Origin of the sequence: Microcoleus sp. PH2017_12_PCY_D_A (assembly GCF_020738565.1) — a bacterium.
GTDB lineage: Bacteria > Cyanobacteriota > Cyanobacteriia > Cyanobacteriales > Microcoleaceae > Microcoleus.
Genome location: NZ_JAEQCI010000064.1, coordinates 33,501 through 87,964, shown reverse-complemented (window position 1 = coordinate 87,964; position 54,464 = coordinate 33,501). Strand labels below are relative to the sequence as shown.

General features: G+C 45.2%; 41 protein-coding genes. 33 read left to right on the top strand and 8 right to left on the bottom strand.

The features are described from left to right. From JGK39_RS19470 to JGK39_RS19435, 8 genes are all read left to right on the top strand, one after another. A partial coding sequence (locus JGK39_RS19470; protein ID WP_293250513.1) for a hypothetical protein occupies positions 1-200 on the top strand: 200 nt, incomplete at its 5' end. 99 nt (positions 201-299) lie between these two features. Continuing rightward, positions 300-1,973, top strand: coding sequence for an ABC transporter ATP-binding protein (locus JGK39_RS19465; protein ID WP_293250510.1), 1,674 nt, complete (start codon positions 300-302; stop codon positions 1,971-1,973). 125 nt (positions 1,974-2,098) lie between these two features. Next, positions 2,099-3,172: an RNA polymerase sigma factor, RpoD/SigA family gene (locus tag JGK39_RS19460; RefSeq protein ID WP_293250507.1), complete on the top strand. Its 1,074-nt coding sequence runs from the start codon at positions 2,099-2,101 to the stop codon at positions 3,170-3,172. Positions 3,173-3,696: 524 nt separating this feature from the next. Further along, entirely contained in the window at positions 3,697-4,182 is a 486-nt protein-coding gene (locus tag JGK39_RS19455) for a GNAT family N-acetyltransferase (protein WP_293296353.1), read from the top strand. A gap of 214 nt (positions 4,183-4,396) precedes the next feature. After that, positions 4,397-4,603, top strand: coding sequence for a glycogen debranching protein (locus tag JGK39_RS19450; protein WP_293296355.1), 207 nt, complete (start codon positions 4,397-4,399; stop codon positions 4,601-4,603). 215 nt (positions 4,604-4,818) lie between these two features. Beyond that, complete coding sequence (locus tag JGK39_RS19445) at positions 4,819-5,814, top strand: AEC family transporter (RefSeq protein ID WP_293296357.1); 996 nt, start codon at positions 4,819-4,821, stop codon at positions 5,812-5,814. A gap of 280 nt (positions 5,815-6,094) precedes the next feature. Next, positions 6,095-6,352 carry a DUF433 domain-containing protein gene (locus JGK39_RS19440; protein WP_366048855.1) on the top strand — a complete coding sequence of 86 codons (258 nt, stop codon included), beginning with the start codon at positions 6,095-6,097 and terminating at the stop codon, positions 6,350-6,352. Next, positions 6,346-6,591, top strand: a complete 246-nt coding sequence (locus JGK39_RS19435) for a type II toxin-antitoxin system HicB family antitoxin (RefSeq protein ID WP_293250492.1) — start codon at positions 6,346-6,348, stop codon at positions 6,589-6,591. Before JGK39_RS19440 ends, JGK39_RS19435 begins: the two co-directional genes overlap by 7 nt. Positions 6,592-6,726: 135 nt before the next feature. Here JGK39_RS19435 and JGK39_RS19430 read toward each other — a convergent pair whose 3' ends face one another. Next, positions 6,727-8,754, bottom strand: coding sequence for a polymorphic toxin type 44 domain-containing protein (locus tag JGK39_RS19430; RefSeq protein WP_293296358.1), 2,028 nt, complete (start codon positions 8,752-8,754; stop codon positions 6,727-6,729). Between the two features lie 210 nt (positions 8,755-8,964). Here JGK39_RS19430 and JGK39_RS19425 point away from each other — a divergent pair, with 210 nt between their 5' ends. Next, on the top strand, positions 8,965-10,359 hold the full coding sequence (locus tag JGK39_RS19425; protein ID WP_293296360.1) for an ATP-binding protein: 1,395 nt from the start codon (positions 8,965-8,967) through the stop codon (positions 10,357-10,359). Between the two features lie 237 nt (positions 10,360-10,596). Here JGK39_RS19425 and JGK39_RS19420 read toward each other — a convergent pair whose 3' ends face one another. Further along, complete coding sequence (locus JGK39_RS19420; protein ID WP_293296362.1) at positions 10,597-11,178, bottom strand: Uma2 family endonuclease; 582 nt, start codon at positions 11,176-11,178, stop codon at positions 10,597-10,599. A gap of 114 nt (positions 11,179-11,292) precedes the next feature. Between JGK39_RS19420 and JGK39_RS19415 the strand changes: the two genes are divergently transcribed. The 3 genes from JGK39_RS19415 to JGK39_RS19405 all read left to right on the top strand — a co-directional run bounded on the left by JGK39_RS19415 (position 11,293) and on the right by JGK39_RS19405 (position 14,551). Beyond that, positions 11,293-12,111 carry a Uma2 family endonuclease gene (locus JGK39_RS19415; protein WP_293296364.1) on the top strand — a complete coding sequence of 273 codons (819 nt, stop codon included), beginning with the start codon at positions 11,293-11,295 and terminating at the stop codon, positions 12,109-12,111. A gap of 395 nt (positions 12,112-12,506) precedes the next feature. Then, positions 12,507-14,000, top strand: coding sequence for a hypothetical protein (locus JGK39_RS19410; RefSeq protein ID WP_293296366.1), 1,494 nt, complete (start codon positions 12,507-12,509; stop codon positions 13,998-14,000). A 137-nt stretch (positions 14,001-14,137) separates the two neighbouring features. Continuing rightward, positions 14,138-14,551, top strand: a complete 414-nt coding sequence (locus tag JGK39_RS19405; RefSeq protein WP_293250471.1) for a nuclear transport factor 2 family protein — start codon at positions 14,138-14,140, stop codon at positions 14,549-14,551. A gap of 281 nt (positions 14,552-14,832) precedes the next feature. On the opposite strand, the gene JGK39_RS19400 is transcribed toward JGK39_RS19405, so the two are convergent. From JGK39_RS19400 to JGK39_RS19390, 3 genes are all read right to left on the bottom strand, one after another. Beyond that, positions 14,833-15,501, bottom strand: a complete 669-nt coding sequence (locus tag JGK39_RS19400; RefSeq protein ID WP_293250468.1) for a 2OG-Fe dioxygenase family protein — start codon at positions 15,499-15,501, stop codon at positions 14,833-14,835. A 427-nt stretch (positions 15,502-15,928) separates the two neighbouring features. Continuing rightward, entirely contained in the window at positions 15,929-16,690 is a 762-nt protein-coding gene (locus tag JGK39_RS19395; RefSeq protein WP_293250465.1) for an aldolase/citrate lyase family protein, read from the bottom strand. Between the two features lie 88 nt (positions 16,691-16,778). After that, the gene (locus tag JGK39_RS19390) at positions 16,779-17,291 is read right to left on the bottom strand and encodes a hypothetical protein (RefSeq protein WP_293250462.1); all 513 of its coding nucleotides are present in this window, start codon (positions 17,289-17,291) and stop codon (positions 16,779-16,781) included. A gap of 162 nt (positions 17,292-17,453) precedes the next feature. Here JGK39_RS19390 and JGK39_RS19385 point away from each other — a divergent pair, with 162 nt between their 5' ends. From JGK39_RS19385 to JGK39_RS19325, 15 genes are all read left to right on the top strand, one after another. After that, positions 17,454-19,526 (top strand): FAD-dependent oxidoreductase, encoded by a 2,073-nt coding sequence (locus tag JGK39_RS19385; RefSeq protein WP_366048861.1) that lies wholly within the window; start codon positions 17,454-17,456, stop codon positions 19,524-19,526. 326 nt (positions 19,527-19,852) lie between these two features. Next, the gene (locus JGK39_RS33660; protein WP_366048856.1) at positions 19,853-20,884 is read left to right on the top strand and encodes a HAMP domain-containing protein; all 1,032 of its coding nucleotides are present in this window, start codon (positions 19,853-19,855) and stop codon (positions 20,882-20,884) included. A 5-nt stretch (positions 20,885-20,889) separates the two neighbouring features. Further along, positions 20,890-24,282 (top strand): response regulator, encoded by a 3,393-nt coding sequence (locus JGK39_RS19380; RefSeq protein ID WP_366048857.1) that lies wholly within the window; start codon positions 20,890-20,892, stop codon positions 24,280-24,282. Positions 24,283-24,481: 199 nt separating this feature from the next. Then, the gene (locus JGK39_RS19375; RefSeq protein WP_293296367.1) at positions 24,482-24,823 is read left to right on the top strand and encodes a hypothetical protein; all 342 of its coding nucleotides are present in this window, start codon (positions 24,482-24,484) and stop codon (positions 24,821-24,823) included. A 122-nt stretch (positions 24,824-24,945) separates the two neighbouring features. Then, positions 24,946-25,164: a CheR family methyltransferase gene (locus tag JGK39_RS19370; protein ID WP_366516000.1), complete on the top strand. Its 219-nt coding sequence runs from the start codon at positions 24,946-24,948 to the stop codon at positions 25,162-25,164. Positions 25,165-25,261: 97 nt separating this feature from the next. Further along, a complete protein-coding gene (locus JGK39_RS19365; RefSeq protein ID WP_293250453.1) occupies positions 25,262-25,984 on the top strand; it encodes a chemotaxis protein CheB in 723 nt (240 codons plus the stop codon). A gap of 7 nt (positions 25,985-25,991) precedes the next feature. Continuing rightward, positions 25,992-26,885, top strand: coding sequence for a response regulator (locus JGK39_RS19360; RefSeq protein WP_293250450.1), 894 nt, complete (start codon positions 25,992-25,994; stop codon positions 26,883-26,885). A 9-nt stretch (positions 26,886-26,894) separates the two neighbouring features. After that, positions 26,895-26,975 (top strand): histidine kinase dimerization/phospho-acceptor domain-containing protein, encoded by an 81-nt coding sequence (locus JGK39_RS33655; protein WP_366048862.1) that lies wholly within the window; start codon positions 26,895-26,897, stop codon positions 26,973-26,975. Positions 26,976-27,122: 147 nt separating this feature from the next. Then, positions 27,123-28,085, top strand: a complete 963-nt coding sequence (locus tag JGK39_RS19355) for a hybrid sensor histidine kinase/response regulator (protein ID WP_293250447.1) — start codon at positions 27,123-27,125, stop codon at positions 28,083-28,085. Between the two features lie 496 nt (positions 28,086-28,581). Next, positions 28,582-29,409, top strand: coding sequence for a type I methionyl aminopeptidase (gene map / locus JGK39_RS19350; RefSeq protein ID WP_293250444.1), 828 nt, complete (start codon positions 28,582-28,584; stop codon positions 29,407-29,409). 521 nt (positions 29,410-29,930) lie between these two features. After that, positions 29,931-30,623: a response regulator transcription factor gene (locus JGK39_RS19345; protein ID WP_293250441.1), complete on the top strand. Its 693-nt coding sequence runs from the start codon at positions 29,931-29,933 to the stop codon at positions 30,621-30,623. A gap of 428 nt (positions 30,624-31,051) precedes the next feature. After that, positions 31,052-32,242 carry a transposase gene (locus JGK39_RS19340; protein WP_293250438.1) on the top strand — a complete coding sequence of 397 codons (1,191 nt, stop codon included), beginning with the start codon at positions 31,052-31,054 and terminating at the stop codon, positions 32,240-32,242. Between the two features lie 197 nt (positions 32,243-32,439). Beyond that, positions 32,440-32,829, top strand: a complete 390-nt coding sequence (locus JGK39_RS19335; RefSeq protein WP_293250435.1) for a hypothetical protein — start codon at positions 32,440-32,442, stop codon at positions 32,827-32,829. Between the two features lie 646 nt (positions 32,830-33,475). Next, entirely contained in the window at positions 33,476-38,674 is a 5,199-nt protein-coding gene (locus tag JGK39_RS19330; RefSeq protein ID WP_293296369.1) for a WD40 repeat domain-containing protein, read from the top strand. Between the two features lie 504 nt (positions 38,675-39,178). Then, complete coding sequence (locus JGK39_RS19325) at positions 39,179-41,461, top strand: FdhF/YdeP family oxidoreductase (protein WP_293296371.1); 2,283 nt, start codon at positions 39,179-39,181, stop codon at positions 41,459-41,461. Between the two features lie 231 nt (positions 41,462-41,692). On the opposite strand, the gene JGK39_RS19320 is transcribed toward JGK39_RS19325, so the two are convergent. Continuing rightward, the gene (locus JGK39_RS19320) at positions 41,693-42,934 is read right to left on the bottom strand and encodes a glycosyltransferase family 2 protein (RefSeq protein ID WP_293296373.1); all 1,242 of its coding nucleotides are present in this window, start codon (positions 42,932-42,934) and stop codon (positions 41,693-41,695) included. A gap of 541 nt (positions 42,935-43,475) precedes the next feature. On the opposite strand from JGK39_RS19320, the gene JGK39_RS19315 reads away from it, so the two are divergent. Then, entirely contained in the window at positions 43,476-46,037 is a 2,562-nt protein-coding gene (locus JGK39_RS19315; RefSeq protein ID WP_293296375.1) for a serine/threonine-protein kinase, read from the top strand. A 394-nt stretch (positions 46,038-46,431) separates the two neighbouring features. Here the strand turns inward: JGK39_RS19315 and JGK39_RS19310 are convergent, their stop codons facing one another. After that, the gene (locus JGK39_RS19310) at positions 46,432-47,847 is read right to left on the bottom strand and encodes a hypothetical protein (RefSeq protein WP_293260190.1); all 1,416 of its coding nucleotides are present in this window, start codon (positions 47,845-47,847) and stop codon (positions 46,432-46,434) included. A 183-nt stretch (positions 47,848-48,030) separates the two neighbouring features. Here JGK39_RS19310 and JGK39_RS19305 point away from each other — a divergent pair, with 183 nt between their 5' ends. Beyond that, a complete protein-coding gene (locus JGK39_RS19305) occupies positions 48,031-49,056 on the top strand; it encodes a hypothetical protein (RefSeq protein WP_293260187.1) in 1,026 nt (341 codons plus the stop codon). Positions 49,057-49,738: 682 nt separating this feature from the next. Here the strand turns inward: JGK39_RS19305 and JGK39_RS19300 are convergent. Then, the gene (locus tag JGK39_RS19300; protein ID WP_366515999.1) at positions 49,739-50,092 is read right to left on the bottom strand and encodes a TMEM14 family protein; all 354 of its coding nucleotides are present in this window, start codon (positions 50,090-50,092) and stop codon (positions 49,739-49,741) included. 104 nt (positions 50,093-50,196) lie between these two features. Here JGK39_RS19300 and JGK39_RS19295 point away from each other — a divergent pair, with 104 nt between their 5' ends. From JGK39_RS19295 to JGK39_RS19280, 4 genes are all read left to right on the top strand, one after another. Next, on the top strand, positions 50,197-51,501 hold the full coding sequence (locus JGK39_RS19295) for an ATP-binding protein (RefSeq protein ID WP_293260196.1): 1,305 nt from the start codon (positions 50,197-50,199) through the stop codon (positions 51,499-51,501). Positions 51,502-51,936: 435 nt separating this feature from the next. Continuing rightward, entirely contained in the window at positions 51,937-52,383 is a 447-nt protein-coding gene (locus tag JGK39_RS19290; protein ID WP_293144004.1) for a tellurite resistance TerB family protein, read from the top strand. Between the two features lie 159 nt (positions 52,384-52,542). After that, positions 52,543-52,956 carry a thioesterase family protein gene (locus tag JGK39_RS19285; protein WP_293260181.1) on the top strand — a complete coding sequence of 138 codons (414 nt, stop codon included), beginning with the start codon at positions 52,543-52,545 and terminating at the stop codon, positions 52,954-52,956. 324 nt (positions 52,957-53,280) lie between these two features. Further along, complete coding sequence (locus JGK39_RS19280) at positions 53,281-54,252, top strand: putative 2-dehydropantoate 2-reductase (RefSeq protein ID WP_293260178.1); 972 nt, start codon at positions 53,281-53,283, stop codon at positions 54,250-54,252. Positions 54,253-54,464 lie beyond the last annotated feature (212 nt).

Below are 54,464 nucleotides of genomic sequence, written 5' to 3'. Positions count from 1 at the left end.
TCCGATGCCAAGGTCAACGAGATTATCTCCGAGTGCGAGCTCTTAAGCTCGTGAGTATTCCAAAAGCGAGCATCCCGCTTGGTTCCGCGTTCAAAAAGCAAGCTCTTAAGCTCGCACTGCAATCCCCAAAATATGATTCCGATGCCAAGGTCAACGATAGAATTGGTAATTTGGGTGCTATGAGTTATGAAGTGAATTGAATTAACAAAAAAATTAATAATTATCCTGCCTGCCAATTCCTCAATTACCAATTACCAATTACCAATCACCCATTACCAATTACTAAGGACTAAGGACTAATGACTAATGACTCTTCTCTATTTTCGGTTGAAAATCTACGAGTAGCTTATCCTCAGCGGCCAGGCGTATCCGGTTGGGCCGTTGATGGGGTTTCCCTGGCGCTGGAACCGGGGGAAAAACTGGGATTGGTTGGGGAGTCTGGCTGCGGTAAGTCAACTTTGGGACGGGCGGCGATGCGGTTGTTGCCGGATTCGACTTTGGTTGAGGGGCGGGTTGCTTTTGGGGGAGAGTCGGTGTTTGAGATGGATGCTTCGCGCCTCAGACGGTTTCGGGGCGAAGCTGTGGCGTTGATTTTTCAAGATCCGATGACTCGTCTCGATCCTTTGATGACTGTCGGGGAACACTGTATGGAGACTTTGCAGGCTCACAGACCGAATTTGAATCGCAAGGAAGCTAAGCAACGGGCGATCGAGATTTTGGATGCTGTGAAAATTCCGGCGTCTCGCTGGGATCAATTTCCCCACGAATTTAGCGGCGGAATGCGCCAAAGAGTGGCAATTGCTTTGGCTCTTTTGCTCGATCCGAAGTTAATTGTGGCCGACGAACCGACGACGAGTTTGGATGTAACTGTCGCCGCTCAGATTTTGCAGGAATTAACCCGACTTTGCGCTTCCAGGGGAACGGCGATTTTGCTGATTTCTCACGATTTGGCGATGGTGGCTGAGTATTGCGATCGCATTGCGGTGATGTACGGCGGCAAAGTCGTGGAAACTGGGCCGGTGTTGGATGTGTTTGAACGCCCGCAGCACGAATATACTCGATCGCTCCTGAAAGCAGCTTTGCACATTCAAGCTGATTCGGGTAAAGGGTTAACATCGGAGGAAAGAAGGACTGAAGTCCTCACTACAAACTTAACAAATTCACCTCTGTTGACTGTGACGAATTTACAGCAGCACTACAGTTTAGAAAGCAGTTTATTAGATCAATTATTTTCGCGGAACCGCCAGGTAATTAAAGCCGTAGATGGCGTTAGTTTAGAGCTAGAACGGGGAGAAATCCTCGGGCTAGTAGGGGAGTCAGGCTGCGGCAAAAGTACGTTATCTCGCACGATTTTGCGGCTAATTCCCCCCACGGGTGGCAAAGTTGAATTTCAAGGAATAGATATCACGGCTCTCAGTCCCGATGCTGTCAGGAAACACCGCCGCCAAATGCAAATGGTATTTCAAGACCCCCACGCTTGCTTGAATCCGATGATGACAGTCGGGCAAAGTATTGCCGATCCTTTGTTGATTCACAAATTAGCTAATGGAGAAGAAGCTAAAAAACAAGTAATCCAAATGTTAGAGCGGGTGGGTTTGACTCCAGGAGAGGATTTCTTTCGCCGCTATCCGGGGGAACTGTCGGGGGGACAACAGCAGCGGGTTTCCATCGCCAGAGCTTTGATTACTCGGCCGCAACTGATTATTTGTGACGAACCGGTGAGTATGCTGGATGCTAGCGTGCAGACTCAAGTATTAGAGCTGATGTTGGAGTTGAAGCAGGAATTTAATTTGACTTATCTGTTTATTACGCACGATTTGTGGGTGGCGAGATTTTTTTGCGATCGCATTGCTGTAATGAATTCAGGAAAAATTGTGGAAATCGGGAAAACTAGGGATATTTTTACTAATCCGCAGCACCCTTATACTCAGCAGTTATTGCAGGCTGCTCCTTTGCTGGCTAGAACTCAATAAAAATGTATAAAATTGGTGCTATCTGATATCAGTCACGAACTTCTAGATGGATTTCGGAAATTTCTGATTAAATTGGTTACAGTGAAGGGATACTTTTCAAATCATCCCACGGACACCAAGCACATATGGCAAAATCTGACTTAGGCAGTTTTGCGGTGGCATCCGAAGCCTCACTCGCAATCGCAGAGGATGAGGACACCGAGATCGATCGTCCGACGGTAACAAGATCGTCAGCATACAACAGTTGGTCTGCCGACGATCCCGTGGGAGCTTTGTTCAAAGAAATGGCTCGCTATCCTCTACTGAGTGCCACCGAAGAGGTAGAGTTGGCGCGCCGCGTTCAAGAATTGGTAGCACTTCAGGAACTAGAAGAGCGTTTAAAGCAGGAATTGGACAGAGTACCAACAAAAGCTGAAATCGCCGCTGCTTTGGGGGTAAGCGAAACTCAACTACAACAACTCCGCTACCAGTGTCAGTCAGCAAAACGGAAAATGATCAGCTCGAATTTGCGCTTGGTGGTTTCTATCGCCAAACGCTATCTCAATCGGGGCGTACCTTTCCTTGATTTAATACAGGAAGGAGCTTTAGGTTTGAACCGCGCCGCCGAAAAGTTCGATCCTGAGAAGGGTTATAAATTTTCTACCTATGCCTATTGGTGGATTCGCCAAGGAATTACCCGCACCATTGCCAATCAAGGGCGGACAATTCGGTTGCCAGTTCACATTGTCGAACAGTTAAATAAACTCAAAAGAGTTTATCGGGATTTGAAGCGTTCTCTTCAACGCAATCCCACTGAAATTGAACTTGCTAAAGAAATGGAAGTAACTGCCGAACAGCTTCGGTATCTCCAGCAAGTACGCAGACAGTCTCTTTCTCTCAACCACCGCATCGGCACGGAAGAAAGTTCGGAACTTTTGGATGTTATTGAAGATAACGCAACGCAATCTCCCGAAGCTCAGATGAATGAGATGATGATGCGCCAAGATATTTTGGAGGTGTTGGATAATATTTTGACCGAGAGGGAAAAAGAGATTGTTGCGATGCGTTACGGTTTGATCACTGGCGAACCTTACACTTTAGAAGAAGTCAGCAGTTTGTTTAATTTGTCCCGCGAACGAGTCCGTCAAATTCAAAATAAGGCAATGCGAAAGCTGCGCCGCCCTCAAGTGACGGAACGGTTGAAGGGCTGGTTGAAATAAGCTCGAAAACATTGAGTTTGCATTTTGAAAAATCTTAAAGATCGGACGGCGAAGGTCATTCGCGTCTATACAAACATGCACGCGCATTGCCAAGGGTTTAACTGGTTTTAACTGGTTCCAAGGCTCTGCCTTGGAACAAATATTCAGAGGCTCTGCCTTTCATAAAGTAGCGCTAAATATTACCCCCCCAACCCCCCCGCGATTTCGGGGGGGCTAAGACTTCATCCATAGCATATAGGTCAGAAAAATGGTATTACCAGGCTTCTGCCTGGTAAGGAGTAATTTTTGGGATTTTTTATGGATCCGCACCCTACAACTTGGGCGGAGTGAAACTCGGGGTTGTTTGTCTGGTTATTGAAAAATCTAGGTGCGTCGCTATGAGATTGTCGATATATGTATGGGATTTTTAATGGCGACGCACCCTACAAATAATGACTAATGACTAATGACTAATGACTAATGACTAATGACTAATGACTTCTGTTATATTTAATTGTTGATTGTCGCTTACTACTGATTGATTTATGTCTGATGAGGTGATTTTGCGTCCGGCTACCCGCGCCGATGTGCCGGTGCTGTTTGATTTGATTGAGGCTTTAGCTGAGTACGAAAAGTTATCTCACGCGGTAACAGGTAATGCGGTTGATTTGGAAAATCATTTGTTTGGCGATCGCCCTTTTGCTGAAGCAATTCTAGCAGAATGCGAAGATCGGATTGTCGGCTGGGCGCTATTTTTTTACAATTATTCTACTTTTTTGACTCAGCCGGGGATTTATTTGGAGGATTTGTTTGTGCTTCCTGAGTTTCGCGGGCGCGGAATTGGTAAGTCTTTGATTGTTTATTTGGCGCGGTTGACGGTGGAAAGGGGCTGCGGGCGCTTGGAGTGGAGTGTGCTTGATTGGAATGAATTGGCGATCGGATTTTACAAGGGAATCGGTGCTGATGTGATGCCCGACTGGCGGATTTGCCGGGTGGCGGGCGAGTCTTTGGCGAGTTTGGCCTCGAAGTAATTTTATCAGTTGGCGATCGCGCTCCGACTCTCATAAACGACTCTCAGAAACCGGGTTTTTTGGTGAATCTGCCGTCTGTAACGGGTATTTTCGCGAACAACCCGGTTTCTGGGCACCTCGCGGGTCAATTTTTTGTTGCGTAAATCCTAGTAAATAATTGGCAAAAATATAGGAAAATTTAACTAACAGTAGATTTTGACTGAGAGAGCAGATCGTGATTATTTGGGTAAACGAGCAAATCGATCCGTCGGGTATTCTTTATGCTTGCATTGCTTGTGGCGATGAGACTCAAGCGAAGCAATGCCACGAATCTTTTGAGCAGAATTTGACGGCAGAGCAAAAAGAACAGGGCTGGGTTGCTACATTGCGAACTGTTACTTCTTGGGATGAGGTGCCTGTTAATTCTTTGAAATTGAATTGATCGGCACAATCTAATCAGCAGATTTAGTCTCGCCGTGTTTCGGTGTCAAGGAAAGGACAGGAAAACACAGCACATCTGTTCGGAAAATGTAAGACAAATCCTTAGCCCAGCACGCCCCTACGGGGGCTGGGCTAAGGATAAATCGCTTTTTTCCAAGGGGTTTGGGCTTTACTATTAATCAATAGAGACATTTCAAATTGTCAAGTTAAGTTTTTATGATTGAGACATTATTTCACGCTTATACGCCTCTAGTTATCTGGACAGGCTTGGGACTGCTGCTGTTTCGGTACATCCCAGTTGATTTTCCCAAGCTGCTGAGCCGCTTTCTGTTCTGGATTGGGATACCGCTGCAAATTGCAGTTTTAGCCCGTCAGAGCGATTTTTCCGGTGCTGTGGGATTCACGCCCGCGATCGCCATATTCGTATTATTTGTCAGTACGAGTTTAGCTTGGTTGACTTGGGTGTTATTGCGGCGGGTGAGCGCCCGCCACGTCAAAAAGCCATATTTTGAGGGCAAACATTCTTTAGTTAATTTATTTCTATTAAATGTAAATTCATTGACGCGATCGAGCCAAGGTAGTTTTATCCTAGCTGCAATGTTAGGCAATACCGGCTTTGTCGGATTAGCAATCACCCCCGCCATCATCAGCAGCGATAACAACAACTGGGCAGTCTTGTACAGCGTCACCAACAACGTGATCGGAAGTTACGGATTCGGTGTATTTCTTGCTAGCTATTTCGGGCATTCCGACGAAAAAAATCACTGGTGGATTCAGCTTCGTGACGTGCTGACAGTTCCCGCTCTCTGGGCATTTATCATAGGTTTTTTTACGAGAAGTATCCCCCTACCCGAGACAGTAGAATCGGGATTGCAGGCGGCAGTTTTCGGGGTAATTGCTAGTGCTTTGCTGCTGGTTGGTATCCGCCTGAGATCTATTAAAACATGGCAAAGTTTTGAACTAGCGTTAATCCCGTCGCTGTTAAAAGTAGTAATTGTGCCGGTGCTGATCGGATTGGGTGCTAGTTTTTTTGGATTGAGCGGCGATCCGAGGTTCGTGTTGGTATTGATGTCGGGAACGCCCACGGCTCTTTCGGTGCTGATTTTAGCAGAAATATATGAACTCGATCGCGATTTGTTAGCTAGCAGCATCGCCCTCACTTCTGTCGGTTTGCTGCTGATGCTTCCCTTGTGGTTAGCTGGGTTTAGTTGACTGTTGGACGATCGCGTGGGGCGCGTGGGAATTAGAAACCGGGTTTCTTTTCAAAATCTCGGTAAGGATGCGTAAATAATCGCTCTAACCCGGTTTCTTGGAGTCTGTGAGAAGTCAGAAACCGGGTGGGTCGCCGCCCTTAAATCCTCAATGAAAATCGACAATCGATGAGCGACGCACCTTACTCTCAGGGTGAGCGCAAACAAACCAAAAACAATGATTGTTGCAAGAGTTTTGATAATTATTATAATATAGAAATAACTTCTAGGAAGTTAGAGGCATGACAAGCATATCCGACGAACAAACAGTTATCATCCGTACAGAAAGAGGACTGACGATCGCAGGTACGCGCATCACGATCTACGACATCATGGACTATGTAACGGCTCAATACCCGCCTAAGTTTATCAGGGGATTGTTTGACCTTACAGAAGAACAAATTAACGCGGCTTTAGCTTATATTGAGGCAAATCGCGCTGATGTTGAAGCTGAGTATCAAATGGTGCTTAAGAAAAAGGAGATTGCTTTAATATGTTAACTAAATACATCCAAGCTGCCATGAAGCAAGCTAAGTATGAAATTTTCCCTGATGATGGGACTTTCTACGGAGAAATTCCTATCTGTGAGGGAGTCTATGCAAATGCTGTAACTCTCGAAGCTTGTCGAGAAGAATTGCAAGAGGTATTGGAAGACTGGATCTTACTTAGTCTCACAATGAATCTTTCTTTACCTGTCCTTGATAATATCGACCTTACAGTTACCAAGGAAGTTGCCTGATGCCTCCTTTAAAACCAGTCAAACGTCGAGACTTAATTTATTACCTGAAACAACTGGGATTTGACGGCCCCTATTCGGGAAAAAGGCATCAGTTTATGTTAAAAGATAACCTTCGCGTCACCGATCATTATTTTTTTAGGCTCCATTTACAATGTTAATCGTGCTAAGCTCTGACGCTTTACTAATTACTTTTTGTCGCAACTTTTCAGGAGTTAAGTTATTGGGATTTCCTCCTGTTTCATTCCATAATTCAATGCCTAACTTGATTGCGTTGGTATCCTTAAAGTCTAAATTGAATTTCCCTAAATCATTTAAACTTGCAGCAGATTGTAGCACGAAGTCAGAATACCCAACAGCTTTTCCAACGTAACCATAGTGAATATTTGACCATATATCATAGAAAAACTCACGATCGCTATTCCCCCAGACAGGATAATAAACATCATTTGAAGCTCTCAACTTTAATTTATCGTCTAATTTCCACTTATGATCCCATTCTCCATTGTCACGAACTTTATTTACCCATAGACCATCAGCCGTGCCTTGAGATGCAGGATTCCACCATTCATTTTTCAAGCGTTTTATGTTTTTAACATAATCACTTGAAGCATTATTTTTCATCTCTTCGTACATATATTGAAGAGTTGAATCACCATCTGCATAATTCAATCCGCCGCGATTTTTATCCCAACCATTATCCCAGGAAAAATCAAAAGACGCAGCACCTTCGTTTTCAAAAACATAAGCCCAAACATAATGATTGCCACTGGTGGTAGGCGTAAAACTATATTCCTTAAAAGTCTTATAGTTGTCATTATTATTGTAAGCATACTCCCATTGATTCATAAAACTCTTCCAATTTTCTCCATCGGGACTCACAAATAAATAAAATCCATCATCGGCTTTGACTCGAAACTTATAGGTTTTATTGGCATCAAAGTAAGAGTAATTCCACATTCCAGCAATGAACTTGTCCGAACGTCCCAGGATTGATCCGGTTCCCCAGTCTACATTTACACCATTTAATCGATCATTACGCTTGGGCAAAGTAGTATCTCCTACTTTATTCCAATTCCAGTCCCAAACAGCCGTTGTCCACGCTGAGGCTGATGTTTCGACTAAAATAGGCTGTCCATTGGGACTGATAGTAACTTGGTCATTTTCAGATTTTAAAGTCAAAACATCAGCCGGACTCAAATTAGTTCCTCGAACCAAAGCTGAAAAAATTTCTCCTTCATCTCCTACAGAATCGATTGCATTGACACGAGAATCAACGGAATGACCGATTTCTTCAAGAAGGACACTAGCGATCGCGTCAGGATTATTGGCATTTCGCAGCAGGAAATCTTCAGAAATGTAAAGTGTATTTGTTAGAACATCAAAAGCGCCATTATAGCCGTTGATATCTTTAAGTGAAAGAATTTCAATTTGAGGTAAAAATTGACCATTAGATAAGTTTTGAATTAAAGATGTAGCAGAGTCTAAATCAATTCTTTCTCCAAAAGCGATAGTCATCTTTTCAGAAAAAGCAGGCTCATTAACAAACTTTTTAAGTTGACCGAGCACAGTTTGCCAACCCGAGGTTAATATTGCATTAATATCCGGCTCTAAAGAACTGTTAAATCGATTGCTTGAAACATAGTTACTAGCAACTAAATCTGCGAATTGTAAAGCAGGAAAAGTCGGAAATACAGGTATTTGAGGAATGTTGGGCTGTTCAGGGAATACAGTTTTAGCTGGAGTATCTTGAGGCAGAGAAGAAACAGGCGAAACAATTTGTCTTCCTTCTCTCGCACCATAATTAATTAAGTGGTCAAACAACTGTTCCCCTGTGGTCAATCCGACAGTCTTTAACTCTGGATTAGCAGCACCATAAAAGTTTAAATCAACCTTGGGAGAGAAGCGACGTTTTTCATTAATGCCATAAGTAATTAAATGGTCAAGTAACTCTTTGGGATTTTTCAAACCGATAGCCGCTAAGTCTGGATTCACTGCGGCATAAAAATCCAAGTCAACATAAGGCGAAAAGCTCCGCCCTTCATTCACACCAAACTGACGGAACTGGTTCAATAATTGTTCTGGATTTACCAAACCTGCCGCTTGTAAATCAGGATTCATTTTGGAGTAGTAGCCAGCATCAAAAACTTTAGATAGTTCAAACATGATATGACAAGTAATACTTTTATCAAGGAAGGTAAGTCTTGCTTCAGTCAGCTTAGTTTATTACGCAAAAATATTACAACTCTAAAAAGTACGATAAAGTCAGGAATTTTTTGATTTTCTAGCTAATAAGGTATGATTGCGTTGTCAAGGTACGGAAAAGTATGATAAATTAAGATAACCTTAAGCTATACTTCAACTCAAACTCAGCCTATGAATAGTGAGGAACTCTTACAGTGGGCGGATGACATTGTATTTGCCAAAGCTGAAAAACACCTGGATTCTCTGCAAATGGCTATCCTAGAAGGGGCTTGGCAAGGATTAAAATATGAAGAACTTGCTAAAAAATGCCATCGCAGTAAGTCCCATGTTAAAAATATAGCTGCCGAATTATGGCAGACTTTATCAGATATGTTAGGAGAAGATATCAACAAGGTGAATGTTCGCTCTATTTTAGAAAGAAAAGCATTATCTACCATTTACAATTATGGTCACTCTTCACAGATTGTTAGTAGTAACATTAATAGTCGTATCAATATCTGTGCAGAAAACCGACAATATCCAGAAGATACTAAAGAGCGATCGCCCTTTCCCCCAAATTCTCCCCAAAATAAAAGTCAATCCCCAATCATCAATTTAACCGACGCACCCGAATTAACAAGCTTTTACGATCGCACCTCAGAACTCTCCACCCTCAAACAATGGATTTCACAAGCCCACACCCGCTTGATTACCGTCTACGGCTTAAGCGGAATTGGCAAAAGTGCGATCGCCCTCAAACTCATCGAACAAACTCAAACTCAATTTGATTATACTATTTGGTTAAGCCTCGCTGACACACCCACACTTTCAACCCTCCAAACCGAACTCAAGCAATTTTTTGGGCGATCGCCACAACCCCCATTACCCACAGTCATCGATTATTTTCGATCTTCTCGCTGTTTAGTAATCCTTGATGACGTACAGAATATTTTTAAAAGCAGTCAATTAGCAGGTCAATATTTAGCAGGCTATGAAGACTATGGCAAATTTTTAAAACAAATTGCCACATCCTCTCATCAGAGTTGTTTAATCCTCCTCAGTTGGGAAAAACCCAGAGAAATCACTACTTTAGAAGCAGTAAACCGACCCGCACGAACCTTACACCTCAAAGGCTTAGGAGAACAAGCCGCAGAAATTATCAGAGAAAAAGAATTGACAGATGAGGAAAAATGGTCAGACTTAATCGCCCTTTATCAAGGTCATCCTTCCTGGTTAAATATCATAGCTTCAACAATCTTAGAATTATTTGACGGTAGCGTTTCCCGGTTTTTAGCAGATAAAAATGATATCTATTTAGGTGATTTAGAGCCATTTTTAGAATCTCAATTAGAGCGTTTATCGGAGTCAGAAAAAAAGGTAGGCTACTGGTTGGCCACTCAAGATGAAGCTGTAGATATTTCACAACAACCTGCTGACAGTGAATTATCCAAATCTGAATTGTGGCAAGCCATACAATCTTTAGCACGGCGCGGCTTAGTGGAAAAAGTGTTAGTAGGAGTGCGATCGAAGTTTCAGATTAATCCTGTATTTAAAGCATATATTCAATCTCATGCCAATTTAATATGAAGTAGCATATATTTCGATCCCCCTAAATCCCCCTTAATAAGGGGAGTAGGGGTTGACTTTGACCACCCTCTTGTCCCCCCCTTATTAAGGGGGGTTAGGGGGGATCGGATTCTATGCAGCCTCATAAAAGATTGGTATAAATAACATTCCACCCCTTTATTTCTTAGTCCGCGGAGGCGGACGAAAGTTTGTATAGACGCGGTTTCAACCGCCGGGTTTATATAATAGCAGTTTCAACTAAATCATCGATCGCATAAAAGCATTCACCGCATCATATTGGTCGGCCATCCGCGAATAAAACTCGATCGATCGCAAATCCAAATCCGGCAAAAGTTCGCTCTTACTCACCAACTCATATCCCGTTGGACGCAAACAATAAACCGAAATTACCCCATCCTCCCAAAACCAAACCTCCTGCACTCCCACACGACGATAGATTTCCAGCGTATCAATTCCACCACTCGTCACTGTTATCTCGATCGCCAAATCTGGAACCGACTTGCGCGTACCCAAACAATAAGACTCATCTGGTTCCTTCCGTGCACCCAACTCCTTCATCCCGATAGTTGTACTACCACGGGCGTAGAAACGAATTTCCTTCGTCCGCATATAAATCTCTAAAACCTGACCTAAAGTTTTTTTAGGTTCTTCATGAGCATCAGATAAAGGAGCCATAATTTCTAAACACCCATCCAAATAAGTTAAGCGCGCCCCAGTTTGGGCCAAATCTGCATCCAACTTTTCCAGAGTCTCCCATGTCACGTTTGACAGGAAAGCCGCACCTGTACCCAATCCTGCTTTAGAAATTGCGACAACCATCTGACTTACCTTTTACGATCGCTTTTCCATATTAGCGAATATTAGCTAAAGTTTCAAATTAGATTGCTCTAAAATTTCGCAGTACAATGAACAATAACTGCACGGGAAACGACGATGAACGAGACAAAAACTGCTACAGGTTTGCCTCCTGCATTCCCAGATCATACCCAACTGCCAGAGGAAGACGGTACCTTTGTGAAGAATTTTCAGGAGCATCCCCAGAGTATCATTCTGACAGATTCGATCGGGCCGGTTGTAGAGCGGCTGCATCCAGACGGACAATATGCGATCGGGCAAGATTGCGGCATTTACTGGCGAGAAACTGACCCGCCAGAGCGAGGCGCAGAAGCACCGGATTGGTTTTACGTACCCAACGTACCGCCAACAATCGACGGTTATCGCCGTTCTTATGTACTTTGGCGGGAACACATGGCTCCGTTCATTGCTTTAGAGTTTGCTAGCGGGAATGGAGATGAAGAGCGCGATCGCACTCCGCTTGCTGTGGCCGCTGACGGTACAACGACTAAACCGGGTAAGTTTTGGGTTTACGAAAGAATTATCCGCATTCCTTACTACGGCATTTATGAAATTAAAACGGGCAATTTAGAAGTCTATCACCTGATAGATTTTGTCTATCGCAGGATCGAGCCAAACGAACGCGGTCACTATCCCATTCCTTTATTAGATGTAGAATTGGGACTTTGGCAGGGAAGTTATCAAAATCAAGAAATGCTTTGGCTGCGGTGGTGGGATTCCCAGGGGAATTTGCTGTTAATTGGCTCCGAACAAGTTGAAATTGAGCGGGCTAGAGTCGAACAAGCAGAGCGAAAAGCCGAACAAGCAGAGCGAAAAGCCGAACAAGCAGAACGAAAAGCCGCTCAGTTAGCCGATCGACTGCGAGCAATGGGCATCGAGATCGATGCTGAGGATTGAGATCGAATCTGATGGCCTCGGAGTTATACTGAGCGTGCGATCGTCATTTCTGGCGACAGATTGCGAAATTTGGCCGCCAAACAACTCAAAAGCCGAAAAAGTTTGAATTGGTTTTACCGGGACTGAGGAACAGACAGCAGAGTTAGTGCGATCGTTCCCCGAACAAGGATGAACAATTGCTGAATTTTCCTCGGTTATATAAAAACTAGAAGATATTTCGATCGAACTCAGCTACCAGCAAACAGCTTTGGTGGCTAGAAACCGGGTTTTTTCACGATAATTATTCGCTCTCACCCACATTAGGTAAAAAACCCGGTTTCTTTGAGGTTGATGCGTCCAAGACCGAGCTTGAGAGCGAACAGAAACAGTCAACAATCCTATCTATCTATTCCCCGATGACAAACTCAGTTTTGATCGATCGTTTAGGTAACTGGAATCCGCAACTGCTGCGGGAACTTCGCGGTAGACTCAAACCCCAAACAGTCATTGCAGCGGTCTCGTGTTCGGTCATCTTCCAAATTATTTTACTGCTGATTATCTCGTCAAATTCCGGCTCCGTCCCAGAAATCGGCTGGCTGCGCTTGTGGCAAATCATCACTTGGATGCTCCCCTACGTGACATTTACCCTCGGCAGTTATTGGATTGTCAATGACATCGGACAGGAACAGAAACGGGGAACTTTCAATTTTATTCGCCTGAGTCCGTGTCCGGCGTGGCAGATTCTGCTGGGTAAAATGCTGGGCGTTCCCGTACTGCTGTATATTTTCTTAGGGCTGATGGTTCCCCTGCACTGCTTGGCCGGCTTGCAAGCGGGGGTTTCGCTGCCCCTGATTGCCAGCGTCTATCTGATGCTCCCGCTGGGATGTGCTATCTGCTACAGCGCAGTGATGCTCTGCGGGCTGCTAAGTGAAACACAGAGAATGGGGAACCCACCAGAGGCAACAGCCTTTGGAATTGCGGCGATCGCCTGTTGCGCGATCGCGCCATTGTACATGAGCTGGAACACCGCCATCACATGGCGGCCGCTGTTGGCGAATTCAGAAATATTCGGACACCAACATCCTGTTGTTTCGTGGTTTTTGCTCCCGATTAACAACATAGGTTTGGTATCTCACACTTTTAGTTTAGCGGTGTTAGGCACTACTGCGTTTGTGCTGTGGCGAATATTGTTGCGGAATTTCAACAAACCTCGATCGACTGCGATCGGCAAACGGCAAAGTTATGCCATTTTAGCTGGTGTAGAAATTCTCGCTCTAGGCTTTTTCCTACCCGCAAGCTTGGTGGATGCCAATAACGCCACATTGTCAGCTATCTTTATGTACGTTTTGACCGTTATCCTGCTGCTGGTTTTAATGTTGGCGATCTGCCCTCAACGCCAAGCTTTATTAGAGTGGGTACGCTACGATTCTCCGGGCTGGCAAAGCTTAATTTGGTCCGATCGAAGCCCTCTGTTGCTGGCTGTTGTTATCCATCTACTCGTAGCAAGTGCGCTGTTAGTACCTTGGGTATTTTGGATAAGTATCGGCACTAAAAAACTTGTAGAAACAGGTTTTTTAGTTCTATGTACGACGAATACGATCTTAATTTACGCCACCTTCGTCCAACAAGTTTGTGCGACGAAAATTCGCAATCCAATGGCGTGGGCGATCTGTGGATTGAGCATTTGGTCGATCGCTGCTCCCCTAATGCTCCGATCTTGGGAACTCATGCCCGATCGCATTCCTGCAACCGCCGCACTTTGGACGCTATTCGGCTATGGGTTTTGGCAGTTCGACAAACCAACAGCAATATCTTTTGTGGGATTGGGAATCCTTGCTCAATGGCTGTTTCTGGCATTTCTGCTGAGGAGATTTCAGAAAAATATGCTGAAATTAAAAGCAGGAACTTAGTGCAATTTTAGATTTTAGATTTTAGATTTTGGATTGGGAAAGAGCGCGATTCGAGTTCTATACTAGGGCAATCCCAATTATTTCGCACAAATCGTAAGTCTGACGCACCTTCCTTCTAGTCACAAACCACAAAGCTTATGGAAACCAAACCACCTCTACCGCCCTTTACGCTGGAAACAGCAAAAGCCAAAGTTCAAGCCGCCGAAGATGCCTGGAATAGTCGCGATCCAGAACGAGTAGCCCTAGCTTATACAGAAGATTCTCAGTGGAGAAACCGCGCCGAATTCTTCAGCGGACGGGAACAAATCAAAGCTTTCTTAACACGAAAATGGGCAAAAGAACTAGATTACCGTTTAAAGAAAGAACTGTGGAGTTTTACAGACAATCGAATTTCTGTTCGTTTCGAGTATGAATGGCACGATGATTCGGGCTATTGGTATCGCGCCTACGGAAACGAACAGTGGGAATTTGCAGAAAATGGGTTAATGCGAAGACGTGAAGCCAGCATCAACGATGTTCCAATTCAAGAGTCTGAACGGAAGTTTAGATAGAAGTTATTTGTGAGTTTGTAGGCGCAGGTTTGTAGTAAGGACTTTAGTCCTGATTGACTAAACGCTAGAGAGAGGACTAAAGTCCGAACGATCGAAGGATAGGTTTGTAGTAAGGACTTTAGTCCTGATTAACTAAACGCTAGAGAGAGGACTAANNNACTAAAGTCCGAACGATCGAAGGATAGGTTTGTAGTAAGGACTTTAGTCCTGATTAACTAAACGCTAGAGAGAGGACTAAAGTCCGAACGATCGAAGGAAAGACGCTAAATTTTCTAACTTCCTCAATCGGTAAGCAAACTAGGAGAAGTGATCACAAAAACATCCCTAGTTCCCACCCCTTCCACTTCCGGTTTAATCGGCGTAGTAAAGTGGAAAAACTCGTGGTCATTCACCAACAGCAATTCCCCCGGATGCAGAATTTTATTAAAAACAGGCTTCTCTTTTTTCGCCAAATACAAATGCGTTTCCCCGCCCACAATATTAGTGCGATCGACCGAGAAAATCCCGATAAAATCAGTACCGTCTTGGTGAATGCCTTCCGGTGCGGGGTTGCCGAAATTGTGCGGCGAACAACTCGTCCTGATTTGATGCACTCCGATTTCGGCTTCTGGGTGAATTTTGCAGGAGTCGAAGAAGGCAAAAATCAGTTGTTTGAAATTATCGAGGGCGATGAGCCGATCGTCCAATTCAGCAAATTCCCGCCGGATGTCCCCCACCACCGGATTGTACTCTTTACTTTGAAACAAATAGCCGTGAGGCAACTTAACTAACTCATTCCCGTTCACGACAAACCGCGACAATCTTCTGGAACGATACTTGCCTTTAATATAAGGATCGACAGGCATATCGTTAAAAAATGGCTTGAAACCTTCTAGCTTAATCGAGTTTACCTTTTTGAAAGTAAACATGAAAGCATAGTCCAAATGAATGGATTCTAATACGGTTTTCATGGATTATTCTCCGTTAAGCCTTGCTCCCCTCCTAAGTTTTGCCTTGAGGAGGTGTATGCTTCTACTCTAGCTCAGGTTTTTTGAATGTGTCGTAAAAAATATTACAAAATTTGCAAAGATATCGTAAAGAAGGAAGTTCGGCAACGGATTGTGTAACGGATGTAACGGATGGATGCTCTAGGTAAGAAGGCAGAGGGAAGAGTATTTGTAGGGTGTGTCGCCATTAACAATCCCTTGCATTAAATCGACAATCTAATGGAAGCATTTACAGTGCTGTCGTTCCGCTCAAAAAAGGTTCGTAGTACGGACTTCAGTCCGCTCTTTAAAAAATGTTTATTGCAAAACTGAGATGCTCCCGACGCACCTTCAGAGGCCTGTGGAAACAAACCAAAAACTTGTTTTGTAGCGCAATTTTTGATAAATGACATTAACTGCGCACTGCTTTGACTAGGGACTGACAGGCCCGCAGGAAGACGGCAACATCGACCCCAACTGCAACGTACTGAACGCCAGCATCCATCCACTGCTTGGCGATTTCGGGGTTTTCGGCAAAAGTACCCGCCGCTTTCCCTGCTTTGCGGATGGTTTGCACTGCTTCCTGCATCATGTCGATGACTCGGCGATCGCGAACTTGGCCCGGAATGCCGATCGACTGTGACAGATCGTAAGGCCCCAAAAAAATCACATCAATATGAGGGACAGTCACAATTTCCGCCAAGTTGTCGATGCCGCCTTTACCTTCGACATGAACCACAACTAAAGATTCTTCGTTGAGTTTGTCAGTGATATTTGTACCTGCGGCAGTATAAAGTCCCGCCCGCGTAGCGAAGGAAAGGCCCCGCGCGCCCAGAGGACTGTATTTAGCGCTTTTTACAGCAATTTCGGCATCGATTTTGCTTTCAATTTGAGGTATTTGAACCCCTGCGCTGCCGATGTCGAGAGCTCGTTGAATTTGCGGCCCGTCGTTTTTGCGGACGCGGACGATGGGTGCAATGCCGGCGCAGTCGGCGGCGCGGCACAAATCTTCAGCAGCAAGCGGATGTAAGGGGCCGTGTTCCATATCGATGACGGCAAAATCAAATCCAGCGTGACCGCAGATTTCGATGAATGCGGGATAGGCGCAGTTCATGAATAAGCCGAGGACTGTTTCGCCTTGTTTGATTTTTTGTTTGAGTTCGTTTTGACGCATAAGTTTGGATTTTTTAACCGCAGATGAACGCGGATAAACGCGGATTATTTTATGTTTTATAGCTCAAAAATTCCCCCTCCAAGTTACTTTATGTTAAGAGGATTGAGATAAATCTTATAGCTGACTTTGCTTCTATTCTAAAGGGAATCAAGCACAAAAGCCAGCCGAATAAAAACATTCCTAGGATGGGAACAAATATTGGCCCCACTGATGGTTCTACGAACCAAGCAAATAAAGCAAACATTCCAATACTTCCAGTTGTCCACAGCCAAAGAATCATAAATGCTATGACTATGTTATGTAAACTCATCTTAATTTTGATGGAACAACCAAACGGTTGAGAATAAATCTCTCCCTTGATAATTGGCAAAAATGAATTGCGCCCGGTGATGATGCGATTGATTTTGAAGGTATTGCCAGAAATTGTTCCTTCATAAGGTTTGGCAGGTGGCGGGCCGAAGGGTAGAGTTATTCTAAAAAGTTTGGGAGGAGTGACAACTTCGTCCAACCTTTGCAAAACTTCCGAAAAAGTTAAACTGGTCGTAATTGTTAAACTCTCAAAAGGAATCAAGGATCTCAAAAATTTGACGATTTTAAGCATAAGGTTTATTCTGCTTTTTTATAGTTGTTGATGGTATTAATGCCTTTTATATAAAAAAAAGTTTGCCCTGACAGCACCGCGAAATACCAGTATACTGCAAAATAAACATTTGGATGCGATGAGTGTTTTTGACTTATGTCTAAATTGATTCCACAATCTCCGATGAAACTGCGACGGTATCTATTTTCGCTCAAAGGTCGATCGCTCGTCACCTTCACCCTAAGTCTAATTGCCTCCCTCTCGGCTATTACCCCAGCCTTTGCCGCGCTTCCTCGCAATCCCGACAAAGAGGAAACTTGCGACATTCTCGTAGCAGGCGGCGGGCTTGCAGGTGCTGCTACCGCCTACGAAGGTTTGCTGGCGGGGCGCACGGTTTGCATCACAGAAATTACTGACTGGCTGGGCGGTCAAATTTCCTCCCAGGGAACTTCGGCACTAGACGAAAGAGACACTCAGCGATCGCTCTTATTTTACCCGCGCGGCTACCTAGAACTGCGGCAGCGAATTAAGGAACATTACGGGAGACTAAATCCCGGCGGCTGTTGGGTTAGCTATTCTTGTTTCATGCCCTACAACGGCCACAAAATTCTATCTGACATCTTGCAGGATGCGGCCGAAAGAGGCAATGGTAAGCTGAAATGGTTTCCGAATACGGTGATTAAAGAATTAGCAATTACTCCGGCCTCGGCGGGTAATGCGGTTGGGGGCCAACAAATTAAAAGTGCGATCGCCATTCAACACAAACCGGCCCCCAACACCAGGCCAATCAACACCGAAACTCTGTCTCAAACTATCGAAGACGCCTATCGCTACGAAAACTCGGCGCGATTTAACAAAACTATTATTAGGTTTACTTCCAAACCGCCCAACCAGTCAAAATCAAAACCGAGAGGTGCGGATTGGTTCGTGATAGATGCGACTGAAACAGGCGAATTGATCGGACTTGCCGATGTTCCCTACCGCCTCGGAATTGACCCGCGTTCCCCTCTCGAACCTTCCTCCGCCAGCCCCACCGGCGACGCTTACTGCACCCAAGGTTTTACCTACACCTTTGCGATGGAGGCAACGAAGGAACCGCAGCAGCATCAAGTGCCGTCTTTCTATCAACAATACGCTCCTTACTACAGTTACGAACTGGCTAGATTGGCGAGTTTTCCGCTAGTTTTCAGCTACCGCCAAATTAGGAGCATGAGACCGGATGAGCCGCGCCCTTCCGATCCGAAGCAATTCCCGATTTATCCGGGGGATATTTCCATGCAAAACTGGACTTGGGGGAATGATTACCGTCCCGGTTCGGCTCAGGATAATTTAATTTATTCTAGAGCGCAATTGGCAGCAAACGGTCAACTGCAACCTGGGGGCTGGATGGGCGGTTTGCGAACGGAAACTTTGCGCCGCGGCGAAGAAAATGCTCAAGGATTTTTCTATTGGCTGGTAGCAGGAACCACTGACTCACAATTAGGTAATGGAGTGAAAAAGCCTTATCCCAACAATCGCTTTTTGAGCGGGTTGGATTCGCCGATGGGGACGGTGCACGGACTTTCTAAGTATCCTTATATGCGCGAGGGGCGGCGGATTATTGGGCGGCCGACTTTGACTCAGCCTCAAGGTTTTACGGTGTGGGAAGTTGATATGTCTCGCAATGATTTTAAGACAGATTTTTACCGCCAGAATTTGTCGGAACCAGAGTATCGCAATTTGTGGCTGGCTTTGGGAGGTTTGAATGCGCCGGCTTTGGCTGTGGGAATTCAGTCTGTTGAGGAGACAAAATCGCGATCGCGCGCGACGATTTATCCTGATAGTGTGGGTATCGGTCATTACGCGATCGACTTTCACCCCTGCATGACCAACAGCCCGCCGGAAGCGCCGGGAAACACCGAACGCGAAGGCACTCGCAAAGGTCAAGGATCGGCTTATCCGTTCCAAATTCCGCTGCGGGCAATGATTCCTCAAAAGATTGACAATATGTTAGTGGCGGGTAAAAGTATTGCGGTTAGCCACACAGCCGCTGCTGCTTATCGAGTGCATTCTTTTGAATGGTCTGCCGGTGCGGCTGCGGGAGTTACGGCTGCTTTTTCCCTGGAAAATGGGATTTTACCCTATGAATTGGTGGACGAATTGCCCTCCCGCGAACCGAATTTGGAGGCGTTGCAGTTGCGGTTGCAGCAAAATAAGAATCCGATCGCATTTCCGGGTACTTCTATCTTCAATAGTTCGTGGCAAAACTGGAAATAATCGCACTTGGTAAGTCGATTACTATAACAAAAACCGTTCGTAGTGCGGACTTCAGTCCGCAGCGTTTTGCGGGCTGAAGTCCGCACTACGAACCTTACTTATTACCCGTTCGTAGTGCGGACATTACCTGACCCCGACCAATTTGCCATCTACCTTTTGACAGAAGCACTCAGCAACTACTTTAGTCAAATAATAGCAATACGATCCCCAAAAACTGATTAAAGCTAAGGTTGCTGCTGCGCGAACCAGCACAGGAAACCAGATGTTTTGCATTATCAAATGGCGATCGCCGCCAAACCCCTTCCTACTCCCCCAAGATAACGGTCATGTCAACTTCACAGATCGCAGCCAATCCCAATAATATTTATGCCAAACAGTTACTCAAAACCTTAGTAGCTGTCAAAAAAGGGGACTTTTCAGTGAGGATGCCCATAGACCAGACCGGTCTTGCCGGGAAAATTGCTGACGAACTTAACGACATTATCGAACTCAATCAGAGAATGGCCGCCGAACTCGATCGCATCGGCACAGTTGTGGGTAAAGAAGGCAAAATTTCCCAGCGGGCAACCATCGGCAGCGCTGAAGGTTCCTGGGCAGCTAGCGTAAATTCAGTCAACACCCTAATTACAGATTTAGTGCAACCAACCTCTGAAACCGCCAGAGTAATTCGGGCCGTAGCAAAAGGAGATTTATCGCAAACCATCGCCTTAGAAATAGAAGACAGACCCCTCAAAGGAGAATTTCTCCAAACAGCCCAAATTGTCAACACAATGGTAGACCAATTGAGCTCCTTTGCTTCGGAAGTAACCAGGGTGGCTAGGGAAGTAGGAACCGAAGGCAAATTAGGCGTGCAAGCTGAAGTCAGAGGAGTAGCAGGAACCTGGAAAGATTTAACGGATTCAGTTAACTCGATGGCCGGGAATTTAACAGCCCAAGTCCGCAACATTGCCGAGGTGACAACCGCTGTAGCAAATGGCGATTTATCTAAAAAAATTACTGTAGATGTCAAAGGCGAAATTCTCGAACTGAAAAACACGATTAATATCATGGTCGATCAGTTGAGTTCCTTCGCATCGGAAGTAACCAGAGTTGCTAGGGAAGTGGGGACGGAAGGTAAATTAGGCGTGCAAGCTTACGTGCGGGGTGTCGGGGGAACTTGGAAAGATTTAACCGACAATGTTAACTTGATGGCGGGGAATTTGACGGCGCAGGTGCGGAATATTGCGGAAGTGACGAAGGCGGTGGCTAAGGGCGATTTGTCTAAGAAAATTACCGTTGATGTCAAGGGCGAAATTCTGGAGTTGAAAGATACTATTAACGTGATGGTGATCGGCTTAATTCCTTTGCTTCTGAGGTGACGCGGGTGGCGCGGGAGGTGGGAACTGAGGGTAAATTGGGCGGTCAAGCTGAGGTGAAAGGAGTTGCGGGAACTTGGAAAGATTTAACCGATAACGTAAACTCGATGGCGGGGAATTTGACGGCGCAAGTGCGGGGTATTGCTAAGGTTGTGACGGCGGTGGCGAATGGCGATTTGAAGCGGAAGTTAATGCTGGAAGCTAAGGGAGAAATTGCGACTCTGGCTGATACGATTAACGAGATGATCGACACGCTGGCGACGTTTACGGATCAAGTTAGTACGGTGGCGCGGGAGGTGGGAATTGAAGGGAAATTGGGGGGTCAGGCGAAGGTTCCGGCCGCGGCGGGGACGTGGCGAGATTTGACGGATAACGTGAATGAATTGGCGGCTAATCTTACTACTCAGGTGCGGGCGATCGCAGAAGTGGCAATTGCTGTTACCAGAGGCGATTTAACGAGGTCGATTTCCGTCGCCGCTGAAGGAGAAGTTGCCATTGTTAAGGACAATATTAACCAGATGATTGCCAATCTCCGGGAGACTACGCAGAAGAATACTGAGCAAGATTGGCTGAAAACAAACCTCGCTAAGTTCACTCGAATGCTGCAAGGCCAGCGGGATTTAGAAACGGTTTATAAACTAATTATATCAGAATTAACGCCGCTGGTTTCTGCTCAGCACGGCGTCTTATTTATGATGGAAGCTGTCGAACACGATCCGTTTCTCAAACTGTTAAGTACCTACGCTTACCGCGAAGGCAAGCATCTGGGAAATAAATTTAATTTGGGCGAAGGTTTGGTGGGACAGTGCGCCCTGGAAAAGGAACGAATTTTGTTGACTGAAGTGCCGGACAATTACGTTAAAATTAGCTCGGGACTGGGAGAATCTATGCCGCTGAATGTGGTGGTTTTACCCGTACTGTTTGAGGGACAAGTGACGGCAGTAATTGAGTTGGCTTCGTTCCGCCGGTTCAGCGAAATACACTTGACGTTTCTCGACCAACTTACAGAAAGTATTGCTATTGTTTTAAATACTATTGCGGCGAGTATGCGGACGGAAGAGTTGCTGAAACAGGCGCAATCTTTGGCAGAAGAGTTGCAAACTCAGCAAAAGGAACTAACGGATACTAACAAGCGGCTAGAACAGCAAGCGCAGGTGCAGCAGGCGAATGAGGAACTGCTGAAGAAGCAGCAGGAAGAGTTGCAACAAACGAATGAAGAATTAGAGGAACAAGCTGAGTTGCTGGCGCTGCAAAATAAGGAAGTTGAGCGGAAAAATCGAGATATCGAACAGGCGAGGGGCTTGCTGGAAGAAAGAGCCGAACAGTTGGCTCTCACTTCTAAGTATAAGTCGGAGTTTCTGGCAAATATGTCTCACGAGTTGCGGACTCCGCTGAATTCGCTGTTGATTCTGGCGAACTTGCTTTCTGACAATACTGATGGCAATTTGACTTCTAAGCAAGTTGAATACACGCGCACTATTTACTCGGCGGGAAATGATTTGTTAGGGCTGATTAATGATATTTTGGATCTCGCTAAGATTGAATCGGGCACGATGTCCGTGGAAATTGAGCAGGTGTTGTTTGCGGACTTGCGAGAGCAGTTGGATCGCACTTTCCGCCAAATCGCTTTGGATAAGAAGTTGAGTTTTCAATTAGAGCTTGAGGCTGCGCTGCCAAAAGGTCTCTATACTGATGCTAAACGGCTGCAACAAGTTTTGAAGAATCTGCTCTCTAATGCGTTTAAGTTTACAGAGCGGGGTGAGGTGAAGTTGGGTGTGGAAGTAGCGCGGGAAGGGTGGAGTTTAGAGATTGAAAGTTTAACGAGTTCCCCTAGGGTTTTGGCTTTTTCTGTTAGCGATACGGGGATTGGAATTTCTGCTGAAAAACATCGGGTTATTTTTGAGGCTTTCCAACAAGCTGATGGTAGCACTAGCCGCAAATATGGGGGTACGGGTTTGGGTTTGTCTATTAGTAGAGAAATCGCTAATATGTTGGGCGGCGAAATTAAGTTGACGAGTCGCCCTGGTGAGGGTAGTCGGTTCACGCTTTATCTGCCGCAAACTTACCAGGAATCCCGCATCATGAACGATCGCGAACCGGGAAGCGACAAGCCAAGGGCTGAGCTACCGCCTGCTATTTCTGCTGCTGTTGCTGCGCCGAATTTCCATTTGCCCGCGCCTTACCCTTCACCTTCAATCTCTGACGATCGCGAAAATATTCAGAGCGGCGATCGCATCCTTTTGATTGTCGAGGATGATGTCAACTTCGCCCGCATTCTGTTGGATCTGGCGCAGGAACAGGGTTTTAAAGGTTTAGTGGCTTTGCGGAGCGATGTCGGTTTGGCGATGGCGCGAGACTTCAAACCCACTGCGATTATGCTGGATCTAAATTTGCCTGTGATGGATGGCTGGACAGTTCTCGATCGCCTGAAACACGATCCAAGTACGCGCCACATTCCGGTTCACATTGTATCAGTGGAAGACGGGCGGCAGCGCAGTTTGCAGTTAGGGGCGATCGCGTACTTACAAAAGCCTGTCACTCGCGAGGCTTTGAGCAAAGCTTTGACTGATATTAAGGGTTTTGTGGAGCGCCCCGTGAAGAATTTGCTGGTTGTGGAAGACGACGAAACGCAGCGCCTCAGTATTGTGGATTTAATCGGCAATAGCGATGTTTCTACAACGGCTGTGGGGAGCGGTGCAGAGGCGCTAGCAACTTTGAGAGCGGGGAATTTTGACTGCATCGTACTCGATTTGGGACTGCCAGATATGACTGGTTTTGAACTGATCGAGCAGATCAAGCAAGACGCAAGTTTGAAAAGTCTGCCGATTATTATTTATACGGGCAAAGAGCTGACGAGAGCTGAGGAAACTCAACTCAAGCGCATGGCGGAAACAATTATTGTTAAAGATGTGCGATCGCCCGAGCGTTTGTTAGATGAAACTGCTTTGTTCTTGCACCGAGTTCAAGCAAATTTGCCGGCACCGAAGCGCCAAATGCTAGAGCAATTGTATCAAACAGATGCGACGCTCGCGGGCAAAAAAGTCTTGATTGTTGACGACGATATGCGGAATATTTTCGCCCTCACGAGTATGCTGGAGCGCCATCAAATGCAAATTGTGTTTGCTGAAAACGGCAGAGAGGGCATTGCTCAATTGCAAAATACGCCTGACATAAATATTGTGTTGATGGATGTGATGATGCCGGAGATGGACGGTTACGAAACAATGCAAGCCATTCGCAAGATGCCTCAATTTGCTTCGCTGCCGATGATTGCTCTGACTGCGAAGGCTATGAAGGGCGATCGGGAAAAATGTATCGAAGCTGGGGCGTCTGATTACATTACTAAACCTGTGGATACGGAACAGTTGCTCTCGCTGCTGCGTGTTTGGCTTTATAGATAATGGAAGAAGGAAGTTCGGCAGCGAGCAATGTGCGGGATGTAACGGATGTAACGGATTGACCGAAGATGGAATACTTGTCTGTTCGTAGTGCGGACTTCAGTCCGCTCTCCGGCTGCGGACTGAAGTCCGCACTACGAACCGTTTTTGTTATGGTAATCGACTGCACGTGATATGACCAATTACCAATTACTAATTACTAATGCCCGAAACCCATGAACTTGAAACAATCGAAATTCAACTCCTACTAGAGGGAATATTTCGCCATTACGGATTTGATTTTCGCAATTATGCTCTTGCTTCTCTCAAGCGGCGCATTTGGAACACTATTCGCTCGGAACGGCTCACCACTGTTTCTGGAATTCAGGAAAAGGTACTGCACAATCGGGCTTACCTAGACCGTTTCCTGCTGGACATTTCTGTCAATGTAACGACGATGTTTCGCGATCCGAGCTTTTACATTAGTTTCCGAAATAAAGTGGTGCCGTTGCTGCGTACTTATCCTTTTATTCGCATTTGGCACGCTGGATGTTCGACGGGATAAGAAGTTTATTCAATGGCAATATTGCTGCAAGAATAAGGGCTTTATGACCGCTGTCGGATTTACGCTACTGACATGAATGAACTTGTTTTTAAACAAGCCAAAGTTGGTACTTCTCCGGTGAGATAAATTCAATAATATACGCAACTCTACCACCGAGCCGGGGCAAAAGAGCGTTTTATGAGTATTACACTGCTGCCTATGAAAATGCTATTTTTGGTGCTTCGCTTAAAGATAACATTGTGTTTGCTCACCACAACCTAGCAACGGATACTTCTTTTAATGAATTTAATGCGATATTGTGCCGCAATGTGATGATTTATTTCAATTCATACCTCCAATAGCGGGTACACAAGCTTTTTTATGAGAGCTTGGGAATGTTTGGAGTTTTAGGATTAGGACATCAGGAGTCTATCAGTTTTACACCTTATGAAAAACACTATGAAGCAATTGAAAGGAGCGATAAATTGTACCGAAAAATTAAATAAAAACAATTTTGAAATTGTGGTGGTTGGCACGTCTTTGGGAGGGCTACAGGCTCTGACGGTTTTGCTGGCAGATTTGCCGCAAAGCTTTCCTTTGCCTGTGGTTATTGTCCAACACCGCCACAAGAGTTCTCAGGATAGGCTTTCTGATTTTTTACAGCAGCAAAGCTCTCTCCAAATCACGGAGGCCCAAGATAAAGAGCCGATCGCCCCTGGACGCATTTACCTGGCTCCCGCTGACTATCACTTGCTGATAGAATCGCCCTCTGAGGCTTTGTTTAGCGTTGATGAAAATTACTTTACAGGATGGAGGAGCGCGGTGGAGCCGATCGACAATTCCAAATCCCCAATCCTAAATCGCGTTTCTCCTACATTTGCACTATCAACTGAGGCTCCTGTCTGCCGCGCGCGGCCCTCTATCGATGTGCTGTTTGAGTCTGCTGCTGATGCTTTTGGGGAGAAAGTTATTGGCATAATTTTAACAGGAGCTAGTTCTGATGGCAGTGAAGGGCTGGCAAAAATTAAGGCTGGGGGAGGATTGACATTTGTGGAGGAACCTGATTCGGCTCTATGCGGGACAAGGCCCGCGTCCGCGATCGCAAATGTTGAAGTAGACTGGATTTTACCGCTCTCTAAAATCGCTCCGTGTTTAGTTAATTTGCTAACAATTAAAAATTAAAAAATTTATGAACGTGCAGCACTCCGATCGAGTAAATGTCCTTCTGGTGGACGATCGCCCAGAAAATTTGGTGGCTCTGGAAGCTATTTTGAACAAGCCGTATTACAATTTAGTCAAAGCAACTTCGGGGGCCCAGGCTCTGAAATGTCTGCTGAATCAAGATTTTGCGGTAATTTTGCTGGACGTGCAGATGCCGGGAATGGATCGATTTGAGACAGCTACATTGATTCGCTCAAGAGATCGATCGCGATCGACTCCGATTATTTTTATCACAGCATTCAGCAGTAATGACACCCACGTGTTTAAAGGTTATTCTCTGGGTGCGGTGGATTACCTCTTCAAACCGTTGGAACCGTCCATATTGACATCGAAGGTGCAGGTTTTTGTGGAATTGTTCCAAAAAACAGTCGAGGTGAAGCGGCAAGCAACAGAGTTAGCTGCTGTTAATCATGAACTAAGTAAAAGTGAAGAGCGGTTTCGCACTTTGTGTGCTTGTTCGCCGCTGGGAATTTACTTAGCTGATGTTGCAGGCCGCTGTACTTACATGAATCCGCGCTGTGAAGCGATTTCCGGGTTAATTTTGGAGGAAAGTTTGGCGTCAGCTTGGCAGCGGTGGGTTCATCCTGAAGATCGCGATCGCGTAGTAGCAGATTGGTTAGCTTGGATTAAAGAAGGTCAGGAATATTCTAAGGAGTTTCGATTAGTTGATAACGAGGAAACTGTGCGTTGGATTAACTTGCAGTCGTCGCCAATGTTTTCGGATTTGGGAAAGCCGATCGGTCACGTTGGCACGGTTATAGATGTCACAGAGCGCAAGCAAGCAGAGTCCGAACGCGGCCGACTAATTCGCGAACAAGTGGCGCGGCAAGAAGCTGAGAGAGCTAACCAGATGAAGGATTAATTTTTAGCTATTCTCTCCCACGAACTCCGTACTCCTTTAAATGCCATTCTCGGCTGGTCTCGGCTGCTTCGTTCTAAGAAGCTTGACTGAGAAACTATTGATAAAGCTCTAGAAACAATTGAGCGCAATGCTAAATCTCAGGCGCAGCTCATTGAAGATATTTTAGATGTTTCGCGGATTCGGCGCGGGAAACTAAGTTTAAATCTGCATCCGATTCAGTTGGAATATGTGATTGAGATGGCAATTGATTCTCTGCGACCGCTGGCAAGCGCAAAATCAATTGTCATAGAATGGGAATGCAGCCCAAATGTCGGTAAAGTTCTAGGCGATATCGATCGCTTGCAGCAAGTTGTCTGGAATTTGCTTTCAAATGCGATTAAGTTTACGGACGAAGAGGGTAAAGTAGAGGTGCGGTTGGAGTTAGTGGGCGATGAGGCCCAAATTCAGATAATTGATAGCGGAATTGGTATTGCTCCTGATTTTCTGCCTTATGTTTTCGATCGCTTCCGCCAAGCTGATAGCACTACAACTAGATCTTACGGGGGTTTGGGGCTGGGATTGGCGATCGTCCGTCACTTGGTGGAACAGCACGGCGGTAAGGTGGGCGCAGAGAATAATGCGGGCGGTGGTGCGAAATTTACGGTTTCTCTGCCACTTGCTCAGGAGCAGGGCGGAGGCGATTTTGATGATTTCTCTGAATTCAATGAGGCGACAGAGGCTCTCCCAGCTCTGGCTAATTTGCAATTGCTGGTGGTGGATGATGACGATGACACGCGGCAGTTTATGATTGCTTTATTGGAACAGGAAGGAGCTGTGGTGCGATCGGCAGCATCGGTGGCTCTAGCTCTAGCTGCACTGGAGAGTTTTTGGCCGGATGTGCTGCTGAGCGACATTGGAATGCCGGAAGCAGACGGCTATGAGCTGATCGCGCGGGTGAGAGAAATGGAAGTGCACCGCGGTGGAAAGATGCCTGCGATCGCCCTGACGGCTTACGCGAGAGAGTCGGAGCGCCTACAATCGCTGGAAGCTGGTTTCCAGATGCACTTATCTAAACCTGTTGAGGTAAGTCAGTTAATTGCAGGAATTACTAACCTCGCAGGAATGCTCAGAAATCCGGTGAGGCTAAAAGCTGTTGAACCAATCAAGTTAGGAGGCCAGAGTTCGGAGGCTCGCCCGGACTCGGCGGTGGAAACCGTTTAGCGAGTCAGTCGATTTTAGATTTTAGATTTTAGATTTTAGATTTACTTGCAGCGCAGAGAATCAGGGAGCAGGAACAGGAGTCTAAAATTTTAGGAGATCCACAACTCTCCTGCGGGGGTTGGTAGCGGTTTTGGGGCGGGGTCATATGATGTCCGGTCGATTACCGCAATAAGTAACGTTCGTAGTGCGTCCTGGTGTCCGCAAAATGCAAAATGCTGCGGACACCAGGACGCACTACGAACTGAACTGCGTCCTGGTGTCCGCAAAATGCAAAATGCTGCGGACACCAGGACGCACTACGAACTGAACTGCGATCGAGATCGAGGCGGTATTTAAGCCGGATTTGGTCAGTTGTTGTGAAAAAATATTAAGCTAGCTTAAAGGACGAGCGATCGACAGCTCGGAACAACACACCCGTTTTTCCCCAAAAAACCCGATATTTGCCGTTTTTGGCTTCAACCGCCCTCAAATTACAAAATTACCTGACATTCAATACATGAATATTTTTAGCAGTCTGCTTTCTGGACCAACTAAACAACCCCAAGTCACAAAACAGCGTCGAGGCATTGAAATTAAGTCGGAACGCGAAATCGAAATTATGCGGCAAGCATCGAAAATAGTCGCAACGGTACTGAAAGAAATTTCTCAACTTGTGAAACCGGGAATGACTACGGCTGATTTGGATGTTTATGCCGAAAGACGCATCCGCGAAATGGGTGCAACTCCGAGTTTTAAAGGCTATCACGGTTTCACGGGTTCGATTTGTTCTAGCATTAATAACGAAGTTGTTCACGGCATCCCCAGCCCCAAAAAAGTAATTCGGGCGGGAGATGTTCTGAAAGTAGATACGGGAGCATATTACCAAGGTTTTCACGGCGATTCTTGCATCACGATCGCAGTTGTGGAAGTGACACCGGAATCGGCCAAATTAATTAGAGTTGCAGAAGAAGCTCTCTATAAAGGTATCGAACAAGTCAAGGCGGGCGCTTATTTGCTCGATCTCGCCGGTGCGATCGAAGATCATGTTAAAAGCAACGGTTTTAGCATTGTTGAAGAGTTTACCGGCCACGGTGTCGGGCGGAATTTGCACGAGGAACCGTCGGTTTTCAATTTCCGCACCCGGGAAATGCCGAACGTGAAATTGCGATCGGGTATGACATTGGCGATCGAACCGATTTTGAATGCGGGTTCTAAGTACACTCGGACGCTGGCTGACAAGTGGACTGCTGTAACGGTTGACAATGCTATGTCTGCTCAGTTCGAGCATACTGTATTGGTGACGGATACCGGTTATGAAATTTTGACCGATCGTTCAAAAGTTTAAGTCCGAAGGAGACAAGAATAATTGTGAGTTTTGAGTTTTGAATTTTAAAATTATAGCAGTTTTCAATTCTCTGAAATACAGCTTGAGACTTAGGCACTGCCTTTCGTCGTGTCAACAAACACGTCAAACGTATTGCTGATATTCTGTCTAGCGATTAGGGCCAGATCCCCCCTAACCCCCCTTAATAAGGGGGGGACAAGAGTGTTCTTGCGTCCCCGCAACGATTAGGGGGAGTAGGGGGATTTAGGGGGATGGGGCAAGAGGCTACAAACGAGAGTTATCAAGGGTTTTAAGCGATTGTTGACACGGCTTTGGACACGGCGCCGCGTCCAAAGCCGAGCATCTGTAATTCACTCAACTGAAAACCGCTATAATAACTTTCTAATCGTTCGATCGAAACCAAACTCAAAACTCAAGAGTTTGATCGCAAATTTTTGAGTTGCTTCTATAGATGGAGTGAAAAAATAGTTGAATTCGGCTAAATTAAAAGATAATAGCGGTAAAACGTAAGGGTAAGGGATATGTCAGCAAGATTATTATTGGTAGATGATGAACCGGGTTTGCGGGAAGCGGTACAAGCTTATTTGGAAGATAGCGATTTTTCGGTTGAGGTTGCCAGTAATGCTCGGGATGGCTGGGAACTCTTGCAGCAGATAAATCCTGATTTGGTGATTTCAGATATTATGATGCCGCAGGTGGACGGTTATCAGTTTCTCAAGCAAGTGCGGGAAGATCCCCGCTATAAGGCTTTGCCGGTGGTGTTTTTGACGGCTAAGGGGATGACGGGCGATCGCATTCAAGGTTATCAAGCAGGCTGCGATGCTTATCTTTCTAAGCCCTTCGATCCCGACGAGTTGGTGGCAATTGTCACTAATTTGCTGGCGAGGCGCGCGGCGGCTAAGGAGACGGGCGGCAATGCTGAAAGTCCTGATATTGCTGCTTTGGCCAGCCAAATGGCGAGAATTGAGTCTTTGCTGAGCGGGCGGAGTGCGATCGTCCAAAGTAGTTCGTCGGTCAAAATTGATTTGACTCCGCGAGAGCAAAGTGTTTTGGATTTGGTTGCTCAAGGTTTGATGAATAAGGAAATTGCCCGCCGTTTGGAAACTAGCGTGCGGAATGTGGAAAAGTACGTCAGCCGTTTGTTTAGCAAAACTGGTACTAACAGCCGTACTGAGTTGGTTCGCTACGCTCTCGAACACGGTTTGACAAAGTAGGAACCGTCTGACTTTTGCTGGTGGCTCTTCCTTGCCACTCTGCGTTACCAGGAAGAGCCTGGTAACGATAATTCTACCAAAAATTATAATTTTTAAGTATTGACATATATGTTGTGAATGTGGTATGTAGTTGGGCTGGGTCCCTCTTGAGACGTATATATAAAGAGGGCCCAAGCCCAACTACGTACCTATTTACGCTCTCTGGCGTGTATTTGTAGGCCGATCGCACTTTTCGCCGTTTTCAGCCTGAAATAGAGACTCGCCCTCATTTCCCAAATTACTTACAGGAAAACCTGATTGTTTAAGAGTTTTCACCAAATAAATGAGTCTGAAGCCCCGTCCTTTTAGGACGGCTTTAATTGTCTTTAAATTTTCCGGCTTTTATTAGCAAGTCATAGTACAATAGAGCAAGTAAGCAACAAGAAGGAATGAAAGCAAGGTATCAGTTCCGTTTCTATCCGACCGACCAACAACGACAGAGCTTAGCTCAGTTGTTTGGCTGTGTTCGTGTAGTCTGGAATGATGCCCTTGCGTTATGCAAACAGTCAGATAAAAAGCCCAAATCGGCAGAGCTTCAAAAAGTAGTAATAACTGGGGCAAAGCAAACCGTTGAAAGAGCTTGGCTGGAAGATGTTTCATGTGTCTCCTTGCAGCAGTCTGTAGCGGATCTAGAAACGGCTTTTAAGAACTTTTTTGATTCTTGCAAGGGAAAGAGGAAAGGGCGTAAAGTAGGCTATCCAAAGTTCAAAAAAAGGACTAGCAGCCAATCGGCAAGACTTACCCGTCGTGGCTTTTCCCTGAAGGAAAATGGCGGTGTTTATTTAGCCAAAATTGGGATAGTCAATCCTATATGGTCTAGAGAGCTACCATCATATCCTAGTTCAGTAACGATCGTCAAAGATTGTGCCAACCGCTATTTTCTTAGCTTTGTAGTAGAAGTTCAACCTATCAGTATTGACGCCCAAAACCAAAACGTCGGTATTGATTTAGGGATTAAAACTTTTGCTGTAATGAGTAACGGGGAAAAAGCCCAAAGCCCTAGCTATAGAAAGCTAGACATAAAAGTTCGCAAGCTCCAAAAACAGTTAGCACGTCAACAGAAAGACTCAAAACGTCGCCATAAAACCAGGATTCAAATAGCAAAAACACACAATCAAATTGCCGACTTGCGTAAAGACTTTCTACATAAACTATCAACCAAAGTGGTAAGTGAAAACCAAACTATTATTTTGGAAGATTTGAATGTATCGGGCCTGGTCAAAAACTGCAAACTTGCCAGAGCAATTAGCCAGCAAGGATGGTACGAATTTCGAGCTTTGTGTAAGGCTAAATCTGAAAAATTTGGTCGTGAGTTTAGAGTAATTAGTCGCTGGGAACCAACCAGCCAAGTGTGTGCGGACTGCGGGTTTAAGTGGGGGAAATTAGACCTTTCTATTCGTTCAGTGCTTTGCTTAAACTGTGGCATTGAACAAGACAGGGATGAGAACGCTGCGAGAAATATACAAAAAGTCGGGATAGGGCATTGCCACGACTCTAAATGGACACAGAGGAAGAGTAAGACTACTTCGGTAGCATCATCCGATGAAGTGTCAAGAATCACCGCGCCTGATAGCCGGTGAGTATGTCAAGTAATCAATATAAACGGGAAGAGCTAGCCGGATACCCTCCGTCAGGCAAACTTGCCCCGAAGTGTCACAGATCGGGGTATATTTTGTCGAAAAATAAGCGATTATTAATTAATAGCAGCGCAGTCAAGTAGTGGCGGATGTTTGAATTTATAGCAGCACCAAAATTTAGTTGATACTAGGAGGAGATTATGAGGAAAAGCACGGCGCGACAAAGGATAAGTGCAATGGTAGCACTGCCGATCGTACTAATTGCCAATACAACTCAAAGTTTGGCCGCCGATACCAGTCAGAAAATCGAGCCAAATAAGCAAGTGTCTAATTTAGGTGATGAGCTTGATTTAGAGATGGCGGCACCAACCACAACAATCCTCATTGAAGAAAGCGAAGATTGGGATCGACCTGATTTTTCAGCTACTAATTTAGATATGGAGATTGATAAATTTATGCTCGAAAATGTGCTCGAAAATGTGCTCGAAAATGTGCAAGTTGTCATTGAGGAACCGCCGCCCGTAGTTTATCTCAGTGCGGCGAGGGGCCAGCAAAGCAGGGAATGCAAGATTTCAGCCGTCTGTGAATAACTGCATCGGATTTGTGGGATTTTTGGCGATCGACTTTTTTGCTCGGGAGAATGTGAGCCGCCGAGGGTAAAAAAAATCAGTAAAATCCGGTGGATTTTCCTGAGATTATGATAATAACAGAGTATGTATTTTTTGGGGTATGCTTTAAGGGCGCTTAAAAGAATCGGACAGTTTCAGAGCTGAGGTACGGGCAGCTAGAAACCGACTTTCTACGAGTTTTAGGTTTAGTAACGAGAAATATATAGTCGTTCTCAAAAATATAGGGTATGTTGTTGGGCTTGGGCCCTCTTGGTTTAATTGGTTATATAAGCTGTCAGGCATACCTCATCTTTTTGAGAAAGGCTATATTTATTATATCGTTGACCGTTGCATAGGAATGATTTAATCGCAGAGAACACAGAGGACACAGAGAGAGAATAGAACTCTGAATAATTGTGATGTTAGAGGCTACTCCCGAATCCGATCCCCCCTAACCCCCCTGGTGGGAGGGGGGGACAAGAAATATCCTCAAAGTCCCCCTTCAACCAGGGGGATGCGAGGGGGATCGAGATATATGCAATGACCCATTAAATTGGTATCAACTGTCAACTGTCAACTGTCAACTGTCAACTGAAAGCATCTACATCTATCAGGATTTTCAAATATTATGGTTAATTCGCACTGCCACCAAGACACCGCAGCAGAGCAAAACAAAAGTGCGCTGCAAACTCTCTCCCGGACTCTTTCAATGTCTCAGGGGCAATTTTCGCTGATTTTGGTGCGGTGCAATTACAGTGCAATGCGAGAGCAAACTGTACGGCAATTGCGGCAGCAGTCTAATGTCGAAATTCGAGAAATTGTCCTCCCCAAATCTGTTAAAACTCTGTACACGACGATCGAAACCGAACTTGACGGCAGCCACCCCCAAGCTTTAATGGTGTTTGGATTGGAGTCGGTAAGTGCGATCGATCGCGTGTTGACATCTACCAACTACGTCAGGGAAGAATTTCGCAATAATTTTCCCTTCCCAGTGGTGCTGTGGGTGACAGACAAAATCTTAAAAAAACTGATTCGGTTAGTCACAGATATCGAAACTTGGACGACAAGCGTTGAATTTGTACTCGGCCCAGACGAGTTGGTGGATTTTTTGGGCAAAAGTTGCGATCGCATTTTTGCTAAGATTTTAGAAAGCGGCAAATGGCGTTTAAGTAACTCTGCCATTCTCGGAGCCAATTCTTTAGCTGAATTAGAGTCGGCGAGACAAGACTTGCAAACTTGCAACATCAGGTTAGAACCAGCTATTGAAGCAAGCTTGCAATTTATTCGAGCCCGAGACGAATATGCCTGTCACCGCATCCATGCGGCTCTTGAATTGTATCAAAAAAGTCTCAGTTTTTGGAAGTATCAAGTAGCATTTATCGGCCCAAAAACAGAATTTAGCGATTTGTTATTTACCGTTCACCCTGCACCAGTATTAGAGGGAATTCTAGTATTTTACATCGGTCTTTGCTACCGCTTCCAAGCAGAAAAGCACCGCAGCGGCAACCGTCCTTACTGGACGGAAGCTAAAAATTATTTTCAGCAATGTATTGATGTTCTCGAACGCGCGGGACAGCCAGATCTCGTCGGTATATTCATCAATCAACTCGGCGAAGTATTGCAGCATTTAGAAGATTGGGATGCACTCTGGAATTTAGCTCTCAAAGCTCGGAGGTTACATGAAAATATGGAAAACTCAACAGTTAATTTGGCTCAAGATTACGGCTTTTTGGCTAGAGTAGCCTTAGAGCAAAAGAATTGGCAAGGGGCGAAAGAATGGGCTTTAGTCGCCCTGCAAGCTCTCAACTCAAAATTTGAAGCAACGGGACACGGAACGCCTCTAAAATCGCAGCATCAAGGCTTGTATTTGTTAATTTTAGCAGAGGCCCAGAGCGAGTTGGGCGAGGTTGAGGAGGCGATCGCGCATTTAGAGCTAGCTCGATCGCAAACCGAAGCTTGCTACAACCCGCAACTGTATTTGCGGGTTTTAGAAATGCTGCGAGGATTTTATTTTCAGCGGGGAGAATATCTCAAAGCATTTCAGCTCAAGCAAGATTATCGATCGGTAGAACATACGTATCGGTTCCGAGCTTTTATTGGAGCCGGAAAATTGCAGCCGCACAGAGAAGCGATCAATCCCGCCGAAACAGTTGCCGCCGCTCCTACTATTGCTGACGAAATTACCGCTTCCGGCAGAGAAGCAGACCTCAACCGCTTGATATATAGGATGAACAATACCCCGGACAAACTGACAGTAATTTACGGTCAGTCTGGAGTTGGCAAAAGTTCAATTGTCACCGGGGGATTAGTGCCCGCGCTCAAGCAAAAAAAGATCGAAATGCGGACTGTTTTGCCGATAGTGCTGCAAGTTTATAACAACTGGCCGCGGGAATTGACCAGACAGTTATCTGCCGGAAAAGCTGAAATATTCGATCCGGAAATTTTCGATGCAGTACCGGGAGAAGCTTCGGGAGATTTGACCGCAGCAGGCCCAGTCAACGGCAATCTGCGGCAAGAATTCAACGGCGGCTCGGTTGGAATCAATCAGGATCGGATTGAGCAGTCACAGCCTGTAGAAGTAATTGTCGAAAAACAGGCGATCGAATACGAAAAAATCATCAAAGAGTTGCAAACAAATTCAGAACATCTAGTGACAGTTCTGATATTTGACCAGTTTGAAGAATTCTTTTTCGTGTGGAAAGAGCCTGCGGAAAGACAGATATTTTTTGATTTTTTGCGGGAATGCTTGACAATCAAGTATTTAAAAGTCGTCCTGTCTTTGCGGGAAGATTACCTGCACTATTTGCTGGAATTTGCCCGACCCAAAAACCCGACAGAATTGATCAAAAATGATATTTTGGCGGACATTCTCAGCAAAGATATTCTGTTTTATTTGGGTAATTTTTCCCAGGGCGATGCGCGATCGGTAATTCGTACTTTAACTGAACGATCGCAGTTTTACTTAGAACCCGAGCTGATCGAAGAATTAGTCAAAGATTTAGCTGGAGAATTGGGAGAAGTCCGCCCGATCGAACTGCAACTTGTGGGCGCTCAACTCCAACAAGAAGACATTAGAACTTTAACTCAATATCAGGAACTGGGCAAAAATCCGCAACAAAAATTAGTCGAAAGATTTCTCGAAGAAGTCATCAAAGATTGCGGGCCAGAAAATGAAGGAGCTGCCCGCCGAATTTTGTATTTTCTCACAGATGAAGATGAGATTCGACCCCTAAAAACCCGCGCCGAATTAGCCTCGGATTTGGCTATATTTGCAGCAACTGACAAATTAGATTTAGTCTTAGAACTGCTAGTCAAATCCGGTTTAGTTTTTCGGTGGACGGAACTGCCGACAGAGCTTTATCAGCTCGTTCACGACTATCTAGTTAGCTTCATCCGCCAGCAGCAGGAATTAGATAAAAAGGCAGAATTCGAGGAACTCCGCAAGCAAAACCAAATTAACCGAGATGAAATTGAACAAATTCGTAAAGACAGAGAGCGAGATGCTTTGCTGTCGGAAGCTAGAGAAAACCAGCGCTTAGCTAGAGACAAACAGCACCAAGCGGAAGCTCAACTTTATCAAAGTCGGAGATGGCAATTGCGGGCGGCGATTCTAGGAGTGCTGGTACTCGGAGGTGTTTCTTGGATAGGATTCGAGCAAGCAAAATTAGCAGAAAGCGCGCGGCAAGAAGCAGAAACAAGTCGGACTGATGCCCTAAATTCGGCGTCGGAGGCTTTGGTACTTTCTAATGAAAAGAATCAATTAGGAGTGTTAGGAAATAGTGTCAAAATCGGCAGTGATTCTCTGAAAAGTACAGCGCTGCCTGTGGATACTAAAAATAAAATTGCTGAAAGGCTCAGACAAGCAGTTTCGGGGGTGCAAGAACGCAACCGTTTCGAGCAGCACAGCAAGTTTGTTTTGGATGTGAGTGTGAGTCCAGATGGCAATTCAGTTGCTTCGGCAAGTGCTGACAAAACTGTTAAATTGGTCAGCAAATCAGGTAAGTTATTAAAGACTTTCAAGCACGGCGATATCGTGACGAGTGTTAGTTTTAGCCCGGATGGGAAAACGATCGCGACTGGTGGCGCCGATCGCACAATCAAAATTTGGCAAGTGGATAATGACAAAAGTGCGATCGCCACTTTATCCGGCCACCGCGATATCGTCACCAGCGTCAGTTTCAGCCCCGACGGCAAAACCCTAGCTTCCGGGAGTCACGACAACACCGTCAAAATCTGGAACCTAGAAACAAAAAAATTGCTGCAAACCTTAACCAAACACAAAGACTGGGTGCTCGGCGTCAGTTTCAGCCCCGACGGCAAAACAATTGCCTCAGCAAGTGTTGACAAAACTATCAAACTTTGGAATCGCAAAGGTAAAACCCAGAAATTTCAAATTAATCCCAAAACATTAACCAAACATTCTGACATTGTTTACAGCATTAAGTTCAGTCCCGACAGCCAACAACTCGTCTCAGCCAGTGCCGACACCACAGCCAAAATTTGGAATCGAAAGGGTGAGGAAATCAAAACTCTCAAAGGACACAACGATGCAGTTGTCAGCGCGAGTTTCAGTCGCGACGGCGAAAAAATTGTCACCGGCAGCGCCGACGATACGGTGAAAGTTTGGAGTCGCAGCGGCACTTTGCTCAACACTTTTCGAGGACATCAAGACGACGTGAGGGCCGTAAATTTCAGCAGCGACGGCACGATTGCTTCCGCCAGTAAGGACAAAATGGTGAAACTTTGGCAACCCAACAGCACTCCGTTAAATAAGATTTTATCGGGGCATGGAGATTGGGTTTATAAAGTCAGTTTTAGCGGGGACGGCAAAACAATTGCATCTGCTAGCGGCGACAATACGGTGAGACTTTGGCATCCTGATGGCAGTTTAATCAAAATCTTGGAAGGTCACAAGGATTCTGTTACCTGGACGAGCTTTTCGCCGGACAATAAAACTGTGGCTTCTGCCAGCGATGACAAAACAGTGAAAGTCTGGAGTTTAAACGGGAAACTGTTAGATACTCTGCGTCATAGCGGCATTGTAAGAAGCGTGAGTTTTAGTTCGGATGGCAAGATAATTGCCGCCGCCAGTGCCGATCGCAAATTGTACCTTTGGCGCTGGAACGGTACTAAAGCAACTTTGCTTGCAAAACTCGATCACAGCAATCCAGTAATTAGCGTTAGTTTCAGCCCCGACGGCAAAACTATTGCTACTGCTACCGCTGCTGAGAATAAGGCAAGTGGAACACAAAATGATGCTGAAACGGCTGGAGAAAAGAGAGTTTACCTCTGGCAATTTAACGGTACATCGGCGAAGATGCTGAAATCTCTCGATCACGCAGACAGTGTAAGAAATGTCAGTTTCAGTCTAGATGGTAAGACTGTTGCTGCTGGTTGTGCTGACAAAAAAGTTTACTTGTGGGCTTTTGATGGTAAGGCGGCAAATTTAACTGAAAAACTCGACCACAGCGATACTGTGGAAAGCGTGAGTTTCAGCCCAGACGGCAAGTTGATTGCGGCGGCGAGTGCGGGAAATACTGTTAAGCTGTGGAATTTTGACGGCAAGCAGGCGCTGCTATCGAAGACTTTGGAATCGAGCGATCGGGTGTTGAGCGTTACTTTTAGTTCTGACAGCAAAATTCTAGCTTTTGCTAGCAGGGATCGGACTGTAATTCTGTTGCCTGTGGAGAATTTGGAGCTAAATAATATGATTGCTCGGAGTTGCGAGTGGTTGGGGGATTATTTGCAGAATGACCCGAATGTCGCTGAGGGCGATCGATTGCTTTGTCTTGGGTTTGGCAAGCAGTCGTTAAATAAGAGGAAGTAAACCTGGTTTGTAAAATAAGAGGAAATAAACCCGGTTTGTAAAATAAGAGGAAATAACCCAGGTTTGTAGTGAGGACTTTAGTCAGGTTTGTAGTGAGGACTTTAGTCCAGGTTTGTAGTGAGGACTTTAGTCCAGGTTTGTAGTGAGGACTTTAGTCCAGGTTTGTAGTGAGGACTTTAGTCCTTTCTTTTGGTGGAATAAATAAGGACTGAAGTTCGAGGTTTGTAGTGAGGACTTTAATTTTTTATTTTGATGGCATAAATACAAACAGAAGTTCGAGGTTTGTAGTGAGAACTTTAGTTTTTTATTTTGGGGTGAAGAAGGACTGAAGTCCGAACGATCGAACCTTTTAAGAAGGACTGAAGTCCGAACGATCGAACCAAGAGTGTAATTGAGATTAAAACATCTATCTATTGATTAATTTTTTGGCGGTAAATTTGCGGTAAATTAGAGTAATAAACTGAACGTCGCATCAACTCGCAATTCAAACAAAAGGTAAACCGCATGGACACCAACTCCCAAAATATCCAACCCGTTCCGCCATTTAGCGAGAAAAATGAGGAAACGCCAGACATCGGCGGCGGTTTGCCCGTAATTGAATATTGGGCAAAGCATACTTTGTCGCCGGAAGGCCCGAAACTTTGGAAAACTTTGCTGCACAAAAGTGCTTGTTTGTCTTGTTCTTGGGGCACTGGCGGGCAGAATGGAGGCTTTACTAATGAAGATGGCGAAAAACTTCAGCGCTGCATGAAAAGTGTTGAAGCAATTTCGGCTGAAATTAAACCTGCTATCTCGACTAACTATTTTCAACAGCACAGTATTGCAGAACTCCAACAATTAACTTCCAGGGAAGCAGATAGGCTGGGAAGGTTGAGTTTTCCGATGATTTTGCGAGCTGGTTCGTCTTATTACGATCGCATTTCGTGGCAAGAAGTCTATGAAATTGCCGAGGCTGGATTTCGTAAAAGCCCGGAACGAGTAGCTTCTTACAGTTCCGGCCGCTCTTCCAACGAGGCGGCTTTTCTGCTGCAATTGATGATGAGAGCCATGGGTTCTAACAACTTAGCAGATTGTTCCGATCTCTGCCACGCTCCCTCAACAACCGGGTTAAGCGAAATGTTTGCCACCCGCACCTCGGTAGTGAGTCTAGAAAACTTGAAGCAAGCCGATTGCGTCGTACTCGCGGGCAGCAATTCTTCCTACAACCATCCCCGCTTGATGAACGAATTAATTAAAATCCGCGACAAAGGCGGTAAAATAATTGTCATCAACCCGGTGATGGAAATCGGATTAGTCAAGTTTGGTTCCCCGGCATTTCCAGTCAAATCGCTCATCCCCGGTTCCGATATTTCCTCGCTGTATTTGCAACCAATTCCCGGCAGCGATACAGCCCTATTTGTAGGAATTCAAAAATCGGTAATCGAACAAGGATTGCTCGACGAAAAATACTTGCAAGCCCACACAGAAGGCTGGGAAGCAGCAGTGCAGCACGCCCGCGAAACCGACTGGGAAACTATTACTAAAACCTGCGGAGTTTCCCAAGCCGAAATTGAGGTCGCAGCTAAAATCATCGGCACTTCCAAGCGAGTTGTCTTCGGTTGGGCGATGGGAATTACTCAACAAAAAAATGGCGTAGATAATGTGTTCAGCATCGCCAACACTGCTTTGATGACGGGAAATCTCGGCAAAGAAGGGGCGGGATTGATGCCGGTGAGAGGACACTCAAACGTCCAAGGATTTGGCTCTATGGGCGTGACTGTGAAGCTGAAAAAAGAAATCCAACAAACTCTCGAAAAGTTGTTAGGGCGTCCTCTGAGCCCTGTTAAGGGTTACGAAACTCGATCGCTCATTGAAGCAGCAGATGCAGGCAAAGTCGATACACTAATCTGTCTGGGCGGCAACTTGTACGGGGCGAACCCGGATTCAACTGAGGCAAAACGCGCTTTAGGCAAAATAGAAACTATTATTTACCTCGCCACTAAACCTAATTTGGGACATTTTAGCGGATTGGCTCATCACAATACCATTGTGATTCCCGTCCTAAATCGCTTTGAAAATCCCTACAAAACAACGGTGGAATCCGGCAATAACTTTGTGCGTTTCAATGATGAAGGCGAAACTCATCTCAAAGATTATGATTTAATTTCAGAAGTGCATTTTTTGACAGAATTAGCCAGCAGAATTCACGGCACTTATCCGGTAGACTGGCGCCAGCTTCAAGATACCAAGTACGTGCGGCAATTGATTGCTAAAACAATTCCCGGCTATGAAAAAATGGCAACAATTGATGAAACCCAAGAAGAATTTACCATCGGCGGGCGGATTTTTACCGAACCCAAATTTCCCACTGATTCCGGCAAAGCCAAGATGTTTGTCACGCCTTTGCCTGTGCTAAAATTACCTGAAATCAAAGATTTTGGTGCATCGGAATCGGTGCGGGGTTTAGTTGTGGCATTGATGACTGGACGCAGCTATTCTCAGCACAATACTGTGGTTTACAAAATTGATGACAAGTACCGGGGAATGCCGCACCGCAACTGCATTTTGATGAATCGCACCGATGCAGAAAGTGCTGGTTTGCAAGAACACCAGCGGGTTACGGTGCAGGGAAATGTGGGGAAAATGGAAAATGTTGAGGTGATTTACGGGGCGGTTCGTGCGGGTGCTGCTTTGATGTTTTATCCTGAAGTTAATGTGATTTTTCACCCAGAGATTGAAACGCGATCGGGCACGCCTGCTTACAAGCGCGTACCTGCTTTTGTCTATGCGGAAATGGGGATTAGTTGACTTCCCTGTAAGGTGCGCACTGCGCACCCTACCTATAGGTTCTGTGTCGTAAGGTGCGCACTGCGCACCCTACCTATAGGTTCTGTGTCGTAAGGTGCGCACTGCACCTATAGGTTCTGTGTCGTAAGGTGCGCACTGCGCACCCTACCTATAGGTTCTGTGTCGTAAGGTGCGCACTGCGCACCCTACCTATAGGTTCTGTGTAATTTTTGTCAGCCCAAAAATTAGGGATTAATTATTATTAATTTGCAAGGCTCTCCCGCGCCAAGTCCATCCCCAACCTGTTTCGGTTTTGATCGCAGAACCGATCGCAATTGCCGCAATTAACGTCCCTCCCAAACCTCCCAACCACCAGTATTTGGTCGGACAGTCGGAAATTTCGGCACCCAAACGGCGCAAAGTGTAATGGTACCAAATTACGATCGCAGATAAACCAATAGTTAACAACGCAATCGGCAAATGGTAGTTGCTAATTGTTAATTGGCGATCGGTAATTATGTTGGCAATTTCGCCGTTAGCCAGCAAAATAGCTAATGCCAACCACGGCATCGGATAAAGAAATAACATAATTGCGGCCATGTAAATCATGCTGCCCCAACTGCGGTTAGCACCCAGATACAAATTCTTTGTCCAGCCTTCCCACAATGCACTCCAAGACCGATACATCCGCACGGATGCCAAATTTGCCCCCGAATAAAGTCCGAGCTTTAAACTCGCACGTTTGATACGTCTAGCTAATTCCACATCTTCGACAATTTCGCCGGCAACTGCTTCGTGTCCGCCGATTTTTTCGTAAGCCGATCGCCTAAACAGCATAAATGGGCCTCCCGCAAAGGCACTATCTGTTTTTGCAGCATCATTAACCGCTGTAAAATCGAAGCAAACAGCTAGGTGATTGAACATTAAAGGCTGCACCAACCACTCGGGAAAACACCCGCAAACCAGCGCTGGCATACAGGTTAGTAGGTCTATTTTCTCAGTTTCGGCTGTGGCGATCGCGGTTTCAATCGCCCCCGGTTTGAGGCGCACGTCGGCATCGATAAATAATAGGAAGTCTCCGGTTGCTTCCCGAACAGCTTGGGCGCAGGCCCAGTTTTTGCCCGCCCAATATTGGTTGGCAGGTCGCGCCTCACCTGCTAATATTTTGAGGCGGGGATCGTTGAGTTGTTGTTGCAGAGTTTGGGCGATCGCCTTTGTGTCGTCTGTCGATCGATCGTCTACAATCAAAACCTCTAGGTTGTCAGCAGACAGGGCTGTACTCTCCAAAATGGCGATCGCGCAATCCTGAATATTCTCAGCTTCGTTGTATGCTGGTACGATTACCGAAACTTTGGGGAAGTCACCGGCCGACGGAAATAACTGCTGAGCCCCACTGCTGTTGGTGCGAGGCGCATTTTTGACCGATTGGCGCAAATTCTTGGTGTAAGCTCTACTTACTATGAGAGAAAAAATTACCAGGGTTAACAATATCAAAGCGAACTGACCTCAAAATTTAGGTGCACAATTTCTGTCCTTAAATATTAAAAAATATTAAAACAAAAAGCTAGTCGATCGCCCAAAAAGCCCAAAAAGTTATTTTGAGCATCTCCTTTGCTATAATTTGTGAGCATCTTTCGGCTCTACCGCAGCAAGGGGCAACACCCCTCACCAAGTCAGCGACTCAAAAGCCGAGGATAGATATCAGTTGTCAGAGGATCTTGCAATGGGCGAATTTGTTTCAGTGGATGTGTTGGCGGATACCATAGCAATACTCGGTGCTTTGGGTTTTTTCTTTTTGGGATATCAAGCTTTGCAGATGTTGAAAAAATAAAGTATGGCAGATGAAGAAGGAAGAAGGAAGAAGGAAGAGGATCGATGTGAAGAAGGAAGAGGATCGATGTGAAGAGGGAAGAAGGAAAGAAAAAACTATTCCCTGTTTGCCCAATTCTATAATGCCCAATGCCCAATGCCCAATGCCCAATTCCCAATTCCCAATTCCCAATTCCCAATGCCCAGGAGCAACTAAGTTATTATCATGGTGAGCCAACTTTTAGATGGACGCTATCAAATCATTGAAGTCATAGAAACAGGAGAATTTGGACAAACATATCTGGCCAAAGATACTCGCCGCCCGGGCGAACCGCAGTGCTTTGTCAAGCACCTGCGTCCCGGTACCAGCGAACCGAAATTAATTAATACTACGCGCCGTCTTTTCCAAAAAGAAGCAGAAGTTCTAGAAAAGCTCGGTCAACACGACCAAATCCCTCAGCTATTCGCTTATTTTGAAGAAAATGAAGAATTTTTCTTAGTAGAATCCTTTATTGCCGGTCACTCGCTATCAACCGAGATCGTACCGGGAAAACCTGTTCCCGAAGAAAAAGTGATTCCTTTGCTGAAGGAACTATTAGAAATTTTAGTTTTTGTACACGGACAGGGAGTAATTCACCGAGATATTAAACCAGCAAATTTAATCCGCCGCTATGCGGATAACAAGTTAGTTTTGATTGACTTTGGCTCGGTGAAAGAAATTCACATCGCTCAAAGACAAGCACCGGTAACTGTGCGGATCGGGACGCTGGAATATATGCCGATCGAGCAATTTCAATACAACCCGCAGCTTAACAGCGATATCTACGCCTTGGGAATGATTGGCATCCAAGCCATGACGGGTTTGCCGGCTTACGATTTGCCGAAACTGCGGGATTTGAAAAATTCTAATCGAGGCGAAATTGTTTGGCGGCATTTAACCACTTGCTCCCAAGCCCTAGCCGATGTTTTGGACAATATGGTGCGCTACGATTTTCGGGAGCGCTACCAGTCGGCGGCGGAGGCTTTGGCCGATTTGCGGAAAATTGGCGATCGATCGCGCGCGCGGGTACCCAAACTCACCATCTATCGCGAAGAAGTCGATCGGCGCAGCAGCAGTCGCGGTGACATTACAGTCGTCGGTAGAAGAATACTAGAAGAATTGCGCGTCAGTTTGGAATTGCAATCAGAAGAAGCAGAGGCGATCGAAGATGAAGTATTGAACCCTTACCGCAAATACAGGCAAAAAGGCGAACGCTACGAACAATCGCTGCAAGAAGCCATGCAGCAAGAATATCCCTTTTCTGCCAACACTCGCGAGGAATTAAAACGGTTGCAGCAAGTTTTAGGGCTTACCGACGAAGATGCTGCCAGAATCGAAGAATTAGTCGTGCCTAAATCTTTATTCGGTAAATTGTACAAGGCGATCGCCACAGTTTTGGAAGGACACCGCAACCCCAACCCCAATCTGCGCTCAGCTAGCAGCACTCTTCCGCTAGGAGTGCAGGCAAATTCGGCGGCATCCCCAGAGGTAAGTTTGAACGGAAAAGGGAATTTGTCCTTAGCGCAGCCCGCCCCTACGGGAGGCTCATCAACGGAGAGGATCGCCAGCGCCAGCACCAGCAGCGCAGCAATTGTCCCCAAAGAAACTCGCAAAATCAATCCTTATCTCGCCGGAGCAACCATTGCAGCCCTCTTAACTGCGATCGGCAGCATTTACGGATACCTCAAATGGCAAGAAAGACAGCAGCAAGTGCAGCAAGAAACCCAACAATTCAATCAAATCGACGCTTTTTACAAAGAAAGCAATTATGAAGGCTGCATCAGCCAAATCCCAACAATTGCCAAAACTTCCAGCACCTATACCTCCGCCCAAAACTTACAAGAAAAGTGCCAAGCAGGTCTCCAATGGAAAAACGCCAAAGTCAAAAACTTCGCTCAGCATTCAGATGCAGTTGGAGCTGTTGCTTTCAGTCCAGACGGCTTAATGTTAGCCAGCGGTTCCAAAGACAAAACCATCCAAATTTGGGATTTAGCAACAGGCAAATCGATCCGCACTTTTGGCGGAGATTCATCCACCATTTGGTCTGTTGCCTTCGACGCACAAGGTACGAAACTGGCGACAGGAACAGGTTTTTGGAGAGTCATGCTGTGGGATTTGAAAACAGGGCAAGCTACTCGGAGCCTCGATCATACTGCATCTGTGTGGTCAGTCGCTATCAGCCCCGACGGACAGGTCGTTGCTAGCGCCAGCGGAGACAAAACCACGAAGATTTCGGATGCAGCAACTGGCAATTTGATCTATAATTTACCAGACCATACAGATTTTGTTTATTCTGTTGCTTTCACTCCCGATGGCAAAAATTTAGTTAGCGCTTCTAAGGATAAAAAAATCACAATTGTGGATGTAGCAACGGGCAGGTTGCTGAAAACTCTTGAGGGACACGGCGACGCGGTAAGATCGGTTGCTGTCAGCCCGGATGGCAAGACAATTGTTAGCGGTTCCTACGATGAAAGTATTAAAATCTGGAATCTCGAAACAGGAGATTTAATTCGTTCGATCAAGGGACATTCTGACGATATTGTCTCGGTTGCTATCAGCCCGGATGGGAATTTTATTGCCAGCGGGAGCAAGGATAAAACTATTAAAATTTGGGACTTTGCTACCGGAGAATTATTGAATACTTTGACGGGACATACCGATGAGGTTTATGTGGTGACTTTTAGTCCCGATGGCAAAACTATTGCTAGCGGTTCTAAAGACAATACTATTAAGTTGTGGCTCCGGTAATTTGAAGTCATTAGTCATTAGTCATTAGTCGTAGAGTGCGTCGCCATAAAAAATCCCTAACTCAATATCGACAATCTCACAGCGACGCACCTGTGCTTACAGTCGTACTGGGAAGCCTAAAATCCTTTCCGGTAAAGGATCTATTCCATGCAGCGGAGAAAGAAAAATGGTATCAGTAGGGTGCGCAATGCGCACCTTACTACGAATACTTATCATAGGTAATTTAATTGCAGGTATCAGTAGGGTGCGCAATGCGCACCTTACTACGAATACTTATCATAGCTAATTTATACCATTTTGCTAAAATCGTGCAACACTCTTCCACCCCCCCTAGCCCCCCGCAAGGCAGCGGGGGGGAACAAGAATACTGTTGCATTTTTTTTTTAAATTGGTATTAATTGCTGTAATTCAGCTCTTTTTCTAAGAATTTGGGAAAGTGCCAAGCAGGCGTTTCTATTTCGTCCTCAGCGGGATAACTCTCAGTTGAATCCTCTCGACTTTGGAAAAAGTAGTAGAGGTTAGCCACAGTTAAATCGGATATTTCTTGCCAGTTAGAGGCAGCTAAAGCTGAATACCCAGTTGCGATCGCCTGCTGGCACACATAAAATTCGTATCCCCGGCGCAGTTCCGGCTTCAGGGCGAAGGCTAGCTGGTCGCGCAAGGATAGAAAGTGAGACTTTTGCTTTAAACTTTGATAAAGTGAAGGTTCCGCAGTTAATACCGCGAATATCGTGTGGATGCTGCTTTTTATATGATGCTCGCCGCTGAGTTTATCTAAACTAGCTAACTGGTGCTGCTCTTTGGGAGACAAAGTTTGCATCCAATCTACCTCGTTTTGCCAAAATTCTATTACACTTAGATCGTGACCGAGAATCCTGGTAACTTCAGGAAATAAAAAATCTAGTTCCGATTCCGATTGACATCCTTTTACAACAGTGAGAAGATCGTGACGAATTTTTGATTGAAGTTTGAGCAGGCGATCGCTCACCGTATCGTAAGCCCGCTGCAACTGAAACGTGATCCCCAGCGCCAGCTCGATCGCCCAAACACATTCCATTTGCCGGAGTCCTCCGGCAGAACACAGCCCCTCCAACAAACCGGGATTATCGTAAATTTTTAAAGCCTCAAACAGCATATCTCGCGCCTTATTAATTTCCGAATTCCGCAGCTTGAGATCCGGCACTGTCAGGGCTGACTGGCAGCGTTTAATAGCTTTAGAAAAAATATCGTAACCGTTAACCAGTTTCTGGCGGTGCATTTCAAAATTAGAGTCGTGAGCCACCTTAAAAATCTGCTGAATTACCTCTACTCCCTTATCTTTGAGAATATGCCTGAGATCGATAAACCCGTCTTTAATTTTGAGCTTCTGATGTTTTGCCTCTTCTCTGATTTTTAATACTTGGTCGAGGTTTACTGCTGACAAAACTGTGTTCGATACAGCCCCAATACCAATGACAGCAGCAGTCGCTTGCATCACCGCCAAATTAATTTTCAGACAGTTAAGCATTCTGTATATTTTCTGAAACCCCTGGTGACTTTGAGCAAGCTGCAACGGCGCGACTGTCACGTGCACGGGAGCTATCAGTGGCTGTAGGGGCCCGCCTCCGCCTAACTGTGCGAGCAATCCTAAAACTCCGCGATCGCATAGAGTTGTAGTTGTTGATGGATAAAATATTTTGGCGATCTCTACAAACTCGCCTGTCACCGGATCTCTAGCTGCGGGGAGCAATTTTCCTGTTTTGGTGGCAGGCTGTACGAGGTTGCCAGTATTGAGTCTAGCCGCAGTTGCAGGGGTGAATACATAATCCATGTTGTGACACCAGTTTAAAACAAGAATGCAACTGTAGGCCCGCGCTCCAAACCCTGATAGTCATCAGTCATTCCCATTCCCAATTCTAAAATCTAAAATCTAAAATGGTCTGACTCAGTTTGCATTCAAAAAGGCAGATGTTCTGTATTGTATGCTATTTAGGGAAAGGAGGCATGAAAGGAAATGAATGAGTATCTCAAGGTATTGCAGGCTATTACCCAGTTTAGCGATCGATTGCTCGCAGATGAATATCAATCCGTGGAGATTAAACAGTCAGCTACCCACCTCAGTCTAGACGTGGAACCTTGTATTCAGGAAATCAAGCAATCAGCCCTCAGGCTCAAGGCCTTAGTTCACGTATGTTTCAAAGATGTATCTCAGGCTGAGGATGTCTGGAATAGCAAGCCGAGAATTGCTAAAGCATCTGCTGTTGATGTCTGGGAGCAAATTGGCGAACTAAGCGGATGCGACGTGAGAATTCGCAGCTTGGGAAAACAAGGCAAATATGACGCTGTTGTTAAAGTTCGCAAATCGTGGAGCGACAAAGCTACCAAGTTAAAAAATAAGTGGTTTTTGTGGGATCAAAACCATCAAGTGTTTCAAAGAGATTCTATCGGTTTTTTTGACAAAGATAATTTGTACAAAGAGTTGCGAAATGAAGTAGACTATCAAAGCGAGCGAGTAATATTAATTTTGGAAAATGAACTTAATTGGATTTTTAAAGAATTACAATCTATTGATATAGAAAAAGTTGAATATTGTATTGAATGCTTCGATTTCAAGAGTCAAGCGAGATTTAGAGAGCGACTGCAATCAATAGGCGGCGAGATTGTATCGAAGTTTACGGAGCCTCTGAAATATTTGCCGGAGTCTTATATGAAGACTTTTAAAGAAACGCTGAGAGATCCTGTAGAAACTCTGGTTCATAAAAGTAAAATGGGAATCAGTTTGATCGATTTTGAAGAGTCTTGTAAAGTGATTGGCTCAATCCTAGATAATTTGGTTTTAGAAATTTTTGAAGAGCGCATCAAACTAGCAATTCAAACAGTTGAAAAAGCGATTATGTTCTACAATAATTTTTTAGATAAGCAGGCGCGGTACCAGCAAGAGACACCCCAACAGCGCGGGGCGGAAAAAGATTGGATTGAATACCAGCGGCAGCAACTCAGGGAAGTTGAGCAGTATATTGAATCAGTCATTAGTCATTAGTCATTAGTCATTGGTCATTAGTCATTAGTCATTAGTCATTAGTCATTAGTCATTGGTCATTGGTTAAAAAATCTGGTTTCTATATACTCATTCGTCCATGACTGTAGCGGTTATCAGAAAGAAGAGGTACGTTGTTGGGCTTTAGCCCTCTTAGGATCGCAAATTAAATAATTTACACATATTTGTGGGATGGGCTAGAAGATCCCGTTCTTTCGGGACGGGCGGGACATCCCACAATAACAATAAAAATTGTAAGTTATTTAATTCTAATTCCTTAGTTTAAGTGGTTATATAAGCTGTCAGTCATAGCTCATCTTTTTGAGAAAGGCTATAAATCAATACGGTTTACTTAAGATAGTCCGAAGAGAGGAACGAAGCAATCTCCGTATCTATTTCTCATAGGATTGTACCCCCAGGGCGCTATATCAGTAAACGGTATTGGGCTATAAATTACCAATTACGCAAAATGCTAGCTTACCGCACTGTTTCTGAGAAAGGCTATGCAAGCCACAAAATTAAGTCATTGACGCACTGAAAAATTAGATTTTAGTTCAAACTCCTAGTAAAATCTGTGGAGTAAATCTAAAATCTAAAATCTAAAATCTATTGACTTTAGTTCAATCTCCCAGTAAATGCTGTGGAGTTAATCTAAAATCTCAAATCTAAAATCTAACATCTCAAATCAAAAACCTAACATCGATTGACCGCTAAGTTCGTAAACGATCGCGCCCAAAGACGCCAAACTAGCTAAAATCAGCATCCCAGCGGGCATAAACTTGCGAGTTTTGACCAACCGCAAAACAAAAACTACTACTAAAACAGCCGAAATTGCTGCTGCTAATGTTAAACCCCAAGTTTGTCCCATCAGTTGGGCGGTGCCGGCAAAAATCAGCAGCGAACCGCTAACGATGCCCGAAATGAGCGAGGCTTGGCTTTTGGCTTTGATGTAACCCATGATGCCGCCAATCAGTGTCAAAACGCCGTAGCCGATCGCCGCTGCTGTACCTAAACTCATTTTTAATGCCCCAATTTTCACAAGTGCATCTCAATTTATACAGCGATAGCTGCGATTGCGGTCACAAATTGTTAGAAAATTTATTAAACCCAGTCAAGATATCTAACTGTTATACAATTGCCATTATGTCAGCCCTAACTTCTGGTGCGATCGCCCAAATCCGTTACCTCCAACGCCAAGCAGCATCCCTGCTGCTGTATCAATCAGTCCTCAAAACCCCCCCGGGTCAAGCTTTTCTCGACTTGCTGCAAGCTCTCCACCACAGCGAACTCAGCGGTCTAGAGTGTCAGGTAGCTTACGGTAACTGGTTCAAAATTCAAGCAGCTCAAAATTTGAGCTGGAAAGATTCCCTGATTTTGCAAATTCTCAAAGACGAAAACCCCTTTTCTCACCTAGCTCAGCAAACAGATTTTGCGAGTCTGCCACCTGCTTTAGTGGAAGCAGCCAGACATGATTTAGAAGTCTTGCAAAATATTTACGACTGCACCAGCGAGCAGTTGAGTAAGTGGGTGCGGGTAGCGGGTCAACTTGACGCAGTGCCTCCGATTTGGAATTGCGAAACTGTACCAGAAAACGCCGACAAGCCACTGCACGGAAAACTCGAAAAATGGCCGAGCGCTGCGGAATCTTTGGCAGAATATTACCGACAGTTTGGCACGGGTTTGTTTGCCGAGTATCGTGCTTTTCGGTGGAATTCCGGGCAGTTAGCGAGTATTCCGCATCCCGATCGCATAAATTTGAAAGATTTGGTTTGCTGCGATTGGCAGCGCGATGCTCTGGTGAAAAATACAGAGTTTTTGCTAGCAGGTTATCCGGCTTTGCACGTCTTGCTGTACGGAAGTCGCGGTTCGGGTAAGTCTTCCTTGGTGAAGTCGCTGTTAAATGAATTTGGATCTCGCAATTTGCGTTTGATTGAAGTATCTAAATCTGACTTGCAAGATTTGCCGCTAATTGTCGAGAAGTTGCGGGGAGTTCCTCAAAAGTTTATTATTTTTGTCGATGACCTTTCTTTTGAGGAAGATGATGATGCTTTTAAATCCTTGAAAGTGGTTTTAGAAGGAAATGTCACCGCCCGGCCTCAAAATGTGGTAGTTTACGCCACATCTAACCGCAGGCATTTAATTCGAGAGTTTTTTGATGACAGGCCTCGCCCCCGCGACGGTGATGAAGTTCATGCTTGGGATACTGTGCAGGAAAAACTCTCATTTAGCGATCGCTTTGGCTTGACTTTAACTTTTGAACCGGCGGATCAAAACACTTATTTAACAATTGTCCGGCATCTGGCCGAACTAGCTGGCATCAAGCTCGCTGTGGAGGATTTGGAACACCGCGCTAAGGAATGGGCAACTCGCCGCAACGGGCGCTCTGGAAGGACTGCACGGCAGTTTGTAGATTTTCTGAAAGCTGATTTAGCTTTGTTTGACAAGTAGATTGTCTGCGCTGGGAGAGCGAGTTTTACCATAAAAAATTGGTTTAAAGCCTCTCCTCTTGCTTCCAGATCGAGTGCTGTCAAATGTCAACTGTCAAAGGATTTTAGATTGTGGATTTTGGATTTTGGATTGGGGATTGAAGATTTTTGATTGCCAACTGTCAACCCTTCCTTCTTCCTTCTTCACATCGATCTTCTTCCTTCTTCCTTCGTGTCAACTGACAACTGTCAACTGTCAACTGTCAACTGTCAACTGTCACCCGCCCTTACAGCGCCGAAGACAAAAATTAAAAATCTTAATTTTTTCATAATTTTAGTGATAATAAATAACTCAGCAGATTTGATATAATTGTTGAAATCCCCAGCCAAGGAAGCTTCCAAAGCCAGAGCCCATAGGGACTCCATGAATCCACTACTAAAAAATGAGGAAAGTATTATGGGTTTATTTGACAAAGTATCGCAGACTCGCCAACAAACTGATGTCACGTTAGGGCCTGCCGAAGCATTTGCGGCGATCGCGCTAATTGCCGTAGCAGCCGACGGTTACATCAATGACAGCGAAAGTAAAGCGATTAGCATGACACTATCTCGGATGCAACTTTTCCGCAGCTATCCAGATGATGTGATGCGAAAAATGCTCGATCGCCTGCTGAACATTTTGCAACGACAAGGAGTTCAGGTACTGTTTAATGCGGCTTTGGCAACACTTCCCGACGAACTTAAAGAAACAGTTTTTGCTGTGACAACTGATATCGCTTTAGCAGATGGCGAGGTTTCAGAAGAAGAAGAACAACTTTTGAACGATCTTTACTGTGCATTGGATCTTTCCGAAGAAGTTGCCCTCAAGATTATAGACGTGATGTTGATTAAAAACAAAGGTTAAGAAAGCACGGGAAGTGGAAGGAGTGAGGAGGGCGAGTTTGAGAATATCAAAAATTCGTGCCTGCTGAATTAGCCTATCGCTGCTGCAAAAGTGCTGGTTTACCGATATGATGGTTGGTAAAATTTAGCTTTAATTTGCGATCGCCCGCGACTACCTCAAATGCCTTTTACTTACACCCGCACTGTGCGCTTTCAAGATACCGATGCTGCTGGAGTAGTTTACTTTGCAAACGTTTTGGCGATGTGCCACGAAGCTTACGAGGCATCTCTAGCAGCATCGGGAGTCAATCTCAGAGCGTTTTTCAGCAATTCCGAGGTTGCCTTTCCGATAATTCATGCTAGTGTAGATTTTTATCGTCCACTGTTTGCGGGCGATCGGCTGACGATTCAATTGACGCCCACACAAGTTGCACGCGATGAATTTGAAATTGCCTATCAAGTATTTTCAGGGGAAGTTGCAGGAAGAAGCGCGGCTAAAGCTCTCACTAAGCACGTTTGCATCGATGCAGTTAGCAGAACTAAAAAACAGCTATCTGAAGACTTAATGCAGTGGATGAGGCAATTTGAGACTTGACATTTTAGATAACTTCACTATTTAAATAATAGCAGGGAATGACAGTCAAATTTCTGTTTAGTTGAATTTTTTTTGTGAGTTGTTGATATTAAGTAGTTTCACTTAATTAAACGTGAAATACAGATGACTTAAAAACGAGTGGTTCTAAGCATTCTTCCTTCTTCCGACTTCCCTCTTCCTTCCTGATGACTAATGACTAATGACTAATGACTAATGACTGCTGACTACTGACTGCTGACTGCTGACTGCTGACTACTGACTGCTGACTACTGACTAATGACTAATGACTACTGACTTCTTCCTTCTTCCTTCTTCCTTCTTCTTATGACAAATCGCAATTATGCCATAGTCGGCACGGGAGCTTTAGGCGGATTCTACGGTGCTAGACTGCAAAAAGCTGGTTTAGAAGTTAATTTTTTGCTGCGAAGCGATTACGAGCGCGTCAAAAAACATGGTTTGATTGTCGAGTCTCCCGAAGGCGACTTCACCCTCCCGCAAGTCCGCGCCTACCGCGAAGCGCACAAAATGCCTAAGTGCGACGTAGTAATTGTCGCGTTGAAAACAACTCAAAATCACTTGTTGCCCAAACTTTTGCCTCCTTTATTAAAGGATAACGGCGCGGTTTTAGTATTGCAAAACGGACTGAATACCGAACCGGAAGTAGCTAAAATTGTCGGTGCAGAACGAGTGGTGGGCGGGCTGTGTTTTCTCTGTTCTTATAAAGTCAGCCCCGGTCATATCTGCCACCTAGATTACGGTACGATCACGTTGGGCGAATATGCCAAGGACTACAAAGCCATCGGTATTACTGATAGATTGCACCAAATTGCTAGGGATTTTAAACGCGCTCACATTCCTATTAAAATGAGCGAAGATTTGCTGTTATCGAGGTGGAAAAAGCTTGTTTGGAATATTCCTTATAACGGGCTGTCTGTGATTTTGCAGGCGAGAACCGACGAACTGATGGCGAATCCCGATACTCTGATTTTAGTCGAGGAAATCATGGGGGAAGTGGTAGCGGGGGCCAAAAGTTGCGATCGCATTATTCCCGATGATTTTATCCCGCATATGCTGGAATACACTGAGAAAATGAAGCCTTACCGCACTAGCATGAAAATTGATTACGATGAATCGCGCCCGCTGGAAGTTGAGGCTATTTTTGGCAATCCGATGCGGGTGGCTCAAAAAGCAGGTATTAAGTTGCCACAAATAGAGGTACTTTACCGAATGTTGAAGTTTGTGGATTTTCAAAGACAAGAAGCAGAGAAGACGAGAAGGCTGTTAGGCGTGGAGTAATAGATACAGGTTCGTAGTGAGGACTTTAGTCCTTGGATTTATGCGGACTAAAGTCCTCACTACGAACCCTTTTTATTGTAGGTTCGTAGTGAGGACTTCAGTCCTTTAATTGGTGCGGACTAAAGTCCTCACTACGAAGGTTTTTGATTGCAGGTTCGTAGTGAGGACTTTAGTCCTTTAATTGATGCGGACTAAAGTCCTCACTACGAAGG

What these genes read in the sequence shown, in the direction of transcription:
- JGK39_RS19465 (WP_293250510.1), top strand. Translation starts at nt 300, where the DNA reads ATGACTAATGACTCTTCTCTATTTTCGGTTGAAAATCTACGAGTAGCT.
- JGK39_RS19460 (WP_293250507.1), top strand. Translation starts at nt 2,099, where the DNA reads ATGGCAAAATCTGACTTAGGCAGTTTTGCGGTGGCATCCGAAGCCTCA.
- JGK39_RS19455 (WP_293296353.1), top strand. Translation starts at nt 3,697, where the DNA reads ATGTCTGATGAGGTGATTTTGCGTCCGGCTACCCGCGCCGATGTGCCG.
- JGK39_RS19445 (WP_293296357.1), top strand. Translation starts at nt 4,819, where the DNA reads ATGATTGAGACATTATTTCACGCTTATACGCCTCTAGTTATCTGGACA.
- JGK39_RS19440 (WP_366048855.1), top strand. Translation starts at nt 6,095, where the DNA reads ATGACAAGCATATCCGACGAACAAACAGTTATCATCCGTACAGAAAGA.
- JGK39_RS19435 (WP_293250492.1), top strand. Translation starts at nt 6,346, where the DNA reads ATGTTAACTAAATACATCCAAGCTGCCATGAAGCAAGCTAAGTATGAA.
- JGK39_RS19430 (WP_293296358.1), bottom strand. Translation starts at nt 8,754, where the DNA reads ATGTTTGAACTATCTAAAGTTTTTGATGCTGGCTACTACTCCAAAATG.
- JGK39_RS19425 (WP_293296360.1), top strand. Translation starts at nt 8,965, where the DNA reads ATGAATAGTGAGGAACTCTTACAGTGGGCGGATGACATTGTATTTGCC.
- JGK39_RS19420 (WP_293296362.1), bottom strand. Translation starts at nt 11,178, where the DNA reads ATGGTTGTCGCAATTTCTAAAGCAGGATTGGGTACAGGTGCGGCTTTC.
- JGK39_RS19415 (WP_293296364.1), top strand. Translation starts at nt 11,293, where the DNA reads ATGAACGAGACAAAAACTGCTACAGGTTTGCCTCCTGCATTCCCAGAT.
- JGK39_RS19410 (WP_293296366.1), top strand. Translation starts at nt 12,507, where the DNA reads ATGACAAACTCAGTTTTGATCGATCGTTTAGGTAACTGGAATCCGCAA.
- JGK39_RS19405 (WP_293250471.1), top strand. Translation starts at nt 14,138, where the DNA reads ATGGAAACCAAACCACCTCTACCGCCCTTTACGCTGGAAACAGCAAAA.
- JGK39_RS19400 (WP_293250468.1), bottom strand. Translation starts at nt 15,501, where the DNA reads ATGAAAACCGTATTAGAATCCATTCATTTGGACTATGCTTTCATGTTT.
- JGK39_RS19395 (WP_293250465.1), bottom strand. Translation starts at nt 16,690, where the DNA reads ATGCGTCAAAACGAACTCAAACAAAAAATCAAACAAGGCGAAACAGTC.
- JGK39_RS19390 (WP_293250462.1), bottom strand. Translation starts at nt 17,291, where the DNA reads ATGCTTAAAATCGTCAAATTTTTGAGATCCTTGATTCCTTTTGAGAGT.
- JGK39_RS19385 (WP_366048861.1), top strand. Translation starts at nt 17,454, where the DNA reads ATGAAACTGCGACGGTATCTATTTTCGCTCAAAGGTCGATCGCTCGTC.
- JGK39_RS33660 (WP_366048856.1), top strand. Translation starts at nt 19,853, where the DNA reads ATGTCAACTTCACAGATCGCAGCCAATCCCAATAATATTTATGCCAAA.
- JGK39_RS19375 (WP_293296367.1), top strand. Translation starts at nt 24,482, where the DNA reads ATGCCCGAAACCCATGAACTTGAAACAATCGAAATTCAACTCCTACTA.
- JGK39_RS19365 (WP_293250453.1), top strand. Translation starts at nt 25,262, where the DNA reads ATGAAGCAATTGAAAGGAGCGATAAATTGTACCGAAAAATTAAATAAA.
- JGK39_RS19360 (WP_293250450.1), top strand. Translation starts at nt 25,992, where the DNA reads ATGAACGTGCAGCACTCCGATCGAGTAAATGTCCTTCTGGTGGACGAT.
- JGK39_RS19355 (WP_293250447.1), top strand. Translation starts at nt 27,123, where the DNA reads ATGGCAATTGATTCTCTGCGACCGCTGGCAAGCGCAAAATCAATTGTC.
- map (WP_293250444.1), top strand. Translation starts at nt 28,582, where the DNA reads ATGAATATTTTTAGCAGTCTGCTTTCTGGACCAACTAAACAACCCCAA.
- JGK39_RS19345 (WP_293250441.1), top strand. Translation starts at nt 29,931, where the DNA reads ATGTCAGCAAGATTATTATTGGTAGATGATGAACCGGGTTTGCGGGAA.
- JGK39_RS19340 (WP_293250438.1), top strand. Translation starts at nt 31,052, where the DNA reads ATGAAAGCAAGGTATCAGTTCCGTTTCTATCCGACCGACCAACAACGA.
- JGK39_RS19335 (WP_293250435.1), top strand. Translation starts at nt 32,440, where the DNA reads ATGAGGAAAAGCACGGCGCGACAAAGGATAAGTGCAATGGTAGCACTG.
- JGK39_RS19330 (WP_293296369.1), top strand. Translation starts at nt 33,476, where the DNA reads ATGGTTAATTCGCACTGCCACCAAGACACCGCAGCAGAGCAAAACAAA.
- JGK39_RS19325 (WP_293296371.1), top strand. Translation starts at nt 39,179, where the DNA reads ATGGACACCAACTCCCAAAATATCCAACCCGTTCCGCCATTTAGCGAG.
- JGK39_RS19315 (WP_293296375.1), top strand. Translation starts at nt 43,476, where the DNA reads ATGGTGAGCCAACTTTTAGATGGACGCTATCAAATCATTGAAGTCATA.
- JGK39_RS19310 (WP_293260190.1), bottom strand. Translation starts at nt 47,847, where the DNA reads ATGGATTATGTATTCACCCCTGCAACTGCGGCTAGACTCAATACTGGC.
- JGK39_RS19305 (WP_293260187.1), top strand. Translation starts at nt 48,031, where the DNA reads ATGAATGAGTATCTCAAGGTATTGCAGGCTATTACCCAGTTTAGCGAT.
- JGK39_RS19295 (WP_293260196.1), top strand. Translation starts at nt 50,197, where the DNA reads ATGTCAGCCCTAACTTCTGGTGCGATCGCCCAAATCCGTTACCTCCAA.
- JGK39_RS19290 (WP_293144004.1), top strand. Translation starts at nt 51,937, where the DNA reads ATGGGTTTATTTGACAAAGTATCGCAGACTCGCCAACAAACTGATGTC.
- JGK39_RS19285 (WP_293260181.1), top strand. Translation starts at nt 52,543, where the DNA reads ATGCCTTTTACTTACACCCGCACTGTGCGCTTTCAAGATACCGATGCT.
- JGK39_RS19280 (WP_293260178.1), top strand. Translation starts at nt 53,281, where the DNA reads ATGACAAATCGCAATTATGCCATAGTCGGCACGGGAGCTTTAGGCGGA.